This window comes from Streptomyces sp. SAI-135 (assembly GCF_029893805.1).
In the GTDB taxonomy this organism is placed as follows: domain Bacteria; phylum Actinomycetota; class Actinomycetes; order Streptomycetales; family Streptomycetaceae; genus Streptomyces.
Genome location: NZ_JARXYP010000002.1, coordinates 173,015 through 230,685, shown reverse-complemented (window position 1 = coordinate 230,685; position 57,671 = coordinate 173,015). Strand labels below are relative to the sequence as shown.

Annotated in this window: 50 protein-coding genes and 1 pseudogene (2 of these 51 running past the window's edge); 32 read left to right on the top strand and 19 right to left on the bottom strand. The window is 66.5% G+C overall.

Annotated elements, in window-relative coordinates; translation table 11 throughout:
- Positions 1-3, top strand: the 3' portion of a protein-coding gene (locus M2163_RS05700; protein WP_280893303.1) for an SMI1/KNR4 family protein. It extends 474 nt beyond the left edge of the window; only the last 3 of its 477 coding nucleotides appear in the window; its start codon lies beyond the left edge, outside the window; the stop codon is at positions 1-3.
- Positions 4-546: 543 nt separating this feature from the next.
- Here M2163_RS05700 and M2163_RS05695 read toward each other — a convergent pair.
- Positions 547-756, bottom strand: a complete 210-nt coding sequence (locus M2163_RS05695) for a hypothetical protein (RefSeq protein WP_280893302.1) — start codon at positions 754-756, stop codon at positions 547-549.
- 487 nt (positions 757-1,243) lie between these two features.
- Here M2163_RS05695 and M2163_RS05690 point away from each other — a divergent pair, with 487 nt between their 5' ends.
- The 3 genes and pseudogenes from M2163_RS05690 to M2163_RS05680 form a co-directional block, all read left to right on the top strand.
- Positions 1,244-1,624 (top strand): RIP homotypic interaction motif-containing protein, encoded by a 381-nt coding sequence (locus M2163_RS05690; RefSeq protein WP_280893301.1) that lies wholly within the window; start codon positions 1,244-1,246, stop codon positions 1,622-1,624.
- A gap of 15 nt (positions 1,625-1,639) precedes the next feature.
- Positions 1,640-5,344: a hypothetical protein gene (locus tag M2163_RS05685; protein ID WP_280893300.1), complete on the top strand. Its 3,705-nt coding sequence runs from the start codon at positions 1,640-1,642 to the stop codon at positions 5,342-5,344.
- Between the two features lie 176 nt (positions 5,345-5,520).
- A pseudogene (locus M2163_RS05680) lies at positions 5,521-5,637 on the top strand (IS5/IS1182 family transposase); the annotation flags it as partial.
- Here the strand turns inward: M2163_RS05680 and M2163_RS05675 are convergent.
- The 5 genes from M2163_RS05675 to M2163_RS05655 form a co-directional block, all read right to left on the bottom strand.
- On the bottom strand, positions 5,634-7,556 hold the full coding sequence (locus M2163_RS05675) for an ATP-dependent helicase (protein WP_280893299.1): 1,923 nt from the start codon (positions 7,554-7,556) through the stop codon (positions 5,634-5,636). The pseudogene M2163_RS05680 and the gene M2163_RS05675 overlap by 4 nt on opposite strands.
- On the bottom strand, positions 7,553-9,526 hold the full coding sequence (locus M2163_RS05670; protein ID WP_280893298.1) for an AAA family ATPase: 1,974 nt from the start codon (positions 9,524-9,526) through the stop codon (positions 7,553-7,555). Before M2163_RS05670 ends, M2163_RS05675 begins: the two co-directional genes overlap by 4 nt.
- A 103-nt stretch (positions 9,527-9,629) precedes the next feature.
- Positions 9,630-12,257, bottom strand: a complete 2,628-nt coding sequence (locus M2163_RS05665) for an RNaseH domain-containing protein (RefSeq protein ID WP_280893297.1) — start codon at positions 12,255-12,257, stop codon at positions 9,630-9,632.
- Positions 12,254-15,562 carry a hypothetical protein gene (locus M2163_RS05660; protein WP_280893296.1) on the bottom strand — a complete coding sequence of 1,103 codons (3,309 nt, stop codon included), beginning with the start codon at positions 15,560-15,562 and terminating at the stop codon, positions 12,254-12,256. Before M2163_RS05660 ends, M2163_RS05665 begins: the two co-directional genes overlap by 4 nt.
- Complete coding sequence (locus M2163_RS05655; RefSeq protein ID WP_280893295.1) at positions 15,559-16,710, bottom strand: hypothetical protein; 1,152 nt, start codon at positions 16,708-16,710, stop codon at positions 15,559-15,561. Before M2163_RS05655 ends, M2163_RS05660 begins: the two co-directional genes overlap by 4 nt.
- 593 nt (positions 16,711-17,303) lie before the next feature.
- Between M2163_RS05655 and M2163_RS05650 the strand changes: the two genes are divergently transcribed.
- The 5 genes from M2163_RS05650 (at position 17,304) to M2163_RS05630 (ending at position 22,151) form a co-directional block, all read left to right on the top strand.
- Positions 17,304-17,630, top strand: a complete 327-nt coding sequence (locus M2163_RS05650) for a hypothetical protein (protein ID WP_280893294.1) — start codon at positions 17,304-17,306, stop codon at positions 17,628-17,630.
- A 133-nt stretch (positions 17,631-17,763) separates the two neighbouring features.
- Positions 17,764-19,008 (top strand): IS256 family transposase, encoded by a 1,245-nt coding sequence (locus tag M2163_RS05645; RefSeq protein ID WP_280848234.1) that lies wholly within the window; start codon positions 17,764-17,766, stop codon positions 19,006-19,008.
- A gap of 19 nt (positions 19,009-19,027) precedes the next feature.
- Positions 19,028-19,276, top strand: a complete 249-nt coding sequence (locus M2163_RS05640; RefSeq protein ID WP_280893293.1) for a hypothetical protein — start codon at positions 19,028-19,030, stop codon at positions 19,274-19,276.
- Positions 19,270-19,536, top strand: coding sequence for a hypothetical protein (locus M2163_RS05635; protein WP_280893292.1), 267 nt, complete (start codon positions 19,270-19,272; stop codon positions 19,534-19,536). The genes M2163_RS05640 and M2163_RS05635 overlap by 7 nt, the downstream gene beginning before the upstream one ends.
- 380 nt (positions 19,537-19,916) lie before the next feature.
- A complete protein-coding gene (locus tag M2163_RS05630; RefSeq protein ID WP_280893291.1) occupies positions 19,917-22,151 on the top strand; it encodes a hypothetical protein in 2,235 nt (744 codons plus the stop codon).
- Positions 22,152-22,303: 152 nt separating this feature from the next.
- Here the strand turns inward: M2163_RS05630 and M2163_RS05625 are convergent, their stop codons facing one another.
- The 3 genes from M2163_RS05625 to M2163_RS05615 are packed head-to-tail and all read right to left on the bottom strand — an operon-like array spanning position 22,304 to position 23,162.
- Complete coding sequence (locus M2163_RS05625) at positions 22,304-22,645, bottom strand: transposase (RefSeq protein WP_280893290.1); 342 nt, start codon at positions 22,643-22,645, stop codon at positions 22,304-22,306.
- Between the two features lie 22 nt (positions 22,646-22,667).
- The gene (locus M2163_RS05620) at positions 22,668-22,853 is read right to left on the bottom strand and encodes a hypothetical protein (RefSeq protein WP_280893289.1); all 186 of its coding nucleotides are present in this window, start codon (positions 22,851-22,853) and stop codon (positions 22,668-22,670) included.
- 6 nt (positions 22,854-22,859) lie between these two features.
- The gene (locus M2163_RS05615) at positions 22,860-23,162 is read right to left on the bottom strand and encodes a winged helix-turn-helix domain-containing protein (RefSeq protein WP_280893288.1); all 303 of its coding nucleotides are present in this window, start codon (positions 23,160-23,162) and stop codon (positions 22,860-22,862) included.
- A 139-nt stretch (positions 23,163-23,301) separates the two neighbouring features.
- Between M2163_RS05615 and M2163_RS05610 the strand changes: the two genes are divergently transcribed.
- The gene (locus tag M2163_RS05610; protein ID WP_181412114.1) at positions 23,302-23,454 is read left to right on the top strand and encodes a hypothetical protein; all 153 of its coding nucleotides are present in this window, start codon (positions 23,302-23,304) and stop codon (positions 23,452-23,454) included.
- Between the two features lie 25 nt (positions 23,455-23,479).
- Here M2163_RS05610 and M2163_RS05605 read toward each other — a convergent pair whose 3' ends face one another.
- The 7 genes from M2163_RS05605 to M2163_RS05575 form a co-directional block, all read right to left on the bottom strand.
- Positions 23,480-24,871 (bottom strand): DoxX family protein, encoded by a 1,392-nt coding sequence (locus tag M2163_RS05605; protein ID WP_280893287.1) that lies wholly within the window; start codon positions 24,869-24,871, stop codon positions 23,480-23,482.
- 238 nt (positions 24,872-25,109) lie between these two features.
- Complete coding sequence (locus M2163_RS05600; RefSeq protein ID WP_280893286.1) at positions 25,110-25,952, bottom strand: DUF4097 family beta strand repeat-containing protein; 843 nt, start codon at positions 25,950-25,952, stop codon at positions 25,110-25,112.
- 39 nt (positions 25,953-25,991) lie between these two features.
- The gene (locus M2163_RS05595; RefSeq protein ID WP_219997168.1) at positions 25,992-27,254 is read right to left on the bottom strand and encodes a cytochrome P450; all 1,263 of its coding nucleotides are present in this window, start codon (positions 27,252-27,254) and stop codon (positions 25,992-25,994) included.
- Positions 27,255-27,316: 62 nt separating this feature from the next.
- Positions 27,317-28,108: an ABC transporter permease gene (locus tag M2163_RS05590; RefSeq protein ID WP_280893285.1), complete on the bottom strand. Its 792-nt coding sequence runs from the start codon at positions 28,106-28,108 to the stop codon at positions 27,317-27,319.
- Positions 28,105-29,073 carry an ATP-binding cassette domain-containing protein gene (locus M2163_RS05585; protein WP_280893284.1) on the bottom strand — a complete coding sequence of 323 codons (969 nt, stop codon included), beginning with the start codon at positions 29,071-29,073 and terminating at the stop codon, positions 28,105-28,107. The genes M2163_RS05590 and M2163_RS05585 overlap by 4 nt, the downstream gene beginning before the upstream one ends.
- A gap of 202 nt (positions 29,074-29,275) precedes the next feature.
- Entirely contained in the window at positions 29,276-30,148 is an 873-nt protein-coding gene (locus tag M2163_RS05580) for a DUF4097 family beta strand repeat-containing protein (protein WP_280893283.1), read from the bottom strand.
- A gap of 33 nt (positions 30,149-30,181) precedes the next feature.
- Positions 30,182-30,712 (bottom strand): toxin-antitoxin system HicB family antitoxin, encoded by a 531-nt coding sequence (locus M2163_RS05575; RefSeq protein ID WP_280893282.1) that lies wholly within the window; start codon positions 30,710-30,712, stop codon positions 30,182-30,184.
- Positions 30,713-30,818: 106 nt separating this feature from the next.
- Here M2163_RS05575 and M2163_RS05570 point away from each other — a divergent pair, with 106 nt between their 5' ends.
- The 10 genes from M2163_RS05570 to M2163_RS05525 all read left to right on the top strand — a co-directional run bounded on the left by M2163_RS05570 (position 30,819) and on the right by M2163_RS05525 (position 42,519).
- A complete protein-coding gene (locus M2163_RS05570; RefSeq protein ID WP_280893281.1) occupies positions 30,819-32,222 on the top strand; it encodes a cytochrome P450 in 1,404 nt (467 codons plus the stop codon).
- Positions 32,223-32,247: 25 nt separating this feature from the next.
- On the top strand, positions 32,248-34,539 hold the full coding sequence (locus M2163_RS05565; protein WP_280893280.1) for a DPP IV N-terminal domain-containing protein: 2,292 nt from the start codon (positions 32,248-32,250) through the stop codon (positions 34,537-34,539).
- 53 nt (positions 34,540-34,592) lie between these two features.
- Entirely contained in the window at positions 34,593-35,309 is a 717-nt protein-coding gene (locus tag M2163_RS05560; RefSeq protein WP_280897214.1) for an alpha/beta fold hydrolase, read from the top strand.
- A gap of 34 nt (positions 35,310-35,343) precedes the next feature.
- Positions 35,344-36,252 (top strand): dimethylargininase, encoded by a 909-nt coding sequence (gene ddaH, locus M2163_RS05555; protein WP_280908818.1) that lies wholly within the window; start codon positions 35,344-35,346, stop codon positions 36,250-36,252.
- Between the two features lie 12 nt (positions 36,253-36,264).
- Entirely contained in the window at positions 36,265-37,857 is a 1,593-nt protein-coding gene (locus M2163_RS05550; protein WP_280893278.1) for an amino acid adenylation domain-containing protein, read from the top strand.
- A 27-nt stretch (positions 37,858-37,884) separates the two neighbouring features.
- On the top strand, positions 37,885-38,145 hold the full coding sequence (locus M2163_RS05545; protein ID WP_219997166.1) for an acyl carrier protein: 261 nt from the start codon (positions 37,885-37,887) through the stop codon (positions 38,143-38,145).
- Positions 38,146-38,162: 17 nt separating this feature from the next.
- A complete protein-coding gene (locus M2163_RS05540; RefSeq protein ID WP_280893277.1) occupies positions 38,163-39,110 on the top strand; it encodes a chlorinating enzyme in 948 nt (315 codons plus the stop codon).
- Between the two features lie 26 nt (positions 39,111-39,136).
- Entirely contained in the window at positions 39,137-40,351 is a 1,215-nt protein-coding gene (locus tag M2163_RS05535) for an alpha/beta hydrolase (RefSeq protein WP_280893276.1), read from the top strand.
- Positions 40,352-40,486: 135 nt separating this feature from the next.
- A complete protein-coding gene (locus M2163_RS05530) occupies positions 40,487-41,629 on the top strand; it encodes a thiolase family protein (protein WP_280893275.1) in 1,143 nt (380 codons plus the stop codon).
- Complete coding sequence (locus M2163_RS05525; protein WP_141202797.1) at positions 41,629-42,519, top strand: LLM class flavin-dependent oxidoreductase; 891 nt, start codon at positions 41,629-41,631, stop codon at positions 42,517-42,519. Before M2163_RS05530 ends, M2163_RS05525 begins: the two co-directional genes overlap by 1 nt.
- 55 nt (positions 42,520-42,574) lie before the next feature.
- Here the strand turns inward: M2163_RS05525 and M2163_RS05520 are convergent, their stop codons facing one another.
- The gene (locus tag M2163_RS05520; protein ID WP_280893274.1) at positions 42,575-43,252 is read right to left on the bottom strand and encodes a TetR/AcrR family transcriptional regulator; all 678 of its coding nucleotides are present in this window, start codon (positions 43,250-43,252) and stop codon (positions 42,575-42,577) included.
- A 168-nt stretch (positions 43,253-43,420) separates the two neighbouring features.
- Here M2163_RS05520 and M2163_RS05515 point away from each other — a divergent pair, with 168 nt between their 5' ends.
- From M2163_RS05515 to M2163_RS05505, 3 genes are all read left to right on the top strand, one after another.
- Positions 43,421-43,939: a hypothetical protein gene (locus M2163_RS05515; protein ID WP_280893273.1), complete on the top strand. Its 519-nt coding sequence runs from the start codon at positions 43,421-43,423 to the stop codon at positions 43,937-43,939.
- A 105-nt stretch (positions 43,940-44,044) separates the two neighbouring features.
- Complete coding sequence (locus M2163_RS05510; RefSeq protein ID WP_280893272.1) at positions 44,045-45,295, top strand: transposase; 1,251 nt, start codon at positions 44,045-44,047, stop codon at positions 45,293-45,295.
- 178 nt (positions 45,296-45,473) lie between these two features.
- Positions 45,474-46,166: an LmbU family transcriptional regulator gene (locus tag M2163_RS05505; protein ID WP_348542155.1), complete on the top strand. Its 693-nt coding sequence runs from the start codon at positions 45,474-45,476 to the stop codon at positions 46,164-46,166.
- Positions 46,167-46,227: 61 nt separating this feature from the next.
- Here the strand turns inward: M2163_RS05505 and M2163_RS05500 are convergent, their stop codons facing one another.
- Positions 46,228-46,989 (bottom strand): FMN-binding negative transcriptional regulator, encoded by a 762-nt coding sequence (locus M2163_RS05500; RefSeq protein ID WP_280893271.1) that lies wholly within the window; start codon positions 46,987-46,989, stop codon positions 46,228-46,230.
- Positions 46,990-47,131: 142 nt separating this feature from the next.
- Between M2163_RS05500 and M2163_RS05495 the strand changes: the two genes are divergently transcribed.
- Positions 47,132-48,391 (top strand): cation:proton antiporter, encoded by a 1,260-nt coding sequence (locus tag M2163_RS05495; protein ID WP_280893270.1) that lies wholly within the window; start codon positions 47,132-47,134, stop codon positions 48,389-48,391.
- 58 nt (positions 48,392-48,449) lie between these two features.
- Positions 48,450-49,823 (top strand): SidA/IucD/PvdA family monooxygenase, encoded by a 1,374-nt coding sequence (locus tag M2163_RS05490; RefSeq protein WP_348542163.1) that lies wholly within the window; start codon positions 48,450-48,452, stop codon positions 49,821-49,823.
- A gap of 84 nt (positions 49,824-49,907) precedes the next feature.
- On the opposite strand, the gene M2163_RS05485 is transcribed toward M2163_RS05490, so the two are convergent.
- Complete coding sequence (locus tag M2163_RS05485) at positions 49,908-50,144, bottom strand: MbtH family protein (protein WP_280897211.1); 237 nt, start codon at positions 50,142-50,144, stop codon at positions 49,908-49,910.
- 380 nt (positions 50,145-50,524) lie between these two features.
- Here M2163_RS05485 and M2163_RS05480 point away from each other — a divergent pair, with 380 nt between their 5' ends.
- The 7 genes from M2163_RS05480 to M2163_RS05450 form a co-directional block, all read left to right on the top strand.
- Positions 50,525-51,475, top strand: coding sequence for a chlorinating enzyme (locus M2163_RS05480; protein ID WP_141202792.1), 951 nt, complete (start codon positions 50,525-50,527; stop codon positions 51,473-51,475).
- A complete protein-coding gene (locus M2163_RS05475; RefSeq protein WP_280893269.1) occupies positions 51,472-53,094 on the top strand; it encodes an amino acid adenylation domain-containing protein in 1,623 nt (540 codons plus the stop codon). Before M2163_RS05480 ends, M2163_RS05475 begins: the two co-directional genes overlap by 4 nt.
- Positions 53,091-53,363: a phosphopantetheine-binding protein gene (locus tag M2163_RS05470; RefSeq protein ID WP_141202790.1), complete on the top strand. Its 273-nt coding sequence runs from the start codon at positions 53,091-53,093 to the stop codon at positions 53,361-53,363. Before M2163_RS05475 ends, M2163_RS05470 begins: the two co-directional genes overlap by 4 nt.
- A gap of 1 nt (position 53,364) precedes the next feature.
- Positions 53,365-54,141, top strand: a complete 777-nt coding sequence (locus M2163_RS05465) for an alpha/beta fold hydrolase (RefSeq protein WP_280893268.1) — start codon at positions 53,365-53,367, stop codon at positions 54,139-54,141.
- A 323-nt stretch (positions 54,142-54,464) separates the two neighbouring features.
- Positions 54,465-55,277, top strand: coding sequence for a hypothetical protein (locus M2163_RS05460; RefSeq protein WP_141202788.1), 813 nt, complete (start codon positions 54,465-54,467; stop codon positions 55,275-55,277).
- Positions 55,278-55,365: 88 nt separating this feature from the next.
- Entirely contained in the window at positions 55,366-57,177 is a 1,812-nt protein-coding gene (locus M2163_RS05455) for an FAD-binding protein (RefSeq protein WP_280893267.1), read from the top strand.
- Between the two features lie 357 nt (positions 57,178-57,534).
- Positions 57,535-57,671, top strand: the 5' end (the start) of a protein-coding gene (locus tag M2163_RS05450; protein ID WP_280893266.1) for a YbaK/EbsC family protein. 358 nt of this gene lie beyond the right edge of the window; 137 of the gene's 495 nt are visible here — the first part of the coding sequence; it begins with the start codon at positions 57,535-57,537; its stop codon lies beyond the right edge, outside the window.

Here is a 57,671-nt window from a genome sequence, read left to right as displayed (position 1 = left end):
TAGAACAGCTATGGGCTGTGTCCAGGACGAGTTCGGCGCGGGTCTGGAAGTCGGTCTCCCAGACCCGCCCCCCGAACGTTGACCGCCCTCGCGTCGCAACCGTCATCGCGGCTCGCCGCGTACCCGACATGCTCTGCTCCTCCTCGCACAGCGCCGTCCCTGTCCAGCAACTAGGACGGCTCATGCGCGACAGTTCCCAGCTCAAGGATGCCCGCAAGCCGCGACAGCGGCCCTGGACCGGAACGACCAGCGCATGATGACGCCCCGTCACTCCAAAGCCCTAATTCCACGGCGCACCCTACGGAGCACCGAGACGATGGTCAGGGGCCCCGGTGACCTGTGCGATGTGACCGCTGCGAGGCCGTCGATCAACACACCGACGGCGCTGGGGACCGTCGGCCTGATCCGGGCGAGCTGACTTGGCGGAGCCGCCCTCAGGGGAGGGCATCGCTCGCAGGCGCCGAGGCCCGCTTGTATGGACGGCGCTCGCGTACCGCTATCACGTCGTCTGGTACGTCCACTCGGCCGTGCGGAGCACTGGAAGGGTCAGAGGTTGTTGTCAGTGAGGATTCCGCGGCGCACCGTTTCCTCGACTGTGAGTCCCTGCCGCTGTGCCAGGGTGTGGAAGGCTTCGCGTTCTCGCTGCCAGTTCAGGGCACGCTCGGCGGCCGTCCGGCGGACGTACTCATCCGGGGTCAGGCCTAGCAAGGACGCGTGGGCGACGATGGCGTCTTGCTCGGCGGGTGTGAACTCCACAAAGAACTCCTGAGGTTGACCGACCGGCTCGGCTGGCATCTGATCTGCACTGCCAGTACCCCGCCCAGACCGTCACGCTATCGCAGCGTTTGCCCGTCCGTATTGCCTGGTTCAGGCCTGGGAGTGGCGGCGACATCGGGTCACCCCGCTCGTCGGGCTCGACCAACGCAAGTAGCACCGGCTGCAAACCCGGATCCAGGTCCACAGCCTTCCTCCGGCCCCACCAGGACGCCGGACCCGCCCCAACAGAGCCTGACCAGAATCCAGTTCAGCCGCTCCGCGCGAGAGTGCCGCTCCTTTGGAGGGCAGGAGCCTTCGTGCCGTAGTTGATCTTTAATGCCGCCCCACGGCCACAACGTACGAGATCGTTGCTCGACGTGGAGCGGCGGGCCCCTGCCGGTCGGCGGCCAGGCGATTCTGTGCGGTTCACGCTCCCGCACAGGGCGCCCGGTGCGACAATTGGGCCCAGGGCAGGGGGTGGGTGGCGATGACCGGGGTAGAGCTGGTACTTGCGGCATTGGCGGCCGGAGCGGCCGGCGGCATTACGGAGGCGACGAGCAGCAGTATCCGTGACGGGTACGCAGCGTTGCGGGATCTGCTCCGCCGCAAGCTCTCCAGCCAGGGCGGTGAAGCGGCCGAGGTATTGGAGGCGCACGAGAGCGCGCCCGGAGTGTTCGAAGCGCGGATGCGTGAATACGTGATGAGCTCGGGCGCGGATCAGGATGAGGCGATCCTGGAAGCGGCCAGGCGTGTACTGGTCCTGCTGGACCCGTCCGGCAACGAGCAGGGGAAGTACACGGTTGACGCCCGCAATGCCAAGGGCGTGCAGATCGGCCCCCACAACACCCAGACCAACACGTTCTCCTGACGGACCCGGGTCTGGATGAATGTGCCCGAGCCCGGTGCCGGGCGAACGGATGACAGCCCCGCCGCCCATGACCGCATCGATCTGCGCGGCGCCCGCGGCGTTCAGATCGGCGATCACAACGTCCAGACCAATGTCACCGTCGTCCAGGCTCCTGCGGTCCGCTCCGCCTACCTCCATCAGGTCCGCCTGATCGCGCCGGAGTCTCTGGAGGGGCGGGGGACCGAACTGGCGGAGCTGGCACGGTTCTGCACGCAGGACGGACCCGGCGCCTACACGTGGTGGCGGGCTCCCGCATGGGCTGGCAAGTCGGCACTCATGTCGTGGTTCGTACTGCACCCGCCGCAAGGCGTGCGGATGGTCGCGTTCTTCGTGACCGCGCGGTACGCGGGCCAGAGCGACCGGATCGCGTTCCTCGACGTGGTGATGGAACAGCTCGCCGAACTGCTGGGCCGTCCGATGCCCGCCTACCTCACGGAGGCGACACGCGAGCCGCACTACCGCTCTCTGCTCGACGACGCCGCTGCGCTGTGCGAGAGCCGAGGTGAGAAGCTGGTCCTTCTCGTGGACGGACTCGACGAGGACCAGGGGGTGGTCGTGGGACCTGATGCCTACAGCATCGCCGCGCTCCTGCCCGATCGGCCGCCCACGGCGCTGAGGGTCGTCGTCGCAGGCCGTCCGCACCCGCCGGTACCGGCTGATGTTTCGGACGATCACCCGCTGCGGGACGAAGGCATCGTACGGGAACTGGCCCCTGCCGAGCGTGCCCGGGCAGTCCGGCGGGACGCGGAACGCGAGCTCAAACGGCTGCTTTACGGGACGTCCACCGAGCAGGATCTGGTCGGCCTGTTGACGGCCTCCGGCGGTGGCCTCAGTGGAGCGGACCTCGCGGCGCTCACCGGTGCGCCCCGTTGGCGGGTTGCCGACCAACTGTCGGCCGTGTCCGGGCGTACGTTCGCCCGCCGCACCGCACCCCGAGCAGATGACGGCGAACTTGAGGTGTACCTGCTGGGCCATGAGGAACTGCAGCGGATGGCGACCGTCTCGCTCGAGGGTGCCCCGCTGGACGGCTACCGGCAGCGGCTGCGCGTCTGGGCCGACGGCTACCGGCGCCGGGGGTGGCCGGCGGACACGCCCGAATATCTCTTCCGGGGCTACTTCCGGATGGTGCGTGCCGTGCATGACGTGCCGGAGATGACAGCCTGCGCTTTGGACCGGGCCCGCCATGACCGGATGCTCGACCACACAGGCGGTGACACCGCCGCCCTCGAGGAGATCACAGCGGCCCAGGACGCGCTCGTGGCCGTCGGCCCGGGTGGACTGCGGACCATGGCCCTCCTCTCGGCCCACCGGGACCAGATCGTCGAACGCAACTCGGCCCTTCCCAAGGAACTGCCCGCGGTGTGGGCGGCGCTCGGACGCTTCACGAGAGCGGAGGAGCTTGCGTACGCGATGACCACGGGGTGGCAGCGCGACAGCGCCCTGCTCGCGCTGGTGAAGGTGGCGGCGGCGGTCCCCGATCCGGTGCGGGCACAGAGACTGGCCCGCACCGTCGGGGACAACAGCCGGGCCGAGGCACTCGCCTGCTGTGCCGAGGCGGTCGCCCGCATCGGTGACCGGACAGCGGCAGAGGCTCTGCTTGCCGAGATCGGGGAACTGGCCGCCGCGACGCAGGATCCCGGGCTGCGGGTCCATGCGCTGATTGAGCTGATGAACGCGGCGGTCGCCTGCGACGACCAGACGCGAGCCGCTGCGGCCGCGGACGACATGGTCGCATGCGCCGACGGGATCGCCGACCGGCACGAGCGGGTCGGGGCGCTGACGACCGTGTGCCGCGTTCTGGTCCGCAGCGGAGACATCACGAGGGCAAAGGCACTCGCGGGGCACGCGCTGGCCGTGGCGCGTGCCGTTCGCGGAGCCGAGGACCGCGATCGCGCTGTGGGATGGGTGGCAGAGAGTCTCGCACAGGTGGGTGAGCATGCGCAGGCAAGGAGGCTGCTCCGCACTCTTGCCAGGGATAAACGAGAATGGGTCACGGCGGATCTGGTCCGAGTGATTGCCGATGCTGGCGACATCGAGCAGGCGCAGGAACTGGCAGGGTCACTCCCGCCCTCCTCGTGGCACCGAGGATCGGCATTTGGGGATGTAGCGGAAGCGCTCGCTGTAGCCGGTGACTTCGGACGGGCTGAGGCGTTGGCCGAGTCCTCCCACGACATCGCCACTCAGTCCCAGGCCTACGCGGCCCTGACGCAGGCAATGACCGGGCGCGGCGACCTGGAGCGGGCCGCCGAGTACGCATCACGTATCTCGTACAGCGGCTTCTGGCTGATGCAGGCCTTGAAGACGCTCGTGCGCGCGGCGATCACCCACGGTGAGCACGAGTGGGCTGAAGACCTCGTGCGCGTCGCTGTCGAGACCGCACGGTTCATCGAAGAAGACTCCACCCTTCCGCAGCAGCTGAGCGAGATCGCGGCTGTCGCTGAGGTCGTGGTTGCCGCAGGGGACCACACGCTGGGCACCAGGCTCGCCGACGACATTGAGAAGGCGGCGCGCGCGCACACCGACCGCTACCGACGAAGCCATGTGGTGGAGACCTTTGCTGACGCGCTTGCCCACTGCACAGACGCGGATGTTGCCGGGATCGTCGCCGAGCGTGCAAATACGTTGGCCAAGAAGTTGGAGCGCTCGGACGACCGCGAACGTGTCCAGGTGCGATTGGTGAGGTCGGTGGCCGCCGTGGCGGGTTACCGCCAGGCGTCACTGCTCGCTAACGGGGTTGGCACGCCGCGCGGGCTGGAGGAAGCCACCTGCGCCCTGGCCGAGGGGCTCGCCCAGCACGGCGATCTCACTCAGGCCGAAGCCGTTGCCCGCTCGATCGACGATACCTTTGAGCGACACCATGCCCTGGTGGCTGTGGCACAGGGAGCGGCCGACGGCAACGATCCGGCCATGGCCGAGGCGTTGCTGGCGGATCTGACTCATCCCCTCGATCGGGTGAAGGTCATGAGCGCCCTGTTCGAGGCCGAGATGAGCTCCGGTGATGAGGCCCGTGCCGCCGCATGGGCTGGCCAGGCACAGCGCGCGGCGGCCACCCTCACCGTGACAAGCGACATTGCATGGGCGCTCGCCCGACTGGCAGATGCCCTTACCCGTCACGGATTTCACGCCCGAGCAGGGTCCATCGCCCAGTCCATCGGCCTCCCGGGGCTCCGTGTTGAGGTGCTGAGTCGAGCAGCACAGGGCGCGGCCGCATCGGGAGACCTCCGCAGGGCCGCAGAACTGACTGAAAGCGCCGCGGAGGCACTGCAAGAGGTGGAAACCGGTCTCTGGCAGGAGGAGGCGCTGGCCGCGCTGACAGCCGCCACGGCCGCGAACGGCGACTATGACGGGGCGACCGCCCTCGTACGTTCCGCGGAGCAGTTGCCGAACGGAACGCGCTGGGCATTGCCAGCCCTGGTCACTGCCCTGGCCCGGGCCGGGCGGCTGCAGGCTGCGGAGTCCTGTGCACGCGCCGACGCCCGCCGGGACAACCAGGCGCGGGCCCTCGCCGCACTGGCGCAGGAAGTTGGCCCGGTCGAAGGCCACCGTTTCGTCGCCGAGGCGCTCCGGCTAGCCGAGTGGACGTTGTCGGCCGACGCACTGGCCGAGTGCGCCCCCGAGGCGCTGGCAGACATCGCCGGCTTCCTGGTTGAACTCTCGGAGGAGCAGCCCTCCTTGCTGTGAGCGCTGCTACGGCCGACGTCCGTCCCGCAGCTCCACGTGGTCGACCGGCGTTGCCTTCGTCGCCGCGTCGTGGCACAGCCGCGGCGCGCTTGCACGCCCGGCACCCTAGCGATCTCGTACGTGGTTGACCGCGGCTCGGCGCCCAGGTGGCTCACTGTTCTGATCATGGTGGCGGCTTCCGACGCCTGCGCATCCGCTGGGAACGCCGCTCCGACATCCACGAAGCGTTCCTCAAACTCGCCTGCTGCCTGATCACCCACCGACAACTCAGCTCAGTGTGTTGGCCTTGTTAGCCCTGGTCGGTCTCGGGCACGCCTGCCTCGGCCAGCATGGTGAACAGGGGGGCGATGGGGCCGGTTCGGTCACTGTGGTCCGTAGTGAAGATCAACCGCTGAGCCGCCCGGGACAGTCCGACGAAAAAGGTCGACGTTCCTTCGCGCGGGTCCCTGCTGAACGGCCACCACTGTCTGTCGTGAATACCCAGGAAGAACACGGTGTGGTACTCAAGGCCCTTGCTGCGGTGGGCGGTGAGCAAGACCACAGCATTGCTGCTCTCGAATTCGTCCAGTGCCTGCCCCCAGTCGGCCGCGCCGTCGGTCACGGCCTCCAGCCGTGCTTCGAACGCGTCAATGACGATGTCGAAATCGTCCCCGGTCGCCGTTGACTTGACATACCCGCGCAAAGTGTCGCTGCCTACGAGGCGGACTAGCTCCTGCACGACATCGGACGCCGGAGCCGAGGCCGGAGGGTGTGCCTGGAGCCAACCGCGTAGCTGGGTAGTGAGCTGAGCGAGCGCTTCGCCGACTCGGCGTTGTGCTCCTTCATCGTCCGTTGCCCCGTGCACGCGTTCCATGGCTGCCGAAACCTCCCGCCACACCCCCGCAAGGCCTAGGGGCTGTTCGGCCAGCCGAAGCAGTCCCAGCAGCAGTCGGGCGACCTCGTTCTTCACGAGATCCTGCAGTTTCAACTTTCCTACAGGCGCGTCGTCGTTCCGCACTCGGATGCCGTGTGCAGCAAGACGGTCGCGGTACAGCTGCTCGAAATTCCGGATCGTCTGGCGTGCGATGAGCGCGAAGTCCGACGGCGTGCGGTCGGATCCGGCGATATCCCGGGCGATCCAGTCGGCGATGAAGGTCGCCTCCCAGTCGGCACTTGAGAATGTCCACAGCAGTGCTGGCTGGTGTTCTTCCTCAGCAGGCGGTGCCTTCGACGTAGCCCGTACCGTGTCGGGGTCCAGCTTGCTGGCGATCACATGCTGCAACTCCACCAGCGCGTCGCTGGAACGGAAGTTCCACGCCAGTTGATAGGTCGTCGCGTCGAAGGTGTCGGTGAAGCGGGTGAGGGCTTCGGGCAGGGCCCCAGCCCATTCCATGATGCGCTGCTTTGTGTCACCGACTGCTGTCACCGTGGTCCGCTCGCCGAACGCCGAGACGAGGAAGGAGAACTGGGCGCTGGTCGTGTCCTGAAACTCGTCAACGAACACGATGGGATAGGTCATGCGCAGGGCCCGTCTGAGTTTGGGCGCCGTACGAATAAGCAGTTCGGCAAGCCGGTTGAGCATGACGAACTCAAGCCGTGCCGTTCCTGGCCGCAGATAGTGCTGGCGCCACCACTCGTGTACAGCGTAGACGGCACCGTCAACACTGTCGTCCGATGGCAGGCTCTCGGGCAGGCTCCAGCCGCCGACGGCGTCGGCCATGAACCGGTTGGGCTGGAGACCGGCGACTTGCCAACGCAACGCTGGTGGCGCGCTGTAAGCAACGCCGTTGAGGAAGTTGCTGACCTCAGCGTCGAATGCAGGAGTGATCACGTAGCCGTCACTCATGCGCCAGGGTGCAGGGAGAGCTGCAGCAAATCGGTCCACCAGGCTCTTGGTGAACGCGTCGAACGTCATGGACACGAAGCGGCTGGCGTGCTCCGGGACGCGGGCGCCAACTCTGCGGCCGAGATTGGCGGCAGCATCCTTCTTGTAGGAAATGGCCAGGATGCGCTGCGGCCACGGGCACAGGCCGGTCTGCAGGAGGTAAGCGGCGCGCTGGGCAAGGAACTCGGTCTTGCCTGCGCCGGGGCCTGCGATGACGGCAGCATTGCCTGTTCCTCGCAGGGCTGCCCACGCGGCGGGCTCCAGGTCTTCGATGCCGGTCGGCCGCCACTCATGTGCCGGCATCAGCTGGGTGCGCGCTGCCGACGGACTCGGCCGGAGGGCGCTCACACAAAGATCCTCTCTTGGATGTGCTGCACGAGAGCGGTGAGGATCGGCGGCGCAGCCGTTTTCAACTCGATATCGCTGAGGCGACTGAGCGCCTTGAGGTGGGTGCTTGGCTTCGATCGGTTCAGGAACAAGTAGCGGTACCAGCGCAGCAGTTCGAGGCGTTCAGTGCTGCTCCAGAACGCCGACTGTGTTCCGTTCTCTCCGAAGACCGTAGTAGTGGGGTCCGTGGGCCGCGGCCCGAGTTCGCCCTGCTCGAGGTGCTTGTAGGCGTCCTCGAATGCACGCAGCATCGCGTAGTCGAGGTCCAGCGGGGTTGCGTAGAAGACCGCGAATTTCTGCAGATGGCGCATGATCGAACGAAGGGCCGCAATGTCGAGGTCATCGTGGATGGAAGCAACCGTGTCGTAACCGTCGAGTCCTTCCAGGGGATCCAGCCCGCTGGCGATGAGACGAGTGCAGGCGTCGCGCAGCCGTCCAGGGCCCGCCCCGTCCTTGCCGTAGTCGAAGTCCAGGAGCGTGGCGTGCGGGATGTCCAGATCGTTGAGCAGCTGCCACATGTGATTGGTGTGCCGGCCCTCGAGAGGGACCATGGCGACGAATGACGTGTCGAGCTGGATGCCGTGCGCATGGGCGATGCGGGGGATGACGAGCTGCTCCGTGTCACCTTCGCCGAGCACCACGAATTTGGCGAAGTACAACTCCGGGTGTGCGTAGACCGCCTCGCGCAGGTACTTGCCGCCGTCAGTGTCGTGTGCGGGGAGGGTGAGTTCACGTACGGAAGCGGTCGCTGTCTCCGGATCGGTGCGGAAGTAGCGGACGTCCTCGGGGCGAACACGTGTCATGACGCTGGCGGAGTGGCTGGAGAGGATGGTCTGCGTTGATGGGCCGCTGCTCAGGTCGTTCAGCTGGGTGACGATCCGGGACAGGAAGAACGGCGACAGATTGTTCTCCGGTTCCTCGACCGCGATGAGCGTCAGGTGCGGCAGGTGGGCCGCGTCCAGCGCAAAGTCGTCGCTGTGCTGGCCGGCGCAGACGGCAGTCTCGACGTCGAGGGCTGCCGAAACCAGCGCGAGGTGCAGCAGCGACCGTTGTCCGTCGCTCAGCATGCGGGCTGGCCGGGCCCGACTGTGATGATCCGGTTCGAAGACGAGTTCGGAGTCGCGGACCAGCTGGTCGAAGTCGCCGTCCAGGAGGCGTAGCTTGGGATCCGCATGCACTCCGGCCCCGTGCAGTTCCTGCCACCGGCCCCCCAGCGCACTTTCGACCGCGCGGACGACGGGTTCGTCGGTGAATTTTTCGGCGACTGCGGCCGCATTCCTACTGGCCAGGTCCCGCAGGCCGGTCGACCACTGCGCGGCCCGCCAGAGGCGGCTGCGGAGAAAGGACGTCACCTGGCGCACGCCATCACGGGACGCCGGGATGTAGATCATCTGAATGCGGCTGCGCTCAGCAGGAGTGAGCGGAGCCTGGTTGTCCTCGCTGTAGTCCTCGGCAAGGGTATTGACGGCCATCCGGGCTTCTGTGATGACTCCGTCGACGGTGCCGTCGTCGACCCAGTCGGCTCGGAGCACGATCCGAACCTTCAAGTCGCCGTCTTCCGCCGCCGCCATGCGCCGGAAGAACTCCGGGACTGCTCGTTGGGGCTCAACCGGCCCTGATGGCACGCCGCCATGCGGGCCAACACTGCTGTCGCTCTCGGCGTCGAGTTCGGGGAACGCGAGCACAGCCTCGATCGTCAGGCTACGAGCTGCGGGCGCAACGGTCTCGTCGGCAGGCACGTGAAAGTCCTCCACCCGCACGGACCGTTCCTTCGCGGAGATCCCGAACATCCGCAGCAGTGCCTCGCATGCCGCGGTCTTGCCTGAGCCGTTGGTGCCGATGAACGAGGTCGTGCCCTGATCCAAGCGAATGGACGTGCGTCCCGGCCCGAAACACTTGAAATTCTCCAGCACGAGCTTCTCAATGAACATGCGCTACTTCCTGCTCCACCAATGCCTTGACCGCCATGCCGCGCCGACGAGAGTAGCGAAACCGCCTGGCCAGAGTGCCGGTGCGATCTCGCCGTCCCGACTGTCAGGACTGCTCGATTTCTTCGTCCTCGGCTGCGGCCACGTACTGGGGATGCTTCTCGTCCGCGTTGCGGGCCAGGTGGAGCGGCAGCGGCAACAGGGTGCGGCCGCTCCAGCTGGCGGATTGCTGGGAGAGGCGGGCCGCGAGCCCGACCAGCCGCTCCTCCTGCCAGGCGCCGGCTCTGGCGATGGTGTACTCGGTGCGGGTGATGGCGTGGAAGTCTGTGCCGAGCTTGCTCTGTGAGGTCTCCGGCAGGGTGCGTCGGGTGTAGTCGGTGCCGGTGCGCTGACCGCCCTTGTGCTGCCGCGTTTCCGCGGCGAACAGCCAGGAGTTGACCCCGCCGTGGTCCGAGACGTACAGGATCTTCTCGGGCATGGCCGCCTTGTCGGCGTCGCCGGGGCGTTTGCTGCTGCCGCCGGCGCGGTGGGTGGGGCGTGGGGTGCGGCTGCCGTGCGTGACGCGGACGACGGCAACGTCCCGGCCGCGGGCGGCCAGCGTCAGCCCGGGCAGGAGCCCGTCGCCCAGGGTGGGGTTCGCCAGACCCGGCCACAGGTCCCGGTGCTGCTCGGTGAAGACCACCACACCGAGGTCGCCGGGCAGCTGCGCCAGAGCCTGCTCCACATGATCGCGTACTCGTGCGGGGCCGCCGGTCTCGTCGCGCAGATGATGGCCGGGCAGGCCGATCGGCCCGGCGTGGTGGCGGGTGCGGCCATATGCCAAAGGGAGCCACCGCTGGCCGCTGTACATCAGGGCCGGCCAGTACCTCTCATCCTGGTGGTGCGAGGCCTTCAGCGCGACCAGGGTGACGGCCAGGACCGGGGAAGCGGTGGCGCGGCCGCGGATGCGGGGGAAACGGTGCAGCCGGGTCCATAGGCCCACCAACCAGGCCCGCCGGTCCAGTGCGGTGTCCCGGGCCAGGGGGTGGCAGGCGGCGGCCGCCAGCCGGTCGTCGATGACGCCGCAGTCTGTCAGCAGACCGCCGGTGGCGATCTGTGCTGCGGCGTCTTCCTTGCGCGTGACGGGCGGCGGCTCCTGGCCGTTTTTGGCCGCGCGGGAGCGGGCGATCTTTTCGGCGAGATTGGGCTGGTAGAGGTCGCCGAGCGAGGCCATGGTCAGAAACTGCGACGGTATGTCACGGTCGGCGAACAGCGGCTTGAGCGCCGCCTTCGCATCCGCCTCACCACGGGCCGGCAGGGAGGTCTCGACCAGGGCGGCGACCAGCTCGCCCGGATCGCAGGGCCTCAGCATGGATAGACCGTTGAGGACCGGGGCCCGGTTGTGCGGGCCGTGCCGCACGAGTTCCGGCACCCGCACGGTCATCAGCTGCAGGCCCGGTGCCAGCACGATGGTGTGCCCGTCCTTGAGCGCCTCCACGTCCGGCTGGGCGAAGTCGCGGGCCAGCTGGGCCAGGACGCGTTCCTTCCACGCCCCGGTTTCATACAGGGCCACGATCCGCAGGGCTTGAAAGCCTGCTGCCACCACGGCGGGAAGGATCTTGTCCGGGGCCACCACCGGAGACGGTTCGGGCGACAGGCGGGGCACCCTGACGCCGCTGCCGGTGTAGGTCAGGGGAGTGGCGTCCAGCATGCGGCTGGCGTGTTCCTCCAGCCGGCGCATCAACCGGGAGCCGGCTCCCTTGCCGATCGGGTGCACGGCGGTGGTGTGGATGCCCCGCACCGGCCCGGGCTTGTCGAAGTCGACCGCGAACGGGTCGGGCAGCGGCGCGATCCCGCAGGCCTCCACGATCTGCGCGGTCGCCCCCTTGTACTGCGCCGACTTCAGCGTCCACTGGCCGTGCTCGTCCTTGGTCCAGCGCAGGTGCACCGGCGCCTTGAGCACGATGTCGGGGTTGGCGGGATGGCACACATGCGCGTTCTTGACCCCGTACCAGCCGGTCGCGATCCGCGCGGTGCGCGCCTCCAGATGCGCGACCAGCGTCCGGCCCCCGGGAGCAGGGTCGACGTCGATGTGGATGCGGTCCATGGCGTGCCCCACACGGCGGCGCCGCTCCCCGGTGGCTGCATCGATCCAGCTTGCCTCCCGCTCCATCGGCTGCGCCCACGTCAGCAAGTCGCCTTCCGATTCCAGGACCAGCGCGAGCGGCTCGGCCAGCGCGTCGACCTCCCACGGCTCGCGGCGCAGCAGCTGGGCCAGACGCCAGCTCGCCACCCGAAACGCCCAGTTCGGTCCCGTGATGCGGCCTTCACGGTCGCGGTGCAGCACCTCCTGCAGCGGGTAGGGGCCGCCTGCCTCGTCGAGGAGGTACTGGCTGAGCGTGTCCTGGCCCTCCCAGCCGGTCAGCCGGCCCTCCCATTCCCGGACCAGCCGCCGCCACACCGTGAAGTCGAGGGGCTCCGACGTGACGATCAGCGCCCGCCTGGTCCACGGACCGGTCAGCGGCGGGCGTTCCGGGTCGGTGAACACCAGCCGCCGTCCCGTGACCGCGCGGGCCGCCGTCGCAAGCGAGGCGGTCGGGCGCTGCGCGTCGAGCGAGCGGGGCTTGGGCAGCCGTGCCCAGGCCTTGCTGAACTCCTCGGGCAGCGGATACACATACACCTCGCCCATCAGTTCGCCGGTCAGCGCGAACGACAGGGTGCTCAGCGCACTGGGGCTCTTGGCAGAGCGGCTCACGGCGTCTCCCCGGGAAGGTCGTGGTCGGCCAGGCTCAGAAGGACATCGAGGGTGGAGCGGTAGATCCGGTCGATGAGGTCCCACTCATCACGCCGCTGCCACTCCGTATGCAACGTGGACAGCAGGTGGGGGAGGGTGGAGTCGGTCGCGGTCTCGGTGAATGCGGCGTCCGCCAGATGCAGGCTGCCGTGGTCTCCGCCACGGCGGGTGCGGCCACCGAGCTGGATCAGACGGGTGAGGATCTCCGCCACGATCGCGGTCTTCACGTCCTCGCCGAGGTCCTTGAAATAGTGCGAGCCGCGCCGGATCTCCTCGAACGTGCGCCCAGCGGACAACCGCAGCTGCTCAAGGGCCGCGGCCGGCTCAGCGCCGGGCGCAGGCGCGTCGCGGTAGGCCAGCGAGTTGACCATGGCCAGTAGCACGGCCGGCTCTTCCATCACCAGCACCGGCCGCACCACCAGACAGGCCACGTGCAGCAGCGACCGCCCGCCCTGATCCACGATGTTCAGGCCCCGCTCGACCCGGGCCATGGGCGCCAGCAGGAACCGGCACTGCCCGTGACCGACATGGAAGGGGAACTGCTCCAGCCGGTCCGCTGGAACGGGCACCCAGCCCGGGGGGTGTTTCTCATAGCGCGCCATCTCCTGCGGCCGCACCGCCACACAGATCTCCCCGGCCGGCGCACCGGCCGAGATCAGCCCCTGGGCCAGCAGCGGGCCGGCGCTGTAGGCCTCGAACGCCACCAACACGTGCGCCCGGTGCGCCCGCGCCGGATCAGCGGCCACCTCCGCCAGCTCCGCGTCCAGCCGCGGCCACAAGGCCGCACCCATCTGCCCGTAGGCGTCTTCGCGCCGCTGTCCTCGCAGTCCCGAGATCCGCGCCCATTGCCCGTCCTCGTGCTGCACCTTGTCCAGCACGGCGCTGAGACTGCCGTTGACGTCGTCCGGCACGTACCACGACGGCGGCGTAAGGAGATGATGCCGCGGCGCGCGCGGCATGTGCGCGGTCGCCGACAGGCCGATCACCACACGCCGCCGGCCGCCGTGGGCCAGCGCCGTGACGTCGCCCAGATGGCTGATGTGACTGTGCGGGTCACCCACGAAGCTCTTGAGAGTAAGAGTGGTTGCTGCCAGGTCCTGGTCGTTGAAGTGCTCGCTGAACGCAAACAGCGGCCGTCCCAGCGGCCCGTAGGGCGCAGCCCTCCAGGGCACATGCGACGACAACACCTCCGCCAGTTCGTTGGAGGCCGTCATCCCCGCCCCTTGCAGGGCCGGAGCCACGCCCACGATCTGCCGCAGGATCTCGCGGCTCTTCTCCAGAAAGGCCCGCCGTGCCGCGTACTGGACGAGATCGGTCACGTCTTCCGGCAGGGCATCCTGCGTGGTGTCTTTCGGTGCGGCGGCGGCAGCGTCCTGCGGGGCGGGATCTGCGGTGACCTTCCTGAACCGGTCGGCGAGTTCGGCGAGGGTTTCGGCGCTCAGACTGTCATCGTCCGACAGGTCGGTCAGCGACGACAGGACGGCCCGCAGTTCCTCCAGACCCTTAACCTCCTCGCCCGCCTCCAGCTCACCGGTCTTGCTGAACAGCTGGTTCACGGTGCGCATGTGCGCTTCGCTGGGCCTGTCCCCGGGTTTCAGTTTGAAGATCCTGTGAGCCAGCAGTGCATCCCACCGCCGCGGCACCACCAGTCTGCGCCGTTCCCGGTCCGGGGTGATGGCGCCCCGCGCCAGGTGCGACACATACGTGTCGGCCAGCCACGACAACCGCTTGATCTTGGGGTGCAGATACTCCTCGACCTCGCGGCTCAGCCGCAGACAGTGGCGGCTGAACTGCTCCTCCAACTCGCGTACCGGGCTGCTGGGCGACCCGTACCGGGCCAGCAGGACGCTCTTGGCGCCCTCATCGAACGCCTTGGCCTGCAGCGCGTCGACCTCATCCATCATCACCACATGCGCCCGGCGCAGCAGCAGTTCCTCCACCGTCACATCCCGGCGCTCCACACCGCGGTCGTCCAGTGGAACGTGGACCCGCCCGATGAGGAAGTTGGTGTGGTTGGTGACGAGAATGTCTGCGTCCAGTGCGGCACGGTGGTGACGAAACTTCCCGCAGGTGGCACGCCACGGACAGCACCTTGTCTTGCCGGAAGAGTCCTTGAGCTGGTCACACGGTTCGTTGCCGGGATCCCACAGCTCCACGGCCCGCGACTCCGGTGCCGCGTGCGTGGTTAGGGCGCAGCCGTAGGACATCTCCCCGAACACCCACTCGCGGTGCTCGGCGTCATCGTGCACGCTGCCCGCTGTGTCCTCGGCGAGCTTTTGCATGCCGCGGGTGGAGATCAGCGGCACCACTACCGGCATCCGGCCGCCGTCTTGTTCCTTGTCCGTCCGGCGCAGGGTTTTGGCGTCCCGGCGCAGCCGTGCCACCGCCTGCATCACCTGCGCGTTCTGCGGGACCACCACAGCGGCCGTCAGACCCCGCCGGGCACACCACAGCGCGATCAGCTCCGAGGCGATATTCTTTCCCAGCCCGGTGGGCGCGTGCAGCACACGGGTAGCTCCCGCCCGCGCATGGAACTCCTCGCCCAGGACCGAGCCGTCCGCATAGCGCAGATGCTTTCGCAGGTCTGCGACGGCCTTCACCCGGTGTTGCTCCTCGTAGGCGGCATCGAGCCGCTCGGCCAGCTGTTCCAGGTCACTGAGCGGGATCCGCAGATCGTCAAGGTCTGTACTGTCCTGCAAGACTGCGGCTGAGGTCTTCCCGGGCTGGCCAATGCGCAGGTCGTAGTGGACACCGACGGCTCGCCGCGAGGGGCTCAGCGGGTCGTTGATCCGCAGTTCGGAGAAGTAGCGCCCGGGTGCGGCCGACTGCCGCCGCCGGGTGCGAGCTGTGTGCGCCACCTGGTCGTCGATCTCCGCCAACAGATCATCGATGCGCGCGCCCGAGTCGGCCGCAGGCATCACCACGACCAGCCCGTCCTCCTCGGCCGCAGCGAACTCCGCACCGGCGCCGGCCGCCGCTACCCGGGTGGCCTCCTCACGAAAGACACTGCGGTGCGCCAGCGAGGCGGGACGCCTGCGCAACAACCGTGCCACCCGCAGCCGGTCGGCCTCGGACAGGACCGGCCACTGCTCCCACCACGGCAGATGCCCGGACAGCAGAAAGTGAGCGTCGTCCAGACGGGTCACCTGCCGCCACGCCGAGTCTTCCTGCGGGGCCCGGTTGGGAAACAGCCGGGCCGCCAACAAGACGGCGGCCCGGACCACCAGCACCACCGTGGCATTCCGACTGCCGGCCGTGCTGCTCATGCTGCCCCCCGCTGCACCTGAGCGCTGACCAAGCGCTTGAACGAGGCCACCGTGTGCACGGCATACCCGTCCGGTTCCAGCGCCGCACGCAGCGGCTTGACCTGCTCCGACCGGTACGACGGCACCACGATCGTCTTCGCCCGAGGCGGCCGGTCGATGATGCTCTGCTCGTTGGCGACATCCTTGACATCAACCAGGCACCGCCCGTCCGGCAACGTCACCCCGACATCCCAGGAGTCCATCTCACCCCAGCGCTCCACCTCCAGCCCCTTGCGCTCCAGCCACCGCATCAGCTCCACCTCGGTCAACCCCGGCACCGTCAGATGACGCCACACCGGCCAGTCCAGGCACAGCACACCCTCACCGCGGCGTGCAGCAAGTCCCGGGGGCCCGTTCACCACCTCGGGCGGATCGCCGGGGCGCCGCCCTGGCCGCAGCAGCACTCGAGCCTTGCGCTGGTGCGGCAGGAAGTCGCAGCGCAGCAACTCACCCGTGAGCCGCATCGGGTAGGCACACACCGGGCACGGCCACCACCACACCGCACCCCCTCGTACACAGCTGCGCTCCGCCGGCAGCGGCCGGTAGACCTGCATGCGCGCCCCGCCGCGCCGCGTGTACTCCTCGAGAATGCTGTCCTCGGTACCTGTGGGAACCTCCACGAGCATCAGTCGGCCGGCTACGTACTGCGCCTGGCTGCCGTTGGCCAACTGCCGGTAGACGGCGTGTTCGGTCTGTTCCGACGTTTGCCACGACCAGGTCGGCAGCCAATCCCGTCCACCGTCCAGGCCACCGGTCGCGGGGTCGAAAAGCACCTCGAGGTAGGAGCAGCCGACTTCGAAGGCGTCCTCGGTCAACTGCGCGGACTGCTGGTCGTGTCCGTCCTCCAGAATGACCAAGTCCCCCATTTCGGCAGGCAGGGAGGGCCAGTCCAGAGGGATCCAAGAACGTAGCGGATGCGTCAGGTTGGCGACCAGGCCGGCAGGTGTCTCGGGGCCGGTCCCCAGGGGAAGGTGGCCCAGGATGACGCCGTGCATACAGGAGATCTCATGCCAGGCCCGCGGTTCTTCCAGCCGCCGGGTCCAGGCCACCCCGGCACGCAACGCTGCACTGATCACTTTCCGCCCGAGGGCGTACTGAGCATCGCTCATCGCGAGGCCCCCCTTTCCACACCCCACCGAAGGTTTTGGGGCTCATGGGTTCGGAAACCACAGCCGAGACCGTACAAGGGGCCACTGACACACTCGGGTTGATGTTCGAGTAATGATCAATTCATGCCTGAAGTAGTGCGCTTGAACATCAGGTAACAAAGAAAACGTTCGAATTTGCGCATGATGGGGCTATGTCGCGTCGTGAGGCCACGGGGGATTGGGTCTACTGGGGGACCATGAGGCTGTGCGGTCCTGGGGCGCCGCGGCTTCCTGCAGGGGCGAACGGCCTCCGAGCGAGGGGGACCGCTGACGCGATTGTGTGCCGACTGCAGAACAAGCCACATTCGACGACTGTGTCGTGGCTGTCCCGACGTTCTCGTCACCGTGACGTGGTTTTTCTGCCCTTGTGGGGGCGTGGTTGTAGAAGCGAGCGGCGGTGGCTTGAGCAGCTGCGACTCGCGGTAACTGCGCACGAATGCGCTGGCCAGGGTGCGGCCGGCCGATGCGGCGATCTCGGCCGGATTGCTTCGGTGGGCCGGGGCGCTGTCGTCGTACCGGCCCCGGCGACGGCATGCCGGTCTACTGTGAGGTGGGTGAAGGCTGAGGCAAAAGAGCTTGTCCCGGTCGGCTTAATGGGCCGCTACGGCATGCCGGTTGAGCGGTTCTACGGGCGCCCGATGGACGCGGTCACGTGGGACGACGATAGTTTCGTGCACAGTGATTCCGATTGCCGTGCCTCGGCTGATGCTGGGCCAAGGGAAACCCATCGTGTCCGCTTCGGCGCGTTCTTCGCGGCCCGTATGTGCGGGTGTTGTCGTGTCGAGCTTGCGGCTGCAGGTGTAGGCCTCGCGGATACCGTCTTCGACCTGGTGAACCTCTGCGAGGCTCTTGAGGAGATGGCGTCCCGTGAAGTGGTGTAGCCAGCTAGCGTCCCGGAACGCGCGGCTATCTGCCCGGGGCGTGCATCCGCTGGCGGTGCATGCTCCCTGAACAAAGGCAGGCCATCGCGCAAGTCTCCCTGGTGAACGGGCAGTTCGACCGGAGGAGCACGCGATGGCCTTGTCCCAGTCTGAGCTGATGCGGCTGCTGGAGTCACTACGTCGGGCAGAGGGAGTTGAAGCAATCAGGGTGGTGTGCGAGCGCATCCTGCAGGAGCTCATCGAGGCCGAGGCGACCGACATGATTGGCGCCGCCCCGGGCGAGCACGCCGAGACGCGCACGACCTGGCGCAACGGTCACCGCCACCGGGTGCTGACCACGCAGGCCGGCGACCTGGACCTGAAGATCCCGAAAGTGCGGACCGGATCGTTCTTCCCGTCGCTCCTGGAACGCCGGCGCCGGATCGACCGGGCGCTGTTCGCTGTGGTGATGGAGGCATACGTGCACGGCGTCTCCACCCGCAGCGTGGATGACCTGGTCAAAGCACTCGGCGCGGACTCCGGGATCTCCAAGTCCGAGGTTTCCCGGATCTGCGGTGAGCTGGACGAGGAACTGACCGCGTTCAAGGAACGGCCGCTGGATCACACGGTCTTCCCCTACGTCTTCCTGGACGCCACCTACTGCAAGGCCAGGGTGAACCACCGGATCGCCTCGCAGGCCGTGGTCATCGCCACCGGCATCTCGGCCATCGGGCACCGCGAGATCCTCGGTGTGATGGTCGGCGACAGCGAATCGAAGCCGTTCTGGACAAAGTTCCTGCGCAGTCTGCGGGCCCGTGGCCTGGAGAACGTCCAGCTGGTCATCTCCGACAGCCACAGCGGCCTGGTGGCCGCGATCCGCACCGTCTTCCTCGGCGCGGCCTGGCAACGCTGCCGAGTTCACTTCGTCCGCGACGTGTTCTCGGTGATCGAAAAGGGTTCCGGGGAGATGGTGGCGGCCACCATCCGCACCATCTTCGCGCAGACCACCGCCGAACAGGTCCGCATTCAGCTGGACGTGGTCGCTGACATGCTCGGACGACAGTTCCCGCAGGTCAAGAAGATGTTGCTGGACGCCGCACCGGACATCACGGCGTTCGCGGACTTCCCGTCGGCGCACTGGAAGAAGATCTGGTCAACCAACCCGCTGGAGCGGCTGAACCGCGAGATCAAACGGCGGGCCGACGTCGTTCAGGTCTTCCCCAACCCTGCCGCCCTGGACCGGCTCGCCGCGGCGGTCCTGGCCGAACTCCACGACGAGTGGCAGGTCTTCGACCGCCGCTACCTCTCCGAAGCCTCCATGGCCGAACTCTTCACCACCCAGCCGACCCCGCCCGAGCCGGAGATCACCCCACAACCGGAATCGAAACAGCTGCCGTGACTACACCACCCCGCGGGACATGACCCTTGAGGAAGAGGACGAAGAGGCCGAGAACCGTAAAGAACCGGACTACATACCGAACTACCTGAGACCGAATTTCAACCCGGATCACTGGCGCTACCTGCAGTTTCACCTGTCGGAGGCTTCCAGCAGCCTCCGGGCGCATCCTTGGCTGCTCAGCTGGGCGCATCCCACACTGTCACGCATCGAGGCCTGCGCAGAACGCCGATGTGAGGAACAGAAGGCCTCATCGACACCGCGATGGTAGAGAGGGCCGCTGCCGCCCTGCAGCAGTCCGAGCAGTCCGCCGCGCGGCTGGCCGAAGCCTGGCAGTGGTGGCGGCAAAGGGACGACTGGCGCGTCCACACCAGTCCGGACTACGCCCACTACGATCTGAACGCACGCCAGCGGCCAAAGACTTCAGACAGCACCCAACCTGGCGCGGCGGCCATCGAGATCAGCCTGCGGCTTCCGCCCAAGGGAACCGACGAGGACGGCTTGCCCATGGTGGAGACTCTGTCGCTGTGAGAGATCGCCGCGATCGTCGCCTACAAGACCACCGCCGACTGGGCCGCATGCACCGTCACCCTGGCCGCTCCGCCAGTCGTCGCGCAGGAGCTCCTGCGCCCGGACCGGGGCCTCAATGTCACTCCGCTACTGCCCGGCGCCAGCCCAATGCAGGCGTAGCCCGGGACGGTCTCAGGCGGGCAGATTGAGTGGCGGCTGCGTGCCGGCCAGATGCCGCTGACCCGTCCAGCTGCCCAGCGATCTGCCGCAGGCGCCGGCCGGAGCACCTTCGAGCCGCCAAGCACCGATATGTGCACCGCCGATTCCGGAGTGCACTGGTGATCGGCGGACCTCTAGGCTTCCTTGCGCAGGGAACGCCCAGCGGGTATCGGGGGAATGCAGTGGAGACCGCGCGGTTGTCGTCGTTGAGTGAAAAGCTGGTCGGCATCGGGTTCGAGCGGCTTGCCCAGGGCGCCCCGACCGTTCTGAGCAGCTCTACGCTCGCCGGTGAGGTGGCTTTCAGCGCTCCGGAAGGCCAGCAGAACGTGCGCGAGCCGTCATGGGAACAACTGGCCCCCCGCGCGGCGCAGTTGCTCACGCAAGGGCCGTTGTTCCTCGTGCCGACCTGGGAACGCAGGGCGGCATCAGAGCAACGCCGCCCGGCCGGGCACCTCGATTACTACGTCGATGTCCTGGCCGCGTGCCGGCCGCCCGCACCTGACGCCGTGATGGCAGTGCTGGTGCCGGCACACCCGTGGGTCTCGGATCAGCCCTGGGCCGCCGAGATGCGCACCCAACTCGCCGAGCACTGGGACACCCTGCTCATCGTCTACGGGGCCGGCATGCTGACGCAGATTCATGCGCAGATGGAGTCGGCGGTTGTCTTCCTGCGGGCACGGGCGGAGACCAGGCCTGTCCTGAAGCTTTTCCAGGTGCCGCGCCTGCGCCGCCTCGACGAGACGGCTGTCGTTAAGGACTTCGAGCGGCTGCTGGCTCGTCAGGGCGGCAGGGGAGAGTACGGCTATGTGCTGCGGGAGACCCCCAGCCCGAAACAGGGCCTCTACTTCGACCGCTTCGACCCGCACATCCTTCAACGCCGCGAAGACCTGGCCGGCTTCGGAGCCGTCAACGCCCTCGGCGATCTCTTCACGTTTCGCCGTACCCCCTTCAACAAAATGACCCTCAAGAGGGGCAAGCACCTGACGACCCGGAAAGATCCCTCCGTGGTCCGCATGATTGGACCACGGGATATCGCCAGGGACGGCAGCATCGTCCCGCCCTCGGAGGAAACCCTGTGGGCCACCATCCCCGCGGATCAGCAGCTCGCCGCCGGGGACCTGGTGCTTCGCCGCGTGAACGCTCCGATCATGGTGCCCCCACACGGCTTCTTCACCGCCGAGGTCAGCGAAGAAGACCTCCCGGCCGCCGCAACAGACCAGGTAGTGATCCTGCGGCCCATCACGCCGCTTTCCCGACCGCAAGCCCGCCTGATCACCATGTTCCTGCGTACCCCGCTCGCCCTGACCCTGGCCGGACCACAACTGGCCACCACGAGCATGGAAGCGCTGTCCGCGCTGCCTGTCCCACAACCCGATGAGGCACTGACCAAGGCCCTCGACGAACTGACCGCTGCCAAAGACCAGTTCACACAGTGGGAACAGGAGGCAGACTCGGTCATCGAGTCCGTCTTCCTGGAGAAGACCGCAGCCCGTGCCCGCGCCCGCGTCATCGACTCCGGCCGCGCACTGCGGCTGCGCGTCGAAGCCGCCTCACTCCTCGACGACCTTGGGCACAGCGTCCGCACCCGCTTCCCTTATCCCATCGCCTACCGCTGGCGCGAGACCGAGGCCCGCATCAGCGCCGGTGACGCCCAGGCCGCCTACGCCGCGATCCTCGACACCGCCGAGGAACTCCTGTGCTACATCGCCCAACTCGTCCTCGCCCTCACCCACGCCCGGCAGATCACCCTGGGCTCCGTGACCGCGATCCGGGACAAACTCGCCAGCGGCCGCAGCGGACCTGGGCTCGGCGACTGGGCCAATGTGCTCAACGAAGCAGCAACCAGCAAGCAGTTGAGTAACCTTCCCGAAGCCCACCCCCTCCACGACATCCGGACCCTGCTCGCGCACCAGGACGCCGAAAAGGCCCGCCAAGCCTTCAGCGAGCGTCGCAACGACCAGGCCCACCTGCGCCGCGTCGACCCGATCGATCTGCCTCACGCCATCGACGTCGCCTTCGCCGACCTGACTTGCCTGGTCGAACGGGCCCGCTTCCTGGCCGACCTGCCGCTGCTGGACATCACCGATGTGCGCTGGGACGCCTTCGCGCGCAGCGCCCGCGTCGAGTACCGGGAGCTGGCCGGAGACCACCCCGTCGTCCCCACCCGCACCATGACCTCACCCAGCAACGACCTGGAGACCGGCAGCCTCTACATCCGCGACACCGACGGCACGCTGCACCTGCTGCGCCCCTTCCTGATCGGCCGGGACTGCCCGACCTGCCGCACCTGGTCCACCTTCCATGTTGACCGAGTCCCCAAGACCGCCGTGGTCTTCAAAAGCTTGGAACACGGCCACACGCTCGAGGACACCTCTCCCGACACCCGCCGCCTCCTGGGGCAGATCGGCCTGGTGTGAAGCATCCGTGGGACGTGACGCTCTCAGGGGACGGCAGGGCCAGCGACCACAAGGGCAGTGGAAGACCTAGCTCGCCTGCAGGAACCCTCGAGCCCTGTGCGGGGAGGGGGTCCCCTCCCCGCACAGGGCCTCTTCTATTACTGAGTTTTTCGTTAGTTCTGTGGCGTTTGGGGATGAATGGTCAGGCGGGTGTGGGTGAGGAAGGACCACGGGAGTTGCTCGCTGGAGCAGACTCGGTGGATGCCGCGTTCGGCTGCGTCAGCGACATCGGCGAGGTGGTCGCCGGCGAGGTTGGCCAGCTCGCGGGTCTTGATGGCTGACCACAGCAGTTCGACCGGGTTGAGTTCGGGTGCATAGGCCGGCAGCCGCTCGAGGCTGAGCCAGTCCTGCTCGGCCACCCAGGCCCGCATGCGCCGGCTCCAGTGGGCGGACAATCCGTCCCATACCAACACCACCGACTCACCGGGGTAGAAGGTTTTGATCTGTTCCAGCACTTCGATCAGGGAAGTGCTGGAACTAGCTGCCCGGCTTGAGGTGGAAGCACAGCCGCGGGCCGCGTTCGGGGTCGGCGGCGTGGTAGCCCAGCGCGGCAGCCATCCCGGCACGTTTCCAGTTCAGCCGGTGCCGTAAAAGCGGAGTGCGGCCGCGGGGTGCGTAGGTGCGACGCACCTCGGGCAGCAGTGATACGCCTGATCCAGGCATGTTTCTTCACCGCCCCTTTTTGATGCGCGGCCACTCGTGGGCGACCCATCGGGCGATCTCGCACCCGTCCCGTTCGAGGGCCTGGCGTCTGGGCCGCTGCAGACTCCATCCCAGCCGCCCGGTCAGCAGCCGCCATACCGAGGCCCGGGCCAACGTCACCCCGGTCACCCGCTCAACCACCACGCCGACCCGTTCCAGCGTCCACAGATCCGCCTCGAACCCGTGCGCCTGAGCGCCTTGCTCCAGCGCAGTCCGACTGCGCCTGAGCGCCTTGCTCCAGCGCAGTCCGAACCGCTTCGACCTGGGCATCGTCCAGCTTGGACGGCCGACCGGTGGCCGGGCGCCGCCGCAATGCCTCCGCCCCGCCCTGCTCCTACAGGCGCTTCCACCGGCGCACACTCTCGGGGTGCATCCCCACTGCCCGGGCAACCTCGGATGAAGGACGTCTGTGCTCGAACAGCTCGGCCGCGCGCATGCGACGGGCCTCGGCCAACTGCGGCCGCGTCAGCGGCAGAACGGCGACATCAGCAACAACATCCTGCGGCTTGGAAGACACACCATCATGCTCACACTGCCGAAGCCGCAACCACCACAGAACTAACGAAAAGCTCAGTAGGACCCGTTTCTCAACGAAGCTCGAGACGCGGCTGGTACGGCCCGTCCTGCACCCATTCGACGCCGTTCCGGGTAATCGGGAACGAGGAGAGGTCGACCTTCTCCAACTGCATCTGGACCTTTTTACCCCCGAGTTGGCCGGTCAGGGTGAGCCGGTCCGCCGAGGACTGGTCGAAGGACAGCTGGCCGGACCATCTCGGATCGTCGGCCCTCAGCAGGGTTACCGTGTGGCGTGGGACGTCGAATGAGGCCATGTAGTCGACGATGGACCCGTCCATACGCTGGCTGGAGACCGGCCCCGGTTGGTAGGTGTGGGTGGTGTCGACGATGAGCCGGTTCCAGCGCTCGGCGTCACTCGTCAGGGGAGGTTGATCGCGTCCGTCCAGAGAGAAGGCGGTGACATCCCAGATGCCGTACAACGGCGGCTTGGGACCCGATGACCCGATCTGGTCCCACAAGTCCCAGTTACCGTGCACCTGCGAACCGACGAACCACGATCCGATCAGTATCTGAGCCGCCAGAGCGATGTGCGTGGCCCGGCGTGCGCGGAACAGTGGCGGCTGTGTCGGCGCTTCGACGGCGCGGTCGGTCACGAAGAACTTCACCAGACGCACCGCGTGCGGCGCCAGAACGAAGAGACTCAGCAGGATCAGGTGGAAGGTGAAGATCTTCAACGGCACCTGGTACGTGATGTTGATGATGAGCACCTGCGTCAGCTCGACCGAGGCCAACAGGGCCCCCAGCATGGCGGTGCGAGGTACGACCAGGAGCAGGCCAGCGGTCACTTCCGCGCAACCGAGCAGGATTTCGTACTGCGGGGAGCTTCCCACCTGAGACCAGAGCACGTTCAGCATGCTGAAGTCACCGAACGGCTCCACCAGCCTGGTGAGCGGAAGCGACATCTGCAGCGGGAACAGCTTGGCGAAACCGAAGGCGAACAACTGCGACGCCAGGCACAGCCGTACGACGAGGTGGAGCCACTTGTGAAGGGTCGTGTAGTTCGGGCGGTGCCGGTCGACCAGCGACCAGACGACCGTGACCGCAGCGCCCAACACGAGCCAGGTGAAGGCAAGGACCCAGAAGAACGCCTGGTCACCGCTCTGTACCGGTTCGATGAGGGGGGCGTCGACGTGGAGCACGTTGTCGGCCACCCAACCCACGACCGGTCTCACAGTGTGGTATTGCCAGACGTAGGCGGAGGGCGGGAGGTCCTTCCCGAAGACTCCCAAGAGCGGAAACAGGATCCGCATCTCGGTGAGGAAGAACAGTCCGACATAGACCAGGCAGAACCGGAACGCTATGCGCGTGGCTAAGTTCCAACTCGTCACCGAAGGACTCGTGCTCGCTTCTTCGGCTGTCTCCTGGCCACTCGACGGTTCGGCAGTATCAAGTATTCGGGTCATGCCAACCTCCTGCCTCGGGTTCTGTCGCACGGCCACCGAAACCCGGTACTGAAAAGGGGCCGAGAGAGCATCCGTTGGAATAGGTCCCCAAGCTAGGCCCGGGGATGGCCGGATGTCTACGCCCGGAATTCCGGGGAGGGAATTCCGGGCGGTGGGACAGGTGTGAGCAACGACCGGCAGGGTCCGCTGTCCGGTCGACAGGACGCCTACCGATCGGAAGCGTGCCTGATGGGCAGGGTTAGAGCCCGGCTGAGGGCCGGAAACGCCCGATGCTGATGTCGCCAGACTTCGAGCGCGCTGACACGGTGATGCGTTCCGTGGAGGAGTTTCCGGTCTCGAGACCGGGCGAATTACGGACGTGCCCCTGTCGCGAATCGAGATCGAGTGTGGCTGTGACGTCCTCCGGAATGTTTATTTCAATGCTTCCGGAGTCCGAGGTCGCGTTGACCGTTTCGCCCTCGGCCTTGTCGATACGAATGTCGCCTGATTCGGTGTACGCGTCGACGCTGCGGCGTGCGTGTCCGACCACGAGGTCGGCATCGTGCCCGCGCAGCAGGAGGTCGCCGGTGACCTCGCCGATTTCCGTCTCGCCGTACTGGTTGGTGATGCCGACGCTGCCGTCGACGTGTTCGATCTGGACCACGCCAGAATCACTGGTCACCTCCGCACGGCCGGCCACCCTCCGGACGGAGACGTCACCGCTGTCCGTGGTGACGGTCAGCGGGCCTGTCTCGTCCAGCACGATCTCGCCACCATCGGTCCGGAACGTGCAGGCACCGAGCCTGCCCACACCTCGTACCTCGCCCTCTAGAACCACCGCCTTCACGGTGGAGCCTTCAGGCAGGTCGATTCTCACGCGGATCGATTCTCCGAATCCCAGCCAGCTGCTCCAGCTTTCGCGTGGTTGCGGGCCGTCGATGACGAGTTGGCGGTCCTGATAACTGACACGGATCTGTGACGGGTCGTTCATGCCGGTGGTCGATACGACGGTCTCCGAGCGGTCGCTCGCGAGCACCAGGAGATCGCCCACGGGGAGATTGACCGTGACCGAGACCCCACCGGGGGTTGAGAAGCTGGGCATGATGTCGTCCTTGGTGCGCGGGATGCAGTGAGGCCGTGTCTACTGCTCGGAAGGAGGAGTCAGCACCACGGGGAGTGCGTTCAGCCGTCGCAGTGCCGGCACACGCTGCCAGGGGAGTTCGGCCGGCGCGACGGCGAGGGACAGCTCCGGAAACCGGTTGAACAGTGCTGGCAGAGCCACGCTCAGCTGCAGCTTCGCCAAGTAGGCGCCGAGGCAGTAATGGGGACCGTGGCCGAATCCCAGATGCCCGTGTCCCGGCGCCGTCATCTCGCGGGCAACGTCGAAACGGTCGGGGTCGATGAACTGGCGCGGGTCGTAGTTGGCCGATGTCAGCATGGGCTGCACGACGTCCCCGGCCTTGATCTGTACGCCGCCGAGTTCGACATCGACCGCCGCGTACCGGGGCACTGACAACTGCGTCGGCCCGCAGCGGCGCACGAGCTCCTCCACCGCCGTCCGCCACAGCTCCGGCTGCTTCTTCAGCCGCGCCAGCTGGCCGGGGTGGACCAGTAACTCCGCGATGCTGTTGCCGAGTGCGTGCGTGGACGGCTCGTGCCCCGCGGTCATCAGAGTGATCACGAAGCTGATCAGTTCGTCCGTGGAGAGGCGGTCGCCGTCCTCGTCATGAGTCCTGATCAGCGTCGTGAGCACGTCGTCCGCCGGTGAGTTGCGGCGTCGCTCGATGATCTCCCGCACTCCCGCGATCATGTCGTGCAACGCCGCCGGCATGACGCCGGGCTCCAGCGATCCGAGCCCCGTGCTCCATCCGTGCCAGGCGGCGTGATCGGACTTTGGCACTCCCATGAGCTCGCAGATCACCGTGAGGGAGAAGGGGTACGCGTACTCCGTGATCAGGTCCACCTGTCGTTCGGAGCCGTCGAAGGCGTCGATGAGGGACTCGGCGACCGTTTCGAGCTCGGGGCGCAGGTCGGTCATACGCTTCACGGTGAAGGCGCGCGTCACGAGCTTCCGCAGCCTGGAGTGGACCGGAGCATCCCGGCCGAGCATGCCGTTGGCGAGATACGGATAGTCCTCGGCCGGGATGCCGAGCTTCTCGGCCATCTGCGTCCGTGCGTCGTCTCCCTGATCGCCCGTGACCGAGGCGAAGTCGCTGACGAACCGGCTGTCGCTCAGTACCGTCAGCGCCTCCTCGTACCGAGTGACGTACCAGACGGAGACGGCGCCCATGAGCCGACCCCGTATGACAGGGGCCTGCTCGCGCAGAAGGGCGGCGCCACCATAGGGGTCTGCCATCATCGCCTCTGTCATCACGTCCGGCAGGTCGAGTGATTCTGTGGACATCGGAATTCCTCCTGGTTGGCAGGCCGTGGGAGCGGTCGACGATCCGTATCGCTGTGCATTGCTCAGGTGTGGCGCGGGTCGCGCTTGTAGAGCTGCTTCGACCACAGGTAGCCGACCAGTGCGATGACGAGGCACCAGGCGACTGCGACGATCCAGTCGTTGCCGATCGGCTCTTCGAGGAGCAGGCCGCGCAAGGTCTCCGTGATGGGTGTGAACGGTTCGTTCTCGGAGAACCAGCGCAGCCCGGGGGCCATCGACTGGGCTGGGACGAAGGTACTGGACATGAAGGGCAGGATCTGCATGATCATCGGCAGGTTGCTCGCCGAGTCCACGGTCTTCGCCATGAGGCCGAAGCCGACGGCCACCCAGGTGAGTGCGTAGCTGACGAGGGCCATGAGGCCGAAGGCTGCGAGCCACTCCAGAACGCCCGCCCGGGGCCGGAAACCGACGAGCAGCGCGATGGCGACGACCACGACGGTGCTGATCATGGACTGGACCACACTGCCCACCACATGTCCAGTGAGGACCGAGGCACGGGAAATGGGCATGGTCCGGAACCGGTTGATGATTCCCTTCGTCATGTCGACGGCGACCGCGATCGAGGTTCCCATCGCTCCCACGGTCAGCGCCAGCAGAAGGATGCCCGGCGTGAGGTAGTCGACGTACTCGATGTCCCGTCCAGATTCCCCCAGTCCGTCGCCGAGCGTGCTGCCGAAGGCGAAGACGAACAACAGAAGCAGGACTACCGGCATGACGACGCTCCCCAGTAGCGTCGACGGGTTACGCCTGGCGTGCCGCAGGTTGCGGCGGACCATCTCGGACGAGTCCTGCAGGGCGAGCGAGAGAGTACTCATCGGACAGCCTCCTGCTTTCCGTTGTCCGTTGCCGTCTGGCTGGTCAGGGTGAGGAACACATCGTCGAGATCTGCGTTGTGCACCGTCATACCGACTGGGGTGATCGTCGCTTCGTCGAGCCGGTCGAGTACCTGGCGCATCGACCGCAGATCGTCCGCGTTGGGCACCCGCAGGCTCAGCGTCTCCTCGTCAACGTCCGAAGAGGCCAAGACGCTTGCGGCCAGGGCAAGTTGCTCCGCCGAGTCGAAGGTCAGCCTGATGTGGCCGGTGGGTGCGAGCTGCTTGAGCTCGCTCGGAGTGCCCTGTGCCACGAAGCCACCTTGGTGGAGCACCGCGATCCGGTCGGCGAGTTCGTCGGCCTCTTCGAGGTACTGCGTGGTGAGGAAGATCGTGACGCCGTCGGCGACGAGCTCACGAATGATCGCCCACATCGTACGCCTGCTGCGCGGGTCGAGACCGGTGGTCGGCTCGTCCAGGAAGATGATCCGTGGTCGGCCCACGAGAGTCATCGCCAGATCGAGCTTGCGCTTCATGCCACCGGAATAGGCGCCGGCAAGCTTCCTGGCATCGTCGCCCGTCAAATCGAACTGCTCGAGCAGTTCATCGGCGCGCTGCCTGCTCTCCACAGGTGAAAGGCGATAGAACCGACACATCATGAGGAGGTTCTCCTCGCCGGTGAGCAATTCGTCGACGGCCGAGAACTGGCCGGTGACACCGATTGCCCGGCGGACTTCCTCGGGCTTCTGCATCAGGTCGTGGCCAGCGACGTGAACGGTACCGGCGTCTGGGCGGATGAGTGTGGAGAGGATCTGCACCAGGGTCGTCTTGCCCGCGCCGTTCGGGCCGAGTAACGACCAGATACGGCCCGCGGGGACTTCAAAATCGATGTTGTCGAGAACCAGCTTGTCTCCGTACGACTTACGTAGCCCGGCGGCCTTGATGGCGAGTGGAGTGGTCGGCGTCATGGGTTTTCCTTTTCGGTCGGGGGAAATCCGTCTTCCGCGCGGCCTCGGTTCGAGGGGCGTATTGCTCCGGAGGGCGCGATGCTGTCCTGGCGCCGGGACGCCGTGCGCGGCTTCTCGATCTATGGCGCAACTTTGCGCCTGTAAGGCGCCATGGGATGGAGGTGAGGAGGGGGAAGCGCGTCGGTGGCGCCCGGCAGACGTGTCAGCCGGACGTCTGCGAGGACTCTGACGCGCGGTGGATCATGATGTCGCCGTGCCTGGAGCGTGCTCGTACTTTCACCATGTCCGCGTCCTGGGAGGGGCCGTCCTTCGCCTGCATGGTGTTGCGCACGGACCCGGTGGAGCTGTGGGCGTCGATCCAGGCGACGGAACCTTCGCAGATGCCGATCTCGATCTCTCCCGATCCCGTCAGCAGTTCCGCCTCGCCCTGCTGCACGCGTCCGAGGCGAATGGTGCCTCCGGCGGCCTTGGCGGTGACACCCTTTCCCGCGTCATCGACGAAGATGCTGCCACCGGCGGTGCTGACGTGCAGGTCGTTTCCGCTCGCGCCGATCCAGACGTCGCCGTTCACGCCCTTGATGACGGCGCTGCCCGAAACCTTGGCCAGCCGCACCTTCCCCGACACTCCGTTGACGTTTGCGTACTCCGACACAGCGTCGACCGCGATGTCCGCGAACACCGTGTCGATGTGGAGGAGCTCGACGTGATCGAGGTGGACCTCGCCGGACATGCAGTCGAGCTGGACGTCCTTGAGGGGTCCTTCGGACCTGACCTCCGCCTTCGTTGCCTCGATCTTCACGCTGGAGCCGGCCGGAAGCTCGATCGTGACGTCGACGGACGCCGACTTGCCGAAGATGCCACTGAGCCAATGCGGTTCCGGCGCTTTGATCAGCAGTCGGCCCGAGGCGTATTCGACGTAAGTCTGCTCGGCCGCCTTGGTGTCGGCTGCCGAGGACTGGTCGCCGGGGCGGACATGCACAGTGGTCTCGGCTCGGCCGCCGGCCAGGACCGACAGCCTGCCTTTGTTGAGGGTGACTGCGACGATGATGGGCTTCGGGGTGGAGAACTCGGGCATGAGGAGCCGTCCTGTCATGGTGGTATACGGGGCTCAGCCGACCCAGCCGATATAGCGTCGCGACGGTCCCGGGCCGCGTCGGCCTGACGAGGGTGGCTGGGCGGATTCGGCGTCCAGCGCGGCCGTGGTGACGCGCACGAGCCAGGCGTTCAACGACTGCCCGTCCTTGGCCGCGGCGGCTTCGATGCGGGCCTTCAGGTGCTCCGGAGGACGGAAGTTGATACGGCCCACCGCGCCTTCGGTGTTGGGAGGCGGTGGCGTTTCCGCAGCCGGGGTTGGGGCCGGAAGGGGGAGGGGATCCTCGTCGACGGGCTCCTGAAAGCCGGGAGGTGCGACGACGAAGTACGGATTGCGCCCCCGCAGGCGGACTTCCACTGAGCCGGGGACCAGGTCCCGAGTGATCTCGTCCGCCGCAGCCGACAGTACGTCGAGCATGGTCAGCCGTGTCGCGGACACGACCGACGACGCCAGACGCTCTGCCAGAGCCATGGCTTCGCTGTCATCCGCCCCCGCGGAGGCCAGGAGCTCGCGGTGGAGACCCTCGACGTAGGGTGTCAGATCCATGGCGCAAGCATGGCGCCTTGATGGCGCCACCGCAAGTCCGTAGGCGGGAACCTCGGCGCGTGGGTCGTCTTTGCTGTTGGGGCAAGCGACTGCCGGAAGCCACGGTGTGCGGCTGCCTGATCCGGAAACCGTGATGCGTGACTTTCGGGAAACGGCATCGGCGTGTCCCGGCGACAGGACACCTGCGCGGAGTCCGCCATCGACAGGGGCGACACCGGTCTGTAAGACTCCGAGCAATTCCGGGATGAAAATAGCGGGAGACAAACACCGGATATTTCGAGTTCAGTACCGCCTCATCAGGGATGACGGGAGTGCGATGTCCGCGCTGGCTGAAAAGTGGAAACTCGATCGACAGCGATACTTCTGGATGTACGGTGAGGACAGGGCGACCGAACCGGTCGCTTTCGACGAGGCGGCCGGCATATGGAACGTCTATGGGTACGCGGAGTCGCTGTACGTGGCGAACAACCCGCAGCTGTTCTCGTCCGATCTCGGCCGCCTGGTGCCGGAGCGGCGTGAGTTCGACGAGGGCGCCCTCGACCGGCTGGATCCGCCGGAGCACACTGCTCTTCGCAGAATCCTCGCCGATGCCTTCACTCCCCGTGCGATCGACGCCCTCGAACCCCGAATACACGCAATCACCAAGAATCTGCTGGACCGGGTGGCCGACCGGGACGGCTTCGACCTCATCAAGGACTTCGCCTACCCACTGCCCATCACGGTGATCGCGGAACTGCTCGGCATTCCCGAGAGCGACCATGCCCTGCTCAACGGCTGGATCGATACGATGATGAGCATCACCTCGGAGTTCTCATTCGGCGAGCGGGACGAGAGCGCCGAGAACGAGCTGGCGGTCGCCCTGGACCAGGTGCGCCACATCGCCGACCACCTGCGAGGACATGCCAAGGATCGCCGCGTACACCCGCGGGAGGATCTGCTCACCAGGCTCGTCGAGGGGAAGGTCGACGGACGACCCCTCACCGACAACGAGGCGGCCAACTGCGCCAACGTCATGCTCGTCGCCGGCCATGTCACCACCACGCTCCTGGTCAGCAACACCGTGCTGATTCTGGACGCCTTTCCCGAGGTGGATCGAGCGGTCCGGCAGGACCGGGCTCTGATTCCCTCGCTCCTCGAGGAGTCGCTGCGGTACATGAGCCCAGCCGCCTCCATGGTGCGGGTGACGAACGCGTCGATCGAGCTCGGGGGCGTGACACTCGAACCCGATCAGGTGGTCATGGTGTGGATCCCGACCGCCAACCGTGACCAGCGGGTCTTCGTCGACCCGCATGCTTTCGACCTCAACCGCGATACCAACCCGCACATCGGCTTCGGCCGGGGTGTGCACCACTGTCTCGGATCGGTGCTGGCCAGGCGTGAGGGGCGCATCGCCCTGAATGCGCTGTTCGACCGCTTCCCCTCGCTGAGTTGCGACCCCGACAATCCGCCGACCTTCCTGAGCAAGCCCAACCTCAACGGTGCAGCCCGGCTTCCCGTTGTCGTCGGCTGACGCGGCCGCCTTGGAGGAGAATCCGATGAACCCGACCGCATTGGACGAGCACGCGTACCGGACGGCGGAGCAGCTGTTGCGGCACAACCGGCCGAAGCTCGTGTCGGGCGGCAGGATCCGCCCGCGGTGGATCGAGGGCGGTGCCCGCTTCTGGTACCGGATTGACACCTCGGACGGCCTGCGGTTCCTTCTCGTCGATCCCGGGCTGGGCAGCCGAAAGCCCGCGTTCGATCACGTCCAGCTCGCCAAGGCGCTCTCGGCCGCAACCGGCGAGGAAGTCGATGCGGCCGCCCTGCCGTTCGCGGCGTTCGAACTGGTCGACGGTGACGTCGAGTTTGACGCCTTCGGCCAGCGCTGGAGGTGGGTGGCGGGTGACCACGCCTGTGTGGGGGTGGAGCGGTCGCAACACCGGCAGCTCCTCGATGTCGCTGCCCCGGACGGCCGGCATGCGGTGTTCCGCAAGGACTACAACCTCTGGGTTCGTTCTCTGTCCGACGGACGCAATCGGGCATTGACCGACAACGGTTCGGTGGACCGCGACTACGGCGCCAATCCGGACTACTTCATGTACACCACGATGCTGGGGAAGCTCGGCATCCCGCATCTGCCGCCGGCGGTGTTGTGGTCGCCGGACTCCAAGCACGTACTCACGCACAGGACCGACATGCGTGGTGTCCGTGAGACGCACCTCATAGAAGCGCTGCCCGCGGACGGGGGCGCACCGCGGCTGCGGACCCAGCGGTTCGCTTTCGCGGGAGACGAGCGGGTGCCGTCGGCCGAGTTCGTGGTGCTGGATGTCGAATCCGGAAAGGTGGTTCCGGCGCGGGCCGAGCCTGTTGGCATGTCATTGATGTCCCCCATATCCCGTCAATGGGCGTGGTGGGCCGAGGACAGTTCGGCGGCGTACTACCTGAGTTCGACGCGAGACGGCAGGGAACTGAGCCTGCACCGGCTCGACCCGGCCTCCGGCGAAGTGCGCACGATTCTGACGGAATCCGGGCCGACGCGTGTGGAGCCGGGGCAGCTGCTCCAGCAGGCTCCGATCGTCAGGGTCCTGTCGGACGGGGCGGAGGTGCTCTGGTACTCCCAGCGTGACAACTGGGGGCACCTCTACCTCTACGGAACGCGGGACGGTGAGCTGCGCGCGCAGGTGACGTCCGGGCCGTGGGCAGTGCAGGAGATCCTGCGCGTCGACGAGGACCGGCGCGTGGTGTATTTCGTGGTCGCGGGCCTCGTCGAGGAGGATCCCTACCGCCGCTCGGTGTGCCGGGTGGGACTGGACGGGTCGGGGTTCGCCAAGATCATCGATGACGATGTGGACCATGCCGTGACCGTGCCGCCGGGTGCGGGGTACTTCATCGACTCGGCATCCACCAACGCCCTGGCGCCGGTGATCAGCGTGCGTGACTGGGACGGAAAGGTGCTCGTGGAGCTGTCCCGCGCGGACACCTCCCGCCTGCTCGAAACGGGGTGGAGCCCGCCGGAACGATTCCGCGTGACCGCAGCTGACGGGCAGACCGAGATCCACGGGATGCTCTACCTGCCGCACGGATTCGATCCGGCGAAGCGCTATCCCGTGGTGGACCACCCCTACGGTTTCCCGAGCGCCAGCCGTGTGGTGCCCTGCTTCGACCCCGGCTACTACGGCTTCGACGCGGAAGCACTGGCAGCTCTGGGCTTCGTCGTGGTCGCCATCGATGGACGTGGATCCCCGGGCCGGGACAAGGCGTTCCACGACGCCTCCTACGGCCGGGTCGGCGACGGAGCTGGGCTCGCCGACCATGTGGCCGCGCTTCGCGAACTGGCCCGAGACCGGCCGTGGATGGACCTCGACAGGGTCGGTGTGTTCGGAATGTCATCCGGCGGATTCGCCACCGTCCGGGCGATGCTCGAGTTCCCGGAGGTTTTCAAAGTTGGTGTCGCGGAGTGCGGGATGCACGACCTCCGCTTCGCCGAGCAGGGCATCGCCGAAATGTACAACGGCCCGTTCGACCCGGAGACGTACGCCGCGACGTCCAACATCGACCTCGCAGACCGGCTCGTGGGCAAGCTGCTCCTGGTCCACGGCGGCTTGGACGACAGTTTCTCGCCCCACCTGAGCATGCGACTGGCGGAGCGTTTGATCGCGGCGGACAAGGACTTCGACATGCTCATCGTGCCCAGCTCCGATCACGCCTTCGTCGGGTACGACCACCACCTCAACCGGCGCAGGTGGGACTTCTTCGTCCGCCACCTGATGGGCGTGGAACCGCCGAGTGGCTACCGGCTGACGCCCGTTCCGCTGGACCAGGAAGCACTCGCCGATCTGTTCGGATGAGGGGAAGAGGCATGTACACCAGGAAAGCGACCACGGCTGGACTTTGGCTTCGCCTGGGCAGCGATCCCGGCCAGCGCCCACGCCGGCGGCTGATCTGCATGCCTCATGCGGGCGGGACCGCGAGCACCTATGGGACGTGGCCCGGGTTGTTGCCTCAGGACCTCGCCGTGTACACGGCGCAGTACCCCGGGCGACAGGACCGGTTCCGCGAGCCTCCCGCGGATTCGATCGAGGACATGGCCGAGTCGATCGCGTCGGCGCTGGATCCCTTCAGCCGTGACCCGTTGGTGATCTTCGGCCACAGCATGGGCGCCTACGTTGCCTACGAGGTCGTCGCGGAACTGGAGCGTCGGCACGGACCGGTGGTTGATCTGCTGGTGGTCTCCGGCGTGATCGCCCCCCACCGCAAGGGAGCGGGCGAGGTGCACAAGCTCGGCGATGCCGAGTTCGTCGCCGAGGTCGCCCGGGATAACGAGTCGTTCGCGGACCTGCTGGTCAATCCCGACCTCATCGAGGTCCTCCTGCCAATGATCCGCGACGACTACCGGCTGTTTGAGCTGTACCGGCCGACCGATCCGCCCGCGGTGCACGCCCGGATGCTGGCGACGGGAGGCCGCACGGACCCGGACGTCGACCACGACGGACTGGTGTCGTGGGGAGAGCTGGCGACCGGTGACTTCGAGGCCGTCACCTTCCCTGGCGGACATTTCTATCTGGTCGAGGGCGAGGCCGCGCTGGTGGGAGCGCTTGCCGAGCGACTGCCTGTGTGATCCGGACTCAACCATGGAAAGGGGGAACGCAGTGATGCGAACTGCGTCCGCGAGGGCGGTTTCGACCGCCAGGGTGATGCGTCGTCGGCGGTATCTGATGTGCCGACCCGCCCATTTCACGGTGCGCTACTCGATCAACCCGTGGATGGATCCCGGTGTGCCGACGAGTGGGGAAACAGCCCTGGGGCAATGGAAGCGGCTGCACGACCTGCTGGTGGAGCTCGGCCACGACGTCGATCTGGTGCCGCCGCGCCCCGACCTGCCTGACATGGTGTTCGCCGCGAACGGAGCGGTCGCAGTGGACGGCAAGGCGCTCGTCGCCCGCTTCCGCCATCCGCAGCGGACCGGCGAGTCCGCCGCGTATCAGCAGTGGTTCGGCGACCACGGCTGGAGCGAAGTCCGGCAGGCGACCCAGATCAACGAGGGCGAGGGTGACTTCCTCCTGGCCGGGGACGTGCTGCTGGCGGGATCCGGCTTCCGCAGCGATCCCGCCGCCCAGTTGGAGGCCGCCGAGTTCTTCGGCCTGCCTGTGCTGGGCCTCACCCTGACCGACCCGCGCTTCTACCACCTGGACACCGCGCTTGCCGTCCTGGACGACGACGAGGTCATGTACTACCCCGGAGCCTTCGATGCCGAGAGCAGGAAGCTGCTGGCCGACAAGTACCCGGACGCGATTCTGGCCACCGAACGGGACGCGGAAGCGTTCGGCCTGAACGCCGTGTCCGACGGGCAGCACGTGGTGCTCGCTCGTGCGGCCGAACGCCTTGCCGGGCAGCTGAAGGAGCGGGGGTTCGAGCCGATCGGCGTGGAGCTGACCGAGTTGTTGAAGGCGGGCGGCGGAGCGAAGTGCTGCCTGCTGGAGATCCGCCACACCCAAGCCCGCCGCACCGTGGCACATGAATCCGCCGCGCACATTCCACTCCCTGAATCCCACCCCGCGTGAACGGAATTGGTGATGTCGGCCGACTGCCTGCACACGATCTTCTCCGCAAGAGCACGTTCCGCGCCCGACCGGGTCGCCCTTTCCACGCCCGACGGACCCGTGTCGTACGGCGAACTGGAGACCCGCAGCGATGGACTGGCAGCCAGACTCCACCGGCTCGGGGTGCGTCCGGGAACCCTCGTCGGGCTCAGCGCGCGCCGTAGTGCCGAAGCCGTCGTCGCGATGCTGGGCATCCTGAAGGCCGGCGGAGCCTATGTGCCGATCGATCCGGACTACCCCGCAGCCCGTATCGACTACCTGCTCGCCGACAGCGCGGTGCCGATCGTGGTCGCCACACTGGACGCAGCGCCTGCGCTGAGCGGACGTCACCCCACCATCGTGTGGGTGGACGAGACGGAGGCCGAGGACAAAGACGAGGGCCCGGCCGGTCCTGGCGCGGTGCTGTCCGAGGACGCGCAACCGTGGCCGGCGTCGTCCGAGGACGACCTCGCCTACATCATTTACACGAGCGGCTCCACCGGCGCCCCGAAGGGAGTCGCCGTCGAGCACAGGAACGTGATCCGGCTGTTCAGTAGTACACGCCCCTGGTTCCACTTCGACGAGAACGACACGTGGTCACTCTTCCACTCCATCAGCTTCGACTTCTCCGTCTGGGAGATCTGGGGGGCTCTGCTGCACGGCGGTCGTCTGGTGCTGCTGCCGGCGACTGTGACGCGGTCGCCGGAGCAACTGGTCGCACTGCTGCGCAGGGAACAGGTGACCGTTCTGAACCAGACCCCCTCGGCCTTCCACCAACTGCTCACCGTGCTCTTCGCCGAGCACAACAACGAACCGAGCACTTCGGGACTCGCGCTGCGGCTTGTCGTCTTCGGCGGCGAGCGACTGGAGCCGCGCATGCTGGCACCCTGGGTCGACCGGCACGGTGATCAGATGCCTCGACTGGTCAACATGTACGGCATCACCGAGACCACCGTTCACTGCACCTACCGCCCCATCACGGTGGCGGACGCAACGGGAGAAGGCGGGCCCAGCCCCATCGGGGTGCCGCTACCCGACCTGCGCGTGTACGTGCTCGACGAGCGAGGCCGACCACAGCCGGACGGCGTACCGGGGGAGATGCACGTAGCGGGCGCCGGGCTGGCCCGCGGCTACCTCAACCGACCGGAACTCACCGCCGATCGGTTCGTGCCATCGACGCCGGAGGTGGGCGAGGAGCGGCTGTACCGGACCGGCGATCGCGCGGTACGCAGGCCCGGCGGTGAACTGGTGTACCTCGGCCGAATGGACGATCAGCTGAAGGTCCGCGGATACCGGATCGAACCCGGCGAGATCGAGGAATGTCTGGGCCGCCTTCCCGACGTGGCAAGAGCCGTGGCCGCGTCCCGCGAATTCGGGGACGGTGACCTGCGGCTGGTCGCCTACCTGCTACCCATACGGCCCGCCGATGCGGACGGCGAGGCAGCGGACCGGCTTATTGCGGCTGCGGAACGGCACGTGCGGAAGGAGCTGCCGAGGCACCTGCGGCCGTCCCGCTACGTGGTCGTCCCGGAGATCCCTATGACTCTTCAAGGAAAGGTGAACCGTGATGCGCTCGGAAAAAAATAACCCTGCGGTGAGAAAGGGGCCTGCATCATGACCGTCTCATCCGGTGTTTCCGCGGCCGGAATTCGTCAGTCGGTGGAAGCAGTCGTCACCCAGGTGCTGGAACACAACGGCCTTGACCCGGACGTCGACCTGTTCGACCAGGGCGTGACATCGCTGGCGTTCATCCGGATCGTCGCGCAGCTCAACGAGCAGTACGACGTCAAGCTCGATGTCGCGGAACTGGAGGAAGCCAGCATCACCTCGCTGTCCGCGCTCGTTGGTGCGCAAGTCGGCGGAAAGAATCATTGACGCAGAAAGGGCACACGATGACGAACGCGGTGCGACAGAGCTTCACGCCGACCCCGGAGGAGGTCGCTGACTTCCATCAGCTGGGCTATATGGGCCCGTTCAAGGTGTATGACGAAGACGAGATGAGGCGTCTGTGGCGACGCGAGCGGCTACGGCTGATGGACCGCAGCGACGCCGTCTACGACGATGGCGACGCTCAGTCGGGCAACACCAACATTGGCAACTACGACCGCCACCTCGACTCCACCTTCCTCGCCGATCACATCTGCCGACCCGAGATCGTTGACCGGGTGGCTGCTGTGCTCGGGCCGGACGTCCTGTGCTGGCGCTCTGAGTTCTTCCCCAAGTACCCCGGGGACGAGGGCACTGACTGGCACCAGGCGGACACCTTCGCCTTCGCCTCCGGCCGGCCGCAGATCCTGTGGCCGGAGTCGGAGAAGGACTTCGGCGGCACCATCACCGTCTGGACGGCCTTCACCGAGGCCAGCGAGGACACCGGCTGCCTGCAGTTCATACCTGGCACCCAGCGCACCATGCACTACGACGAGTCGAAGGGGATGCACTACCAGCCTGACAAGATCAACCAGCAGGCCAAGGACGGCGTCTCCCGCGGGTTCTACGGTTACGACTACCGGCAGCTGCAGAAGGACCCAGACTGGCGTCCCCCGGAGGAGCGCGCCGTCTCCATGGTGATGCGCCCCGGCGAGGCCGTCATGTTCTGGTCCACCATGATGCACGCATCCAAGCCCCACAGCGCGCCGGACAAGGAGATGCGGCTGGGCTTCGCCGGTCGGTATGTGCCGACGTCGGTGCGCGTGTACCCCGACACCGAGGAAGTCGACGAGTACGGCGGCCGGGTCAGCCTGAGCGAGTACGGCGCCGTTCTCGTCTCGGGCACGGACACGTACACCCATAACCGGAAGGTGACGCAGACGACCAAGGGCCACGCCTTCCCCAAGAGGTAACGACCGCAGGCCAACAAGGAGGTCACATGCTGGGGCCGGAAGCCAGGCTGGCGGTCGCTCGCCTCGCCGCGGCGGTGCTGTCGGTGAGACCGCTCGTAGAAGGGATCGCTGCGCCCGTGCGGGTGGCTGCGGTCGACCGCGACGCGGAGCCGGTCCCAGGCGGTCAGCCCCCCGCCCAGTGGCGTGCACTGCGTGCGCTGCTGGCCAGGGTGGCCCGCCGGACCGGGGTCTCCGGGCTTGTCCTGTCCGGCGAGGAGGCATACGACGACTTGCAGGTCTTCGAGCGCGTGATCAGCGAACGGCTGGCGCTCGCAGACCTGCTGGACTCTGTGGGACCGGTGCCCGTGGACCGCCTCGGTGAGGTGGACTCCGTGGTCGACACCGCCCTCAGGGAGAGCTTCGACGGACTCTCCCGCAGGAAGACGGTCATCTCGGCCGACGGCACACCTCTGAACGCCTACGCGGCGGGCGAGGGCGAGGAGACAGTGGTGCTGGTGCCGGCCTGCGGCATGCCAGCCGCACTTGCGGAGGCCTGGGTGCGGTACTTCGCCCGAAACCGCCGGGTGTTGACCTGGGAGAGCCGAGGCCTCTTCGGCGCGGAGGGCGTGGGGGAGGAGCAGGCGACGGGCATCGACGCACAGGCCGGCGACCTGTTCGCGGTGATGGACCATCACGGGGCTTCAGCCGCACACGTGATCGGTCTGTGTGGAGGTGCTGCGATCGCTCTGGCGGCCGCGGCCGAACTACCGTCCCGGGTCTGCTCACTCAGTCTGTGGCACGGCGCCTATGGATTCGGCGAGAACTACCCCATGACGGCACATCAGCAGGGGCTGATCGAACTCATGACAACGGCGGCGCGTAGCCGTACCGCCGCGGAGGCGGTGCATGCGGCCTTCTGCCAGGCGATCCTCACGAGTACACCCGCTGATGTGGCGCATTTCGTGCTGTACCCCTATGCCAGTCCGGAGCTTCTGTATCGGTACTGCCGGCTGAACCTCGGCATCACGGGCACCGATGTGGAGCCCTATCTCGACAGAGTGGGGCTGCCCACTCTGGTGGTGACGAGCAGGGACGACGACATCGCCCACCCAGAAGGCTCCCAGCGGGTGGCCGCCGGTCTGCCCCAGGGCCAGTTGAGGGTGGAACCGCACGGCGACCACATTTCTCTGTTCAGCGCGGACGCGTCACTCCTGAGGGTGGCGGAGGAGTTCATGGAGCGACATCGGGTCCCGGCGCACTGAATGGCCCCGGTCCCTGTGGACGTGTGTCCCGTCGACCGGACACCTCTTCGACTGCGGGCAACCAGTGACGAGACACCGGACCAGGACGAGTTGGGTGGAGAGATGGCGACGGAGAGTGTGATGACACGAGCATGCTTGATCGGGGTTTTCGAGACCGGCTACGGAAAACTCGACGCAGGCCCGGCGGAATTGGCTCAGCGGGCCGCGCTGGGTGCTGTCAAGGACGCCGGCATCGGCCCCCAGGACATCGCACTCGTGGTGCTGTCGAACTCCATGGGAGGCACGCTCTCCGGTCAGGACATGGTCCGTGCACAGGTGTGGCTGCGCGGACTGGGCTTCGGCGACACGCCGATGCTCAATATCGAGAACGCCTGCGCGGGGGGAGCCTCCGCTGTCTACAACGCGATGTTGGCGGTCCGGGCGGGCATCGGCCCCGTGCTGGTGGTGGCGGTGGAGAAGATGTTCACCGGTAGCCGGGAGCTCACAATTGATGCACTCGAGCGCGGGCTGCCCGCCGATCTCCGCAGCGTGTACGCATCACGCTTCGAGGACGCTCCGTCTCTGCTGATGGGATTCAACGCGCTGTGGGCTCGCCAGATGGTCGCCGACGGCCGTGCCACCGTTGAGGAGATCGCTGCGGCGGCTGTCAAAGCGCGCCGGCACGGCAGCATGAACCCCTTGGCGCAACACCGCACACCTCTCAGTCTTGAGGACGTCCTGAACGCGCCCCCCGTCGTGGATCCGCTGACCCGGCCGATGTGCTCCTCGTTCACCGACGGCGCCTGCGGCGTAGTGCTGGCCCCTGATGATGGACAGTCGCCTGTTCTGCGTGGGGCCGTCGTCGTCTCCGGTGACGGTTCCATGGACTGGCACGATCGGACCGCTGCCCTCGCTTCCAGCCTGTGGACGGTGACCGGGTTGGAGGCGGCAGACGTGGACGTGATCGAAGTCCATGACGTCACCGCCGCGGAGGAGATCTGGACCCTCGAGGCCATAGGTCTCTTCGCGCAGGGCGCGGCGGGTGCGGCCACCGTGTCGGGGCGCACGACCTTCGGCGGCGATGGACCGCTGGTGAATCCCAGTGGGGGACTAATCGCCCGGGGCCATCCTGTGGGCGCGACAGGCCTGGCGCAGATCGTGGAGGTCACGCATCATCTGCGAGGCACGGCCGGTGATCGGCAGCAGAGTGGGGCGCGCATAGGAGTGACCTTCAACTGCGGAGGCATCACGGACGGCGACGCGTCCGTCATGGTCGCCACCGCGATCGAGGCCAGGTAATGCTGCGGATCGGCCTCTTGCTGCCCATGATGCCTCAGGACGGCGGGCTGCACGGAGACATTCCCGGGCTGGCCCGATGGGCAGAGAGCATCGGCGTGACGTCCCTGTGGGCAACCGACCACTTGCTGTGGCACTCGCCCGTCTTCGAGTGCATGACGGCCGTGACCCTCGCGGCCGCCGCCACGGAACGATGCCGCGTCGGTACATGCGTGCTCCAACTCCCGTTGCGCCGGCCTGTGGAAGTAGCCCGCGTTGCGTCGACGATCCAGCACGTCAGCGACGGCCGGTTCGTTCTCGGCGTCGGTGCGGGACTTCATGAGGGCGAATTCGACGCCGCTGGCGTCCGATATGACGATCGTGGTGCGCGGCTCGATGCCGGCATTCGACAGCTCCGCGGATTGTGGGCAGGGACGGACGATCGGTATGGACATCAGCGCATCGCCGCGCCGCCCATCTGGATCGGGGGCGCCAGTAGGCGAGCTGCCCGCCGCGTTGCCGCTCTGGGAGACGGCTGGATGCCCCTGTTCGTGTCTCCCGGCGGGCTCGCCGCACGCTTCGCCGACCTCGACGCGATGCTCCAGGCCAATGGCCGCAGGCCTGAGGAGGTCGCCCGGGCCGTCGTCCTGTGGACGCGCGTGACGGACAGCGCCGCGGAGGAACGCGAAGCCGCTTCTTGGCTCGGGCGGTTCTACGGGTTGCCCGACGCGGTCGTGGCCCGTCACCTCATCGTTGGTCCGCCTGAACGGTGCTTGGAGCGGATGCTCGAGTTCACCCGGGCCGGCGCGACGGAGATCCTCGTGAGTCCCGCCGCTGACGATCCCTCACCTACCGTGGCCGCTCTCTTCGCCGCGCTGCGAACCACGCTGCCGCAGGCGCGTGTACACGCATGAGCGAAGGCCTGTGGTGCGGGCAACGGCCCTGTGACCGGACTACGCCCCGGCGACGCTAGGGTCGGATCGTCGTCTCGGTGGACATGCCCGCGACCAGCCAGGTCAGCCCGCGGGTGAAGTCCCGGACGGCTGTCGGCTCGTCCGTGCCGCTGCCGACTGCCGGCCCGGGCGCGGTGCCAGTGCTTTCCAGCGACGTGAAGCCGTACATGAACTGGAAGACAGCGGACAGCGCGGTCGGTTGCAGTGACTCCGGAACCGGCGAGCGCGCGAGGATGTCCTGGACATGCAGCGAGAAACGTATGCTGTGCGGGCCAAGGCCCGAATACTTGGCGTAGCAGCCCAACGCCCAAGGGCGGGCGATCATGGTGTGTCGCCATGCCAGGGCCAGGGTGAGCAGATCATCCTGCCAGCCAAATCCGGCCAATGTGCTGGGCAGTTGTATCCGGCCGACCACAGCGTCCAGGGCGAACTCGAGTAAGTCGTCTTTGCCTTTGACGTACCAATAAACCGACATCGGCGTGACCTTGAGGTCCGCAGCCAGCCGCCGCATGGAGAACTGGGCGTCACCCTCAGAATCGAGAAGTCGGACGGCGGCGGTGACGATCCGTTCTCGATCGAGGTTCCCGGCGCCCGCCGCACTTGCGTGACGCCGCTGGCCCGGAACCTGCCTGTGCCACACGCTTTGCCGTGGTTGCGGCGGCTGTCTCGCGTCCTCGTCTTTCGCTGTCATCATCCTGTGGATCCATTCCTCTGATGGAGACCGGGGCCGCGGGCCAACGACGGGACGGGCGGTGCCTGCCGGGGGCAGAAGCCACGGAGGGCGGTCGAATCGGTCGACATCATCTCGCACTGTGATGACTGAAATCTGTGTCACTTCAGATATAAATGATATTGTCCCCGAGTGCCGCAGAACACACAACTGATCTTTGCTAACCGCGTTGGCCACTTCTACGGGAGCCGGTTCGGTTTCCCGCTGATGGCAGGGCGCCTGCTGGGCTATCTGCTGGTCTGCGACTCGCCGCAACAATCCATCGACCAGCTCAGCGCCGCACTTCGTGCGAGCCGGAGCGCCATCACAGATGCAGCCACGCTGCTGGCGAGCCTCCGGATGGTTCAGCGCGTACGCAGGGCCGGGGAGCGCGCGGACCTGGTGAGCCTGACCCCTGTCAGCCAACAGCTTCAGCGCTTCTTCGACTCGACCGTGCATGAGGAGCAAGCAGCCTTGTACCGGAGGGGGCTGCCCCTGGTTGCCGACTCCCGGCCGGCACGTCGAGCGCCGCTTCAAGAGGCGATCGTACTCGCCGAGTTTCTTGCCGAGCGGTTGCCCATGATCATGGTCGAGTGGGGCGGACGACGCGACGAGTTGTATGCAGGGACCAACCGTGCGGCGCCGAACGATGAACGTTCGGACACCTCGTAACGGTTACTCGACCCGGCTGGCCGACGCGCAGCCATACCGCGGCGCAGGCGAGGGCGCCGAGCAGTTGGTCGTACGAAACAAGCAATGCGGATCCACGGGGGAATCATGGTCAACAGCTTCGATCCCTACGCACCGGGTTCCAACGTCGATGTGGAGGGGCTGAGAATCGAGGAATCCGGCCTGACGGACTTCTGCGCTCAGATCTTCGGCCATCTTTCACGCGTCGATCAGCGGCGCTGCGCGTGCGCCTATGTGTCCGCCATCCTCACCACGCCGGGCAAGAAATCGATCCGCCGGCTCGCCCGCACCGTCTCGACCTCACCAGCCGCAGCCCAGTCCCTGCGCCAGTTCGTCAACGGGAGTCCGTGGAGCTGGCAGCCGGCACTGCACGAACTCGCCTCCTGGACCCGAAGGCACTGGCCGGTGACGGCATGGTCGATAGGCCGGGCATTCCTGCCCAAACGCGGCGAGCGTTCGGTCGGCGTGCATCGACACTACGATCCGTTCTCCAACCGGACGTTGAGCTGCCAACTCGGCTACGGCGCGTTCCTCTCCGTCGGGACTGCCCACATACCTGTGGAATGGGAGCTATCGCTGCCCGGTGCGTGGAATGATGATAGGCAGCTCCGGCGCCGCGCCCGCATTCCGGACACCGAACAGGGCCGACCGGCGTGGGCGCACACCCTCAGTCTGGTGGACTCCCTTGCCTCGCGCATGGAACCGGTGCCCGTTGTTGCCGACCTCAGCGATGAGCCCGAGGTCGGTCATCTGATCCAGGGGCTCGAACAGCGCGGACATGACTTCGTCATCGCGGTGCCGCACCGTCTCCGAGTGCACTTCTCGGATCACCTCGGCAGCCGCAGAACAGGGCCTGCGGCCCGGTACCTGGCCTCCGCGGACACCTCGGTGGAAATGGTTGTGCCCGGCGGCCCAGAGGATGGGGGCAGGGTCACGCGCATCCTGACCGTGCCGGTGGACCTCCATGGCGAAAGACACGGTTGCGCGTCGGCGGAAGACCCCTATCGCCTCTTCGCGAAGGTAGGACCCGGGCAGCCCGATCAAGCCTGGATCACCAACCTGCGCAGTTGCAGACTTCGAGAAGCCGTCAAGCTCGCTGAACTGTCTCTGGGTACCAGCACTGCCGTATCCGCGATGGCGCGGTGGTTCGGGCTTCTGGACTTCGAGGGACGATCCTTCCCCGGCTGGCACCATCACATGACACTGGTTTCAGCCGCGTACGCCTACGGACGGCTCGGCCCTCTTGGTGACAGGTCTCCGAATCACGGGAGTTATAACACGTCAGATTTGGCCATCTTGGCGCAGCGCCCCTGGTTAAAGCCGACGTATGAACATTGAAAAGTTGTGGCGGCCAACAGGGGAGTGGTTGCTCTGCTCGGGCGGGCCGGGTTTGACTGGCCCTGAAGCACAAAGCGCCGCGTCGCGCCGGCAGCCAAATGCAGCCGGAGTGTCGCACTCGCTGATGAGATAACGATCAGGACCATCCGATGAGCCACCGATACATGGAGGCATACTGATGGACGCCCCCCACGAAATGCATCCGCCGAGAACAGCGCTGTCGAACAAGTCGTTACTTTCCGAGCCTATGAAGAGGCGTATGGCCTGTGACGCTGCGCAGCGAAACCAAGTGCTCACTACCCAAGTCAGTCTGCAGATACCGGATGGCCTGAACTTCGAGTCCTGGGAGCGTGCTGGCCGGCAGCTTGCTGGACTGGTAAATTCGTCCGCTTGGTGGCTCGGGGACTGGCTCGTATACGGTAAGGACAACTACGGAGACCGGTACGAAATAGGCATTCGTGCTGCTGGTTTAAAATACCAGACACTGCGCAACTATGCATGGGTCTCGAGAAGGTTTGACTCCAGTCGGCGCCGCGCCAAGTTGAGCTTTCAGCATCATGCGGAAGTAGCCTCGCTCCCCGTGAACGAGCAGGAACACTGGCTCGACAGCGCAGAGGAGATGAAGTGGACCACGAAGCGGCTTCGCAATGCGATCCAGAATTCACGCGAGGACGAGGTAGGGGAAACTCGTCAGGTTACTGCGGTTCGCCGGCTCGAAGTGCCTGATCAGCGAATTCGACAGTGGCGCATGGCGGCGGAGCGCGCGGGGACCGATCTGGACGCGTGGGTCGTGGCGACACTCGATCGCGCAGCCGAGCGGACCCTGGACGAGGAGGAGGCCCTTGCCTACCGCCGCGAGGTCAGCGCCTGAGGCAGCCTTCACCGTGGTTGACCACAGCCTCCGGCGTGGTCAACCACGGTGAAGAGTGCCGTCAAGGAAGTTGATCCATGAGGCGGGCGGTCTCGCGATGGCGGCTGCACTGACTCCGGGCGAAGGACTCGTGCACACGATCGCGGATCTCGGGCCGCTGCTCCTGACTGAGCTTGAACATGCCCTCGGCCTGAGACACGGTGACGCGGAAGGCGCCCACGCCCGGAAGGATCTTACGGAAGTAGTCGACCGACTCGGACATATCCCAGTCGGTGCCGAATTTTCCCTCGAATTCCTGGACCGTGTGTGTGACCACTTCCAGGGTCTGCTCGGGCGAATCGATTTTCTCGATGGTCCCGTGCACATGGACGGAAGTGAAGTCCCAAGTCGGCGCAGCCGGGGTGGTCTGGTAGACCGTCGGGGACACATAGGCGTGCGGTCCAGTGAATACGAGAAGGACCGGATCGCCGTTCTGGAGCGCCGACCAGTGTGGATTCTGCGCGTTCATGTGTCCGAGAAGCAGGGCACCCGAAAGACCGTCGGTCCACTCGCCCGTCCACTGCGGATCCCGGATGACCGGTAGGTGTGTGGCCAACGGCCCTTGCTCAGCTGTTCCGTTGACCGTCAGTAATGCTAACGGATAGCGGGTGATCACGTCGACCATCCAAGATCTGTCCGGTTCACGGTATTGGCGGGGAACGAACACCGGCTGCATCCTTTCGTTGGATTTTGCTGCGACGACACCGTAGTTGTTGAAGTCGTCCTTCGTCAGGACTCGTTCGATCCGCTGTATGCACATCATGCTGTCCTGTCGGCGGGACACCGAGTTCTGGATCTGGTCTTCAATCGCCCCTTAGAGTCGATTCTGCGCGCTATTTGCTGTGAAGATCGATGAGTGAGAATAGGTGACTGTCTTGGACGCTCATATCCACGCTGCGCGCTCAAGCGATTCGATTACCGGAAGCATGCTGATCGGGCTTGCCCTCATCCTTGCTGCCGCATTCGTATGTGCCCGTATCGCCAGACGCGTCGGCCAGCCGGCGGTCATGGGTGAGATCATCGCCGGTATCGCTCTCGGGCCGAGCCTTCTCGGGCTCCTTCCGGGTAACGTCACCGACGCCCTCTTTCCCGCGGACGCGCGGCCACTGCTCCAGGCCCTCGCCCAACTCGGGCTGGTGCTCTTCATGTTCGGAGTCGGCTATGAGCTGGACCTGTTCCGACTTCGTGGGGCCGGCCGACAGGTCATCGCAATATCCCTCAGCTCCGTCACACTGCCGTTCGCGCTGGGGTCGACGCTGGCTCTGCTGCTCTACCCCTGGTACGACAAGTCGCAGCTCAGCACCTCGGGCGTGCTCGCCCCCGCGCTGTTCCTCGGCGCGGCGATGGCCATCACCGCGTTCCCGGTGCTCGCCCGGATCATCGCCGAACGCGGTATGCAGCGCACGCGGATAGGAGCGCTGGCGGTCACCTGCGCGGCGATCGAGGACGTCATCGCCTGGTGCGTGCTGGCCGTGATCGTCGTCATCGCGACCGCCGGCGGAACCGGGCCGCTGGTGCGGATGCTGCTCGAGTCAGGGGCCTTCCTGCTGGTGATCCTTTACGTCGTACGTCCCGGACTGCGCTGGCTGATGGACGCGAAGCGACGGTGGGTGGCGAGCAACTACCTCATCCACGCAGTCCTCGTCTCAGGTCTCCTTCTGTCGGCGTGGGCCACCAACGAGATCGGCCTGCACGCCGTCTTCGGCGGCTTTGCCTTCGGGGCCGTGGTGCCGCGCGAGGAGATCGATGCACGGGCCCCGGAAGTCGCGGAGCGCATCGAACAGACCAGCCTCTTCCTCCTTCCCGTCTTCTTCACCGTCACCGGGCTGTCCGTGAACATCGGTGGGCTGGGCGGCCAAGGCGTCGTCGTGGTCGTCGCCGTGATCTTGGTCGCGTGTGCGGGCAAGTTCGCCGGCGCCACCGTCTCCGCCCGCCTGTCAGGCGCCACATGGCCGGAGTCGGCGACGCTGGGCGTCCTGCTCAACGCTCGCGGTCTGACGGAACTGGTGATCCTGAACGTGGGCCTCGAACTCGGAGTCCTGGACAACAAAATGTTCACCGCGATGGTCATCATGGCCCTCGTGACCACCTTCATGACCGGTCCACTGCTCAGGCGTCTGAGGCCCCGCCAGGAGGACCATCCGATTCCCGTGCCGACGGCGAGTGCTCGGCGCCCAGGGAGCTAGTTCGGCGCCAGGAACAGCGACTCAGCACTGTCCTGTCGACCGGACGACGGTGAAAACAATGCTGCCGATGGCGGCACTCGTGGAGGGAAGTTCTGTGGCTGTTCGTACATCTGCGCTTTACGACGTGATCGGTGTGGGGTTTGGACCGTCCAACCTGTCGCTGGCCGTTGCTCTTGAAGAACACAACACGCACAACCCGAACGAACGGATCACCGGGCTCTTCGTCGAACGGCAGGAGTCCTTCGGATGGCACCGAAACATGCTGCTCCCCTCTGCGACGATGCAGATTCCCTTCCTGAAAGACGTCGCCACCCTCCGTAACCCGGCCTCCCGCTACAGCTTCGTGTCATATCTGCATGCCTCGGGCCGCCTGGCTGGCTTCATCAACAACCAGACCTTCTTTCCCACTAGGCAGGAGTTCCACAAGTATCTGGAGTGGGTGGCGGCGCAGTTCACGGACCAGGTCCTCTACGGCTCGGAGGTGATCGGCCTGCGGCAGTCTCCAGCCAGCGACACAGCCGGCACCCCGGCGTACCTGGAGGTGGACGTGTGTAGGCGGGGGAGCCCCCTGGTCGAGTCGGTGCGGGCGCGGAACGTCGTCATCTCTACGGGCCTGGTCCCTCGTATGCCGGAAGGCATCCAGCAGGACGACCGCGTGTGGCACAGCTCGGAGTTCCTGACGCGATTCCGGGAGACGAATCCGGCGGACATCACGTCCGTCGCGGTGGTCGGAGCGGGTCAGAGCGCGGCCGAGATCACCCGCTTCATGTACGACACCGTGCCCCATGCCCAGGTGTACGCCATCGTGCCGTCGTACGGGTACGCGCTGGCGGACGACACGCCCTTCGCCAACCAGGTGTTCGATCCGGGCGCCGTGGACGACTACTACTTCGGAACGGAGCAGACGCGACAGGCGTTCTGGGACTACCACCGCAACACCAACTACTCGGTGGCCGACGACGAAGTCATCAGGGATCTGTACCGCCGTTCCTATGACGAGGACGTCCGGGGCGGCCGGCGGCTGCACGTGCTGAATCTCAGCCGGGTGACGGAGGTCAAGCGTGACGGCGACGAGACACGCGTCCTGGTGTCGAGCAGCGATGTGCAGGAGATCGTAGTAGACGTCTGCGTGTTCGCCACGGGCTACCACAACATGGAGGCGACTCACCTTCTCGGCGAGCTGGACCGGCACTGCCTGCGCGACGCGGCCGGCCGCCACCGAGTGGGGCGGGACTACCGCCTCGTGGCCGACCCAGAACTGGGCTGCGGAATATACCTCCAGGGCGGAACGGAGCACACGCACGGACTGACATCGTCCCTGCTGTCCAACATCGCTGTGCGCAGTGGGGAGATCACGGAATCCGTGATCAGCCACCGACGGGTGGAACGGGAACTCGCCCAGGCCCTCCCCGCCGAGCCTGCGGGAAGATGAGCAGAAGGACGTGCGCATGAGGCGGGCCCGGCGCGATGCGTGCGCCGGGCCCCTCTCGCGTGCGTCTAGCGGACGCGTTCCTTCTCAGGCACCGCTGGCCACCACCTGGTCTGCGGCCATCGCCTCCTGAAGGCTCTTCGGCCGGAGATCCGTCCAGTTTTCCTCCACGTACTGAAGACACTCCTGGCGATCAGCTTCGCCGAAGACGACCCGCCAACCGGAAGGTACCTCGGCGAACGACGGCCACAGGGAGTGCTGTTCCTCGTCGTTCACCAGGACGAAGAACCGCCCGTCCTCGTCGTCAAAGGGATTTCCGTTCATGATCAACTCCGATTCTTGATACTCGGTGTGACGAGTCAGCCCTAAGGAACTGGCGATCTCTGGAAGAACCTGGACTGCTGTGATCGCAGGGTCCAGAAAAATTCTCGCATGACCTTCCGGAGCGGCGTAAGAGATTTCTCTTCCCGGGCTGCAGAAGTCCTTCCGATGCGCAGAGTCGCACGTACTTCGTGTCCTGTGGACGGGACGGGAAATCTCCACTGTGAAATACGAGGAGCCCTGATGAGTCTTTCCTCGTACCGGGGAGCGCCCTATGCTCGGACCACGCGGCGCGGAATGCGGTGATTCCTGGATTCCCAAGCACCGATGGCGACCGGTCGGCGCCGCTTGCATTGCTAAGAATCTCCGAGAGGCGAAGCCACATGGCGAAATCCGCGGGCGCGGCGGTCAGTCACGCATTGAGCGCCCAAGAGCTCGAGCAGTTTCAGCGTGATGGATTCATCGGCCCCTTCGATGTGTACGCACCCGGCGAGATGGAGTCTGCGCTGCAAGCTATGCGGCCCAAGCTGATCGACAGCCGGCAGGGTGTCTATCACCAAGGGGACGCGCTGTCCGGGACCACCAACCTGGCTAGCTATGACCGGCACCTGGACGTCGACTTCCTGGCCAGGCACATAACCCGGGCGGAGATCGTCGACCGCGTGACGAGTGTCCTCGGAACCGACGCTCTGTGCTGGCGCACCGAGTTCTTCCCCAAGTACCCCGGCGACGAAGGGACCGACTGGCACCAGGCGGACAACTTCGCCAACGTGGGCAAGTACCCGCAGATCGTATGGCCCGAGGACGCGGGCTTCGGTGGCGCCCTGACGGTGTGGACCGCCTTCACGGACTCGACGATCGAGAACGGCTGTCTTCAGTTCATCCCGGGCTCACACAGGACGATGAACTACGACGAGAACAAGGCCATCGAGTACGACGCGGACCGCATCAACCAGAGCGTCAAGAACGGGGTCCGGCGGGGGTTCTATGGCTACGACTACCGGCAACTGCAGAAGGACCCGAACTGGAGCCCGGACGAGTCCCGGGCGAAGTCGATGGTCATGCGTCAGGGCCAGGCCATCATGTTCTGGTCGACGCTCATGCACGCATCGCACCCGCACAGCGGGCTGACGGACAAGATGCGCCTGGGCTTCACCGCACGATACGTCCCCACGGCGGTCCGCGTGTACCCATACCAGGACACCCTCTCTGAGTACGGGGTCGAGGTCAGCCTCGACAAATGGGGCTGTGTGCTGATCTCCGGCGAGGACCGGTTCGGGCACAACCGTTTCACCGACCGCACGATCAACGGTGTGCCGTTCGAGGTGCGATGAGGACCGAGGGAATCGACACGGAAGTCGTGATCTGTTCCGAGGCGGCGCTGCTGATCCATCAGGAGATCAACCGGACAGCGGTGCCCTATCCCCGGGACAGCAACGTGGTGGAGCGCTTCGAATTCTGGGCGGACCTCCGCCCGGACGCCTCCGCCGTCCGCCAGGGCGAACGCACGCTCAGCTACCGCCGACTGAACCACCTTGCGAACGGGCTGGCCCTGGATCTGGCGACACAGGGCGTCCGCGAAGGCACGACCGTGGCGGTGTGCGTAGCCCGGTCGCCGGAGATGCTCGTGGCGCTGCTGGGTGTCCTCAAGTGTGGCGGAACCTACGTTCCCGTGGACATCCAGTGGCCGGACGAGCGACTGCACGCCGTGCTCGACGATGCCAACTGCGAGCTGTTGCTCAGCGATCAGGCCCCTCTGCTGGAGAAGCGGACACAGGACGCTGGCTGCCGTGTCGTGCAGATCGGCGAAGAGACACTGCGCCCGCTCGGCACCAACCCCGTCTGCCCGGCCGGACCGGAGAGCATCGCCTGCATCAACTTCACCTCGGGCTCGACCGGTCGGGCGAAGGGCGTGCCGATCTTCCACCGTGGCATCGTCCGCCTCGTACACAGTGCGAGCTACGGCCCGCTGGACGAGCACAGCCGCGTGCTGCAGGTGACACCGGTGACCTTCGACATCGCGACGTGGGAGATCTGGGGTGCGCTGCTCAATGGCGGGACATCCGTGATGTATCCCGCGGAGCCGATCCAGCTGTCACACCTCGACCGTGTCATCAAGGAGGGCGGCGTCAACATCCTCCTGCTGACGACAGCCCTGTTCAACTCGGTGGTGGACGAAGCCCCGGAGGCGCTGGACACGGTCGCCACCATAACCAGCGGTGGCGAGGCCCATTCGCACCGGCACATGACGAAGGCCCTGGAGAGATACGGGCCGGGCCGCGTGGTCAACCTGTACGGGCCGACCGAATGCACCTGCATCGGGACCTGGTTCCCGGTTGACCAGCCGCCGCGGGAGGGTGTTCCGCTGCCTATCGGACGACCGATCCAGAACACCAGGCTGTATGTGCTCGCCGACGACGCGGGACGCCTGTGCGAGCCGGGAGAGGTTGGTGAGATCTGCTTGGCCGGCGACGGCCTGGCGGCCGGATACCTCGGCCGGCCTGACCTCACACGGGCGGCCTTCGTCCACCGGCGCATCGACGGTACCCGGGAACGCCTCTACCGGACGGGTGACCTGGGCAGCCTCCTGCCCCACGGGGACGTGGTCTTCGAAGGCCGGTTGGACGACCAGGTCAAGATCAATAGTTTCCGGATCGAACTGGGAGAGATCACCCATCATCTGAACAGCCATCCGCTGGTGAAGCAGAGTTGTGTCGCTGTTCGCGACAACCGCGGCGACAAGTCCCTTGTGGCCTTCGTCGTGCCGGCCGGCCCTAGCGCCTCACCGGCCGGCTTCCGCAACCACCTGGCGTCCAAACTGCCGCGCTACATGGTCCCGGCGCAGATCCACCTCTGCGACAGCTTCCCGCTCACGCCCAACGGCAAGATCGATCGCCGCGCCCTGCTCACCGCACATGCCCCGTCAGCGAAATCAGGAGAGTTCATCCCATGAGCGAAACGACCGATCAGTCGGCCGCGGGCACCATGACAGCGACGGAGGCCACACTCGCGGAGATGTGGCGCGACCTACTCGATCGGCCGGACATCGGCCGCGAGGACGACTTCTTCGAGTCCGGAGGCACCTCCCTCACTGCCATCAAGCTGCTGCAACGCGTGGAGAAGAGGTTCGGATCCGACATCCTCTCGCCGGACATGGTGTACGCCGACGCCACGCTCCGCAGCCTGGCCCGGGCCATCGACGAAGCAAAGGGGCGCGACTGAGGTGTCGTCGCCCTGGTACTCCGTCTACGCACCCCGCCCGGCGGCATTAGTACGTCTGTATTGCCTGCCGTGCGCTGGCGGGGGCTCGACGATGTTCCGGGCATGGGCGGATCGGCTCCCGCCCACCATGGAGCTCCGGGCGATTCGGCTGCCCGGACGGCACGGGTGGCATCCGGAGCCGCCCTTTACCGACTGCACGGTGGCGGCGGACACGCTGGCAAGCGTACTCGGGCCCGAACTGCGGCCTCCGTACGTGCTCTTCGGTCACAGTATGGGCGCACTCCTCGCGCACCAGCTGATCCTGGCTCTCGAACGCTACGGGCTGCCCCTGCCGGCGCTCTACGTCTCGGCTTCGTGGCTGGTCGAGGGCATCCCGATCGAGCGTCTGCCGAACCCGGCGAACTCCGACGAACAGTTCGTGGAGACGCTTCGTTGTCTCGGCGGTGTGCCACCCGAGGTGCTGTCGGATCCCGAAGTGCTGGCCTTCACGCTTCCCGTGCTGCGGTCGGACTTCGGGCTCTGCCGGACGTACACCTACCGAGCCGACGGAAACCCGCTGAGCGTTCCGGTGAGAGCGATGGGTGGCGTCGCCGACGGGGTGACCCCCATTGAACGGATGGCGCGCTGGCGTCATCACACGAAGCGCTTTCTTGGTACCCGGCGTTTCGCCGGAGATCACTTCTTCGTCCGTGACCAGGCGGACGAAGTCATCGCTGTGCTGGTCGACGACATCACCGCTGTCATGGCGGGGAGCCAGCCGGCCCTGCCCACCTCGTGACGGGAAATGCTCCCCCAGGGCATTCCATGGTCGAAATCTGAATTTCGCTGTCCTGTCGACCGGACGGCGACTCGGTGACTGCTGCTGAGGCGGGCATCATAGTTGGGGAATGGGTTAGCATCGTCGGGCCGAACCATTGTGTGATGCATCGCTTTGGGATTCGCCCTGGACGAGCCGCCCGTGTCATTCCTCTTGTTGTCCTCCGAGCATTCCGAGTTCTCTGAAGAAATACAGGAGGAACTCGCTCCCGCAATAGTCTTGCAATTCCCTTGGAGTGCCGCTCCGGGACCTCAACCACTCATCGCCAAGAGGAGCGCTGCGTCATGCCCATCGCCATCGACGACCTCAACGACCGCATTCGCCGTCATCGCTGCTACAGCCACCCGATCTTCGAGCACTGGGCAGCGGTTCGGCCCGAAAGCGCGGTCGTGGGGGCTCTGTTCCACCAGATCCGCAACTTCTGCGACGCCACTCGTCCCGGGGGCAAGTTCCCCGAGGCGCTGGCGATGCACCGGTTCTCCGAGGAGAGCGCACTGCTCCAGGAGATCATCGAGAGTGAGGAGAACCACGGACCCGAGCTCGCGACGATGGCCGGGTACATCGTGAACCGAGCCGCCGGCCGCGTGGTCTTCGGCGACCTGTACGACCAGGAACTGGTCGAGCAGGGGCTGAAGGAATTCTCCGATCAGCTGCTGAAGAACCTTCCGGGATACGACCCGAAGACCGGTCTTCTTGCCCAGACCCGGCGTGCGAGGGCGGTGTTCGACGGCCGGCAGCAGTCCGATCGGGAGGCCACCCTGCGCAACCTGGGAACCGCACTGGCCCTGGAGATGATCTCCAACCGTCACCTCATTCCCGGGGAGAAGATCGCGCTCGTGGACGCCGGCATCTATGAAGCGGCGCTAGAGGACCAGGAGATGCACTACCTGCTGGAGCACTGGGGCGAGATCGGTGCCGAGCAACAGCACGAGAAGAACGCCATCGCCGCGGTCGATTCCGTACTGAACGCTGAGACCGAGGCCCTGGTCCTGGAGGGAGCCGATGCGTTCCTCGACGCCCTGGTGGCTCTGTGGGACGTACTCGACAGCGCACTGCTGACCTCCGGTCAGCCGACGACTGAACTCGTTTCGGCCTGACCGAAGCCTGGAGTCCGCCGCCCACGAGGCGGCGGACTCCAGGCTCATGTCTCAGCGGAAGACTGGGGGACCGATAGTGGTACGGCCGTTGAAGGTCGCTGTTCTCGTCAAGCAGGTGCCGGGCCTCGAGAGCCTGCGGCTCGGCCCGGACCGCAGGTTGGACCGGACCGGGCGCGAGCTGGAGATGAACCCCTATTGCCGACGCGCCGTGGCTCAAGGGGTGGAGCTCGCTCGTCAGACCGGCGGCGAGTGTGTCGTCCTGACCCTGGGCCCGCCGTCCGCGGAGGACTGCCTCCGCGAGGCCGTCGCGTGCGGAGCGGACCGGGGTGTGCTGATCAGTGACGAGGCATTCGCCGGCAGCGACACCCTCGCCACGGCCCAGACACTGGCGGCCGCGCTGCGCAGACTGGGCCGGTTCGACCTCATTCTGTGCGGCCGTAACTCGGTGGACGCCGAGACGGGCCAGACACCGGTGCAGATCGCCGAGCTGCTCGGCCTGCCCATGGCGGCTGGTGTGCGCGAGCTGACGCTCACGGATCTCGCACTCCTGGTGCGTGCAGAGCACGACGACGGATGGCTGCGGACCGAGCTGCCCCTCCCCGCGCTGCTCAGCTGCGCCGAGCGGCTGATCAACCCGGCCAAGGCGGGATCGGCCGAGTGCGCCGCGGTACCCGAGAACCGCATCAGCCACCTGGATGCGGCGACTCTGGGGCCTGGCCCGTGGGGCGACGCGGCCAGCATGACGGAGGTCGGGGACACTCGGGGGACCACGGGCATGCGCCTGCGGTTGCGGTTGCGGTACGCCGGCGATGTCGACGTCCAGGTTCAGAAAGCTGTCCGCAAGCTGGCTGAACTTGGTGCCTTCGACTCCGCTGGCGAGCCACCGATGCCACCCGTCCCGGAGCCGGGCCCGTACCAGGGCGGCAGCGACATCGTGGTGCTGGCAGAAGAGGGCCGCGCTCGGCTGACCCGGGAGTTGCTGGGGCGTGCCGCCGCGCTGGCCGCCCCGACTGGACGACGGGTGACGCTTCTCGGCCCGGTGCCGCCGCCCCTCGCGGTCGCAGGAGCTTGGGGGGCCGACGAGGTACGCACCATCACGGGTTCGGACGCCGAGCAGGACATCTCCGCAGGGCTCGCCGAGTGGTGCTCCGCTCGATCTCCCTGGGCCGTCCTGGCACCGTCCACCATGTGGGGGCGCGAGATCACGGGAAGGTCGGCCGCCCGGCTCAACGCCGGACTGGTGGGTGATGCGATCGATGTCTCCATCAGCGCACAGGGCGGACTGGTCTGCTGGAAGCCGATGTTTAACGGCGGCCTCGTCGCGTCAGTGACCTGCCGATCCGCCACTAGTTTCATCACGGTCCGCAGCGGTGCCCTGCCCGTACTCGAACCGCGTGCCGCCGTCGCCGCCAGGGGAGCGGATCTGACCGTGCTTCCGCGACGGGGAGCACGAGCCACGCTGCGAGAATTCGACGACGACCTCGACGTACTCGCCCGTGCCCGCGCCGTCGTCGGCGTGGGCACGGCGGTTCCCCCCGAGGACTACCCCCTGTTGCATCCGGTCCTGCGGGTACTCGGCGCCGAACTGGCTGCCACCCGCAAGGTCACCGACCGCGGATGGCAGCCGCGTGCACGACAGATCGGCGTGACCGGCCGCAGTGTGGCGCCGCGGCTGTACGTCGCGATCGGCACCAGCGGCAAGTTCACGCACATGGCCGGTGTCGGCAGCGCGACCGTGGTGCTGGGAATCAACAGCGACCCCGCAGCGCCATTGTTCGACTCCGTCGACGTCGGGGTGGTCGCGGACTGGCGCGAAGCGCTCCCGCGGCTCGTGTCGGCCCTGGAACAGCACGGAGTGTCGCGCGGTTCCGCCCTGCTAGTGAGAGGAAGTACCGGATGAGGAACGGCGGCAGCCGCCCCATTTCCGTTCCTGGCGTCGTCGACGGCGCGTTGACGATATGTCAAGCGGCCAACCAAGAGATCTCTTTCCACGTTGAGTTTGGGGACACCCAGCCGGGACACCACGTCCAATTCGAATTCATTCTCCGGCCGGAACATGCGGAGTTGGTCCGCAACGTGCTGGCGGTCAGAGCGGATCCGGCCGTCTCGGTCGAGGCCTGGCCTCCGTCGGTTCCCTGTCAGGTGGGGATTCACGTGGATCGCTGAGCGGGACGTTCGGGGGAATGCAAAGCTGCGCCAGGTTGGCGGCCCGGCCAAGGCCGGGCCGCATCTATTCGTCGCACTGCTAAGGACCAGAATGAACGAGGCCCATCACCGCCTCATTGATCACTTCACAAGACATGACGTTCGGTTCGAAGAGATCGAACACTCGACGGCGGCCTCGGCTGAGGAATACAGCCGTGTTGTGGGCTCCGCCTTGCACGAACAGGCGAA

What these genes read in the sequence shown, in the direction of transcription:
- M2163_RS05605 (WP_280893287.1), bottom strand. Translation starts at nt 24,871, where the DNA reads ATGACCCGAATACTTGATACTGCCGAACCGTCGAGTGGCCAGGAGACA.
- ddaH (WP_280908818.1), top strand. Translation starts at nt 35,344, where the DNA reads ATGCGAACTGCGTCCGCGAGGGCGGTTTCGACCGCCAGGGTGATGCGT.
- M2163_RS05490 (WP_348542163.1), top strand. Translation starts at nt 48,450, where the DNA reads ATGCTGCCGATGGCGGCACTCGTGGAGGGAAGTTCTGTGGCTGTTCGT.
- M2163_RS05640 (WP_280893293.1), top strand. Translation starts at nt 19,028, where the DNA reads ATGACCCTTGAGGAAGAGGACGAAGAGGCCGAGAACCGTAAAGAACCG.
- M2163_RS05565 (WP_280893280.1), top strand. Translation starts at nt 32,248, where the DNA reads ATGAACCCGACCGCATTGGACGAGCACGCGTACCGGACGGCGGAGCAG.
- M2163_RS05615 (WP_280893288.1), bottom strand. Translation starts at nt 23,162, where the DNA reads ATGCCCAGGTCGAAGCGGTTCGGACTGCGCTGGAGCAAGGCGCTCAGG.
- M2163_RS05525 (WP_141202797.1), top strand. Translation starts at nt 41,629, where the DNA reads ATGCTGCGGATCGGCCTCTTGCTGCCCATGATGCCTCAGGACGGCGGG.
- M2163_RS05460 (WP_141202788.1), top strand. Translation starts at nt 54,465, where the DNA reads ATGCCCATCGCCATCGACGACCTCAACGACCGCATTCGCCGTCATCGC.
- M2163_RS05510 (WP_280893272.1), top strand. Translation starts at nt 44,045, where the DNA reads ATGGTCAACAGCTTCGATCCCTACGCACCGGGTTCCAACGTCGATGTG.
- M2163_RS05575 (WP_280893282.1), bottom strand. Translation starts at nt 30,712, where the DNA reads ATGGATCTGACACCCTACGTCGAGGGTCTCCACCGCGAGCTCCTGGCC.
- M2163_RS05470 (WP_141202790.1), top strand. Translation starts at nt 53,091, where the DNA reads ATGAGCGAAACGACCGATCAGTCGGCCGCGGGCACCATGACAGCGACG.
- M2163_RS05600 (WP_280893286.1), bottom strand. Translation starts at nt 25,952, where the DNA reads ATGCCCAGCTTCTCAACCCCCGGTGGGGTCTCGGTCACGGTCAATCTC.
- M2163_RS05620 (WP_280893289.1), bottom strand. Translation starts at nt 22,853, where the DNA reads ATGCCTGGATCAGGCGTATCACTGCTGCCCGAGGTGCGTCGCACCTAC.
- M2163_RS05540 (WP_280893277.1), top strand. Translation starts at nt 38,163, where the DNA reads ATGACGAACGCGGTGCGACAGAGCTTCACGCCGACCCCGGAGGAGGTC.
- M2163_RS05670 (WP_280893298.1), bottom strand. Translation starts at nt 9,526, where the DNA reads ATGTTCATTGAGAAGCTCGTGCTGGAGAATTTCAAGTGTTTCGGGCCG.
- M2163_RS05635 (WP_280893292.1), top strand. Translation starts at nt 19,270, where the DNA reads ATGGTAGAGAGGGCCGCTGCCGCCCTGCAGCAGTCCGAGCAGTCCGCC.
- M2163_RS05520 (WP_280893274.1), bottom strand. Translation starts at nt 43,252, where the DNA reads ATGATGACAGCGAAAGACGAGGACGCGAGACAGCCGCCGCAACCACGG.
- M2163_RS05595 (WP_219997168.1), bottom strand. Translation starts at nt 27,254, where the DNA reads ATGTCCACAGAATCACTCGACCTGCCGGACGTGATGACAGAGGCGATG.
- M2163_RS05590 (WP_280893285.1), bottom strand. Translation starts at nt 28,108, where the DNA reads ATGAGTACTCTCTCGCTCGCCCTGCAGGACTCGTCCGAGATGGTCCGC.
- M2163_RS05480 (WP_141202792.1), top strand. Translation starts at nt 50,525, where the DNA reads ATGGCGAAATCCGCGGGCGCGGCGGTCAGTCACGCATTGAGCGCCCAA.
- M2163_RS05585 (WP_280893284.1), bottom strand. Translation starts at nt 29,073, where the DNA reads ATGACGCCGACCACTCCACTCGCCATCAAGGCCGCCGGGCTACGTAAG.
- M2163_RS05690 (WP_280893301.1), top strand. Translation starts at nt 1,244, where the DNA reads ATGACCGGGGTAGAGCTGGTACTTGCGGCATTGGCGGCCGGAGCGGCC.
- M2163_RS05645 (WP_280848234.1), top strand. Translation starts at nt 17,764, where the DNA reads ATGGCCTTGTCCCAGTCTGAGCTGATGCGGCTGCTGGAGTCACTACGT.
- M2163_RS05685 (WP_280893300.1), top strand. Translation starts at nt 1,640, where the DNA reads ATGAATGTGCCCGAGCCCGGTGCCGGGCGAACGGATGACAGCCCCGCC.
- M2163_RS05550 (WP_280893278.1), top strand. Translation starts at nt 36,265, where the DNA reads ATGTCGGCCGACTGCCTGCACACGATCTTCTCCGCAAGAGCACGTTCC.
- M2163_RS05505 (WP_348542155.1), top strand. Translation starts at nt 45,474, where the DNA reads ATGGACGCCCCCCACGAAATGCATCCGCCGAGAACAGCGCTGTCGAAC.
- M2163_RS05580 (WP_280893283.1), bottom strand. Translation starts at nt 30,148, where the DNA reads ATGCCCGAGTTCTCCACCCCGAAGCCCATCATCGTCGCAGTCACCCTC.
- M2163_RS05495 (WP_280893270.1), top strand. Translation starts at nt 47,132, where the DNA reads ATGCTGATCGGGCTTGCCCTCATCCTTGCTGCCGCATTCGTATGTGCC.
- M2163_RS05660 (WP_280893296.1), bottom strand. Translation starts at nt 15,562, where the DNA reads ATGAGCAGCACGGCCGGCAGTCGGAATGCCACGGTGGTGCTGGTGGTC.
- M2163_RS05545 (WP_219997166.1), top strand. Translation starts at nt 37,885, where the DNA reads ATGACCGTCTCATCCGGTGTTTCCGCGGCCGGAATTCGTCAGTCGGTG.
- M2163_RS05655 (WP_280893295.1), bottom strand. Translation starts at nt 16,710, where the DNA reads ATGAGCGATGCTCAGTACGCCCTCGGGCGGAAAGTGATCAGTGCAGCG.
- M2163_RS05485 (WP_280897211.1), bottom strand. Translation starts at nt 50,144, where the DNA reads ATGAACGGAAATCCCTTTGACGACGAGGACGGGCGGTTCTTCGTCCTG.
- M2163_RS05475 (WP_280893269.1), top strand. Translation starts at nt 51,472, where the DNA reads ATGAGGACCGAGGGAATCGACACGGAAGTCGTGATCTGTTCCGAGGCG.
- M2163_RS05535 (WP_280893276.1), top strand. Translation starts at nt 39,137, where the DNA reads ATGCTGGGGCCGGAAGCCAGGCTGGCGGTCGCTCGCCTCGCCGCGGCG.